Annotated in this window: 56 protein-coding genes (2 of these 56 running past the window's edge); 54 read left to right on the forward strand and 2 right to left on the reverse strand. The window is 45.9% G+C overall.

From position 1 onward, the window contains the following. Window positions 1-829, reverse strand: partial view of an NADH-dependent flavin oxidoreductase gene (locus tag RWO08_RS02105; RefSeq protein WP_268443024.1) — the 5' portion only. The gene continues 374 nt to the left of window position 1, outside the view; the window shows 829 of its 1,203 coding nt (coding positions 1-829); its start codon is at window positions 827-829; the stop codon falls past the left edge of the window. Between the two features lie 150 nt (window positions 830-979). Between RWO08_RS02105 and RWO08_RS02110 the strand changes: the two genes are divergently transcribed. The 28 genes from RWO08_RS02110 to nth all read left to right on the forward strand — a co-directional run bounded on the left by RWO08_RS02110 (window position 980) and on the right by nth (window position 29,344). Continuing rightward, window positions 980-1,987, forward strand: coding sequence for an MsnO8 family LLM class oxidoreductase (locus RWO08_RS02110; protein ID WP_314211112.1), 1,008 nt, complete (start codon window positions 980-982; stop codon window positions 1,985-1,987). Further along, window positions 1,987-2,325, forward strand: a complete 339-nt coding sequence (locus RWO08_RS02115) for a glycine cleavage system protein H (protein ID WP_291431969.1) — start codon at window positions 1,987-1,989, stop codon at window positions 2,323-2,325. Before RWO08_RS02110 ends, RWO08_RS02115 begins: the two co-directional genes overlap by 1 nt. A gap of 16 nt (window positions 2,326-2,341) precedes the next feature. Next, window positions 2,342-3,133, forward strand: coding sequence for a protein-ADP-ribose hydrolase (locus tag RWO08_RS02120; RefSeq protein WP_314211113.1), 792 nt, complete (start codon window positions 2,342-2,344; stop codon window positions 3,131-3,133). Further along, window positions 3,114-3,989 carry an NAD-dependent deacetylase gene (locus tag RWO08_RS02125; RefSeq protein ID WP_314211114.1) on the forward strand — a complete coding sequence of 292 codons (876 nt, stop codon included), beginning with the start codon at window positions 3,114-3,116 and terminating at the stop codon, window positions 3,987-3,989. The genes RWO08_RS02120 and RWO08_RS02125 overlap by 20 nt, the downstream gene beginning before the upstream one ends. Window positions 3,990-3,998: 9 nt before the next feature. After that, complete coding sequence (locus RWO08_RS02130) at window positions 3,999-5,021, forward strand: lipoate--protein ligase (protein ID WP_314211115.1); 1,023 nt, start codon at window positions 3,999-4,001, stop codon at window positions 5,019-5,021. Window positions 5,022-5,329: 308 nt separating this feature from the next. Then, the gene (locus RWO08_RS02135) at window positions 5,330-6,061 is read left to right on the forward strand and encodes a metal ABC transporter ATP-binding protein (RefSeq protein ID WP_314211116.1); all 732 of its coding nucleotides are present in this window, start codon (window positions 5,330-5,332) and stop codon (window positions 6,059-6,061) included. Beyond that, entirely contained in the window at window positions 6,058-6,906 is an 849-nt protein-coding gene (locus tag RWO08_RS02140; protein ID WP_396193350.1) for a metal ABC transporter permease subunit, read from the forward strand. Before RWO08_RS02135 ends, RWO08_RS02140 begins: the two co-directional genes overlap by 4 nt. A gap of 11 nt (window positions 6,907-6,917) precedes the next feature. Continuing rightward, window positions 6,918-7,820 carry a metal ABC transporter substrate-binding protein gene (locus RWO08_RS02145; RefSeq protein ID WP_314049718.1) on the forward strand — a complete coding sequence of 301 codons (903 nt, stop codon included), beginning with the start codon at window positions 6,918-6,920 and terminating at the stop codon, window positions 7,818-7,820. 95 nt (window positions 7,821-7,915) lie between these two features. Next, on the forward strand, window positions 7,916-8,179 hold the full coding sequence (gene rpsP, locus RWO08_RS02150; protein WP_023390741.1) for a 30S ribosomal protein S16: 264 nt from the start codon (window positions 7,916-7,918) through the stop codon (window positions 8,177-8,179). Between the two features lie 35 nt (window positions 8,180-8,214). Next, window positions 8,215-8,478: a KH domain-containing protein gene (locus RWO08_RS02155; protein WP_023390740.1), complete on the forward strand. Its 264-nt coding sequence runs from the start codon at window positions 8,215-8,217 to the stop codon at window positions 8,476-8,478. A gap of 47 nt (window positions 8,479-8,525) precedes the next feature. Beyond that, window positions 8,526-9,488, forward strand: a complete 963-nt coding sequence (locus RWO08_RS02160; protein ID WP_314211117.1) for a hypothetical protein — start codon at window positions 8,526-8,528, stop codon at window positions 9,486-9,488. Window positions 9,489-9,673: 185 nt separating this feature from the next. Then, window positions 9,674-10,648 (forward strand): hypothetical protein, encoded by a 975-nt coding sequence (locus tag RWO08_RS02165; RefSeq protein WP_314211118.1) that lies wholly within the window; start codon window positions 9,674-9,676, stop codon window positions 10,646-10,648. Between the two features lie 115 nt (window positions 10,649-10,763). After that, window positions 10,764-11,774, forward strand: a complete 1,011-nt coding sequence (locus RWO08_RS02170) for a hypothetical protein (protein WP_314211119.1) — start codon at window positions 10,764-10,766, stop codon at window positions 11,772-11,774. A 108-nt stretch (window positions 11,775-11,882) separates the two neighbouring features. Beyond that, window positions 11,883-12,860: a hypothetical protein gene (locus RWO08_RS02175; protein WP_314211120.1), complete on the forward strand. Its 978-nt coding sequence runs from the start codon at window positions 11,883-11,885 to the stop codon at window positions 12,858-12,860. 72 nt (window positions 12,861-12,932) lie between these two features. Beyond that, entirely contained in the window at window positions 12,933-13,922 is a 990-nt protein-coding gene (locus RWO08_RS02180) for a hypothetical protein (protein WP_314211121.1), read from the forward strand. Between the two features lie 80 nt (window positions 13,923-14,002). Beyond that, the gene (gene rimM / locus RWO08_RS02185; RefSeq protein WP_314211122.1) at window positions 14,003-14,536 is read left to right on the forward strand and encodes a ribosome maturation factor RimM; all 534 of its coding nucleotides are present in this window, start codon (window positions 14,003-14,005) and stop codon (window positions 14,534-14,536) included. Continuing rightward, window positions 14,526-15,257 (forward strand): tRNA (guanosine(37)-N1)-methyltransferase TrmD, encoded by a 732-nt coding sequence (gene trmD, locus RWO08_RS02190; RefSeq protein ID WP_311465583.1) that lies wholly within the window; start codon window positions 14,526-14,528, stop codon window positions 15,255-15,257. The genes rimM and trmD overlap by 11 nt, the downstream gene beginning before the upstream one ends. A 122-nt stretch (window positions 15,258-15,379) precedes the next feature. After that, window positions 15,380-15,727, forward strand: a complete 348-nt coding sequence (gene rplS, locus RWO08_RS02195; protein WP_023390732.1) for a 50S ribosomal protein L19 — start codon at window positions 15,380-15,382, stop codon at window positions 15,725-15,727. Window positions 15,728-16,543: 816 nt separating this feature from the next. After that, window positions 16,544-18,316, forward strand: coding sequence for a DUF4118 domain-containing protein (locus RWO08_RS02200; RefSeq protein ID WP_314211123.1), 1,773 nt, complete (start codon window positions 16,544-16,546; stop codon window positions 18,314-18,316). An 18-nt stretch (window positions 18,317-18,334) separates the two neighbouring features. Continuing rightward, window positions 18,335-19,261, forward strand: coding sequence for a hypothetical protein (locus RWO08_RS02205; protein WP_314211124.1), 927 nt, complete (start codon window positions 18,335-18,337; stop codon window positions 19,259-19,261). Between the two features lie 12 nt (window positions 19,262-19,273). Next, window positions 19,274-21,106 (forward strand): DUF2194 domain-containing protein, encoded by a 1,833-nt coding sequence (locus RWO08_RS02210; RefSeq protein ID WP_314211125.1) that lies wholly within the window; start codon window positions 19,274-19,276, stop codon window positions 21,104-21,106. A gap of 2 nt (window positions 21,107-21,108) precedes the next feature. Continuing rightward, on the forward strand, window positions 21,109-22,515 hold the full coding sequence (gene pelF / locus RWO08_RS02215) for a GT4 family glycosyltransferase PelF (protein ID WP_314061985.1): 1,407 nt from the start codon (window positions 21,109-21,111) through the stop codon (window positions 22,513-22,515). Beyond that, window positions 22,515-23,987 carry an exopolysaccharide Pel transporter PelG gene (gene pelG, locus RWO08_RS02220; RefSeq protein ID WP_314061987.1) on the forward strand — a complete coding sequence of 491 codons (1,473 nt, stop codon included), beginning with the start codon at window positions 22,515-22,517 and terminating at the stop codon, window positions 23,985-23,987. The genes pelF and pelG overlap by 1 nt, the downstream gene beginning before the upstream one ends. After that, window positions 23,968-25,725, forward strand: a complete 1,758-nt coding sequence (locus RWO08_RS02225) for a CotH kinase family protein (protein WP_399495281.1) — start codon at window positions 23,968-23,970, stop codon at window positions 25,723-25,725. Before pelG ends, RWO08_RS02225 begins: the two co-directional genes overlap by 20 nt. After that, the gene (locus RWO08_RS02230) at window positions 25,715-26,512 is read left to right on the forward strand and encodes a polyphosphate polymerase domain-containing protein (RefSeq protein WP_314061990.1); all 798 of its coding nucleotides are present in this window, start codon (window positions 25,715-25,717) and stop codon (window positions 26,510-26,512) included. Before RWO08_RS02225 ends, RWO08_RS02230 begins: the two co-directional genes overlap by 11 nt. Window positions 26,513-26,538: 26 nt before the next feature. Next, a complete protein-coding gene (locus tag RWO08_RS02235) occupies window positions 26,539-27,222 on the forward strand; it encodes a DUF4956 domain-containing protein (protein ID WP_070755510.1) in 684 nt (227 codons plus the stop codon). Between the two features lie 32 nt (window positions 27,223-27,254). Continuing rightward, entirely contained in the window at window positions 27,255-28,631 is a 1,377-nt protein-coding gene (locus RWO08_RS02240; protein ID WP_314211126.1) for a DUF4832 domain-containing protein, read from the forward strand. A gap of 80 nt (window positions 28,632-28,711) precedes the next feature. After that, on the forward strand, window positions 28,712-29,344 hold the full coding sequence (gene nth / locus RWO08_RS02245; RefSeq protein WP_023390722.1) for an endonuclease III: 633 nt from the start codon (window positions 28,712-28,714) through the stop codon (window positions 29,342-29,344). A 111-nt stretch (window positions 29,345-29,455) separates the two neighbouring features. Here nth and RWO08_RS02250 read toward each other — a convergent pair whose 3' ends face one another. Continuing rightward, entirely contained in the window at window positions 29,456-30,079 is a 624-nt protein-coding gene (locus RWO08_RS02250) for a lysophospholipid acyltransferase family protein (protein ID WP_314061995.1), read from the reverse strand. A gap of 22 nt (window positions 30,080-30,101) precedes the next feature. Here RWO08_RS02250 and RWO08_RS02255 point away from each other — a divergent pair, with 22 nt between their 5' ends. From RWO08_RS02255 to pyrF, 26 genes are all read left to right on the forward strand, one after another. Then, entirely contained in the window at window positions 30,102-30,947 is an 846-nt protein-coding gene (locus RWO08_RS02255; protein WP_314211127.1) for a glutaminyl-peptide cyclotransferase, read from the forward strand. 12 nt (window positions 30,948-30,959) lie between these two features. Next, window positions 30,960-31,535 carry a 5-formyltetrahydrofolate cyclo-ligase gene (locus RWO08_RS02260; RefSeq protein WP_314061999.1) on the forward strand — a complete coding sequence of 192 codons (576 nt, stop codon included), beginning with the start codon at window positions 30,960-30,962 and terminating at the stop codon, window positions 31,533-31,535. A gap of 58 nt (window positions 31,536-31,593) precedes the next feature. Then, complete coding sequence (locus RWO08_RS02265) at window positions 31,594-32,304, forward strand: rhomboid family intramembrane serine protease (protein WP_314062001.1); 711 nt, start codon at window positions 31,594-31,596, stop codon at window positions 32,302-32,304. Window positions 32,305-32,315: 11 nt separating this feature from the next. After that, the gene (locus tag RWO08_RS02270) at window positions 32,316-33,290 is read left to right on the forward strand and encodes an ROK family glucokinase (RefSeq protein WP_291454275.1); all 975 of its coding nucleotides are present in this window, start codon (window positions 32,316-32,318) and stop codon (window positions 33,288-33,290) included. A 10-nt stretch (window positions 33,291-33,300) separates the two neighbouring features. After that, window positions 33,301-33,702 carry a rhodanese-like domain-containing protein gene (locus tag RWO08_RS02275; protein WP_070755516.1) on the forward strand — a complete coding sequence of 134 codons (402 nt, stop codon included), beginning with the start codon at window positions 33,301-33,303 and terminating at the stop codon, window positions 33,700-33,702. A 9-nt stretch (window positions 33,703-33,711) separates the two neighbouring features. Continuing rightward, window positions 33,712-34,338: an SGNH/GDSL hydrolase family protein gene (locus RWO08_RS02280; RefSeq protein WP_314062004.1), complete on the forward strand. Its 627-nt coding sequence runs from the start codon at window positions 33,712-33,714 to the stop codon at window positions 34,336-34,338. Window positions 34,339-34,452: 114 nt separating this feature from the next. Beyond that, on the forward strand, window positions 34,453-34,809 hold the full coding sequence (locus RWO08_RS02285) for a hypothetical protein (RefSeq protein ID WP_023390714.1): 357 nt from the start codon (window positions 34,453-34,455) through the stop codon (window positions 34,807-34,809). After that, window positions 34,778-36,073 carry a DNA polymerase thumb domain-containing protein gene (locus tag RWO08_RS02290; RefSeq protein ID WP_314211128.1) on the forward strand — a complete coding sequence of 432 codons (1,296 nt, stop codon included), beginning with the start codon at window positions 34,778-34,780 and terminating at the stop codon, window positions 36,071-36,073. The genes RWO08_RS02285 and RWO08_RS02290 overlap by 32 nt, the downstream gene beginning before the upstream one ends. A gap of 80 nt (window positions 36,074-36,153) precedes the next feature. After that, window positions 36,154-37,485, forward strand: a complete 1,332-nt coding sequence (locus RWO08_RS02295) for an FAD-dependent oxidoreductase (RefSeq protein WP_314211129.1) — start codon at window positions 36,154-36,156, stop codon at window positions 37,483-37,485. A 124-nt stretch (window positions 37,486-37,609) separates the two neighbouring features. After that, a complete protein-coding gene (gene tgt / locus RWO08_RS02300; protein ID WP_023390711.1) occupies window positions 37,610-38,755 on the forward strand; it encodes a tRNA guanosine(34) transglycosylase Tgt in 1,146 nt (381 codons plus the stop codon). 68 nt (window positions 38,756-38,823) lie between these two features. Beyond that, window positions 38,824-39,150, forward strand: coding sequence for a preprotein translocase subunit YajC (yajC, locus tag RWO08_RS02305; RefSeq protein ID WP_023390710.1), 327 nt, complete (start codon window positions 38,824-38,826; stop codon window positions 39,148-39,150). Between the two features lie 285 nt (window positions 39,151-39,435). Further along, window positions 39,436-40,374 (forward strand): oligopeptide ABC transporter permease, encoded by a 939-nt coding sequence (opp3b, locus tag RWO08_RS02310; RefSeq protein WP_023390709.1) that lies wholly within the window; start codon window positions 39,436-39,438, stop codon window positions 40,372-40,374. 1 nt (window position 40,375) lies between these two features. Beyond that, a complete protein-coding gene (gene opp3C, locus RWO08_RS02315) occupies window positions 40,376-41,446 on the forward strand; it encodes an oligopeptide ABC transporter permease (protein WP_023390708.1) in 1,071 nt (356 codons plus the stop codon). An 8-nt stretch (window positions 41,447-41,454) separates the two neighbouring features. Further along, a complete protein-coding gene (locus tag RWO08_RS02320; protein WP_314062010.1) occupies window positions 41,455-42,516 on the forward strand; it encodes an ABC transporter ATP-binding protein in 1,062 nt (353 codons plus the stop codon). Beyond that, a complete protein-coding gene (locus RWO08_RS02325) occupies window positions 42,497-43,387 on the forward strand; it encodes an ATP-binding cassette domain-containing protein (RefSeq protein WP_314062012.1) in 891 nt (296 codons plus the stop codon). Before RWO08_RS02320 ends, RWO08_RS02325 begins: the two co-directional genes overlap by 20 nt. Window positions 43,388-43,843: 456 nt before the next feature. Next, entirely contained in the window at window positions 43,844-44,944 is a 1,101-nt protein-coding gene (pdhA, locus tag RWO08_RS02330; RefSeq protein ID WP_314049451.1) for a pyruvate dehydrogenase (acetyl-transferring) E1 component subunit alpha, read from the forward strand. Between the two features lie 2 nt (window positions 44,945-44,946). Continuing rightward, window positions 44,947-45,924 (forward strand): alpha-ketoacid dehydrogenase subunit beta, encoded by a 978-nt coding sequence (locus RWO08_RS02335; protein ID WP_023390704.1) that lies wholly within the window; start codon window positions 44,947-44,949, stop codon window positions 45,922-45,924. A gap of 29 nt (window positions 45,925-45,953) precedes the next feature. Further along, window positions 45,954-47,255, forward strand: coding sequence for a dihydrolipoamide acetyltransferase family protein (locus tag RWO08_RS02340; RefSeq protein WP_314211130.1), 1,302 nt, complete (start codon window positions 45,954-45,956; stop codon window positions 47,253-47,255). 13 nt (window positions 47,256-47,268) lie between these two features. Continuing rightward, window positions 47,269-48,675, forward strand: coding sequence for a dihydrolipoyl dehydrogenase (gene lpdA / locus RWO08_RS02345; protein ID WP_023390702.1), 1,407 nt, complete (start codon window positions 47,269-47,271; stop codon window positions 48,673-48,675). 217 nt (window positions 48,676-48,892) lie between these two features. After that, window positions 48,893-49,915 carry an LPXTG cell wall anchor domain-containing protein gene (locus tag RWO08_RS02350; RefSeq protein ID WP_314211131.1) on the forward strand — a complete coding sequence of 341 codons (1,023 nt, stop codon included), beginning with the start codon at window positions 48,893-48,895 and terminating at the stop codon, window positions 49,913-49,915. A 187-nt stretch (window positions 49,916-50,102) separates the two neighbouring features. After that, window positions 50,103-50,627, forward strand: a complete 525-nt coding sequence (gene pyrR / locus RWO08_RS02355) for a bifunctional pyr operon transcriptional regulator/uracil phosphoribosyltransferase PyrR (protein ID WP_314211132.1) — start codon at window positions 50,103-50,105, stop codon at window positions 50,625-50,627. Between the two features lie 156 nt (window positions 50,628-50,783). Next, on the forward strand, window positions 50,784-51,665 hold the full coding sequence (locus tag RWO08_RS02360) for an aspartate carbamoyltransferase catalytic subunit (protein WP_314211133.1): 882 nt from the start codon (window positions 50,784-50,786) through the stop codon (window positions 51,663-51,665). A 23-nt stretch (window positions 51,666-51,688) separates the two neighbouring features. Next, window positions 51,689-52,966: a dihydroorotase gene (locus tag RWO08_RS02365; RefSeq protein ID WP_314211134.1), complete on the forward strand. Its 1,278-nt coding sequence runs from the start codon at window positions 51,689-51,691 to the stop codon at window positions 52,964-52,966. A gap of 27 nt (window positions 52,967-52,993) precedes the next feature. After that, window positions 52,994-54,094 carry a glutamine-hydrolyzing carbamoyl-phosphate synthase small subunit gene (gene carA, locus RWO08_RS02370; protein WP_314211135.1) on the forward strand — a complete coding sequence of 367 codons (1,101 nt, stop codon included), beginning with the start codon at window positions 52,994-52,996 and terminating at the stop codon, window positions 54,092-54,094. Window positions 54,095-54,106: 12 nt separating this feature from the next. After that, window positions 54,107-57,286 (forward strand): carbamoyl-phosphate synthase large subunit, encoded by a 3,180-nt coding sequence (gene carB, locus RWO08_RS02375; protein ID WP_314211136.1) that lies wholly within the window; start codon window positions 54,107-54,109, stop codon window positions 57,284-57,286. 26 nt (window positions 57,287-57,312) lie between these two features. Next, window positions 57,313-57,671, forward strand: partial view of an orotidine-5'-phosphate decarboxylase gene (pyrF, locus tag RWO08_RS02380; RefSeq protein ID WP_314211137.1) — the 5' portion only. It continues 355 nt past the right edge of the window; only the first 359 of its 714 coding nucleotides appear in the window; its start codon is at window positions 57,313-57,315; its stop codon lies off the right edge, out of view.

Here is a 57,671-nt window from a genome sequence, read left to right on the forward strand (position 1 = left end):
CCGCAGCTCTCACGCGGTTGCGGAAGACATCCCGTCCCCAACTTGCTAGGCAGAGGTAGTCCAAGGGCACACGCTCCAAAATCCAATCCGTCACTTGATTGAATTCTTCTACTGTATAGCCGACTTCTTGGCCACGTGTTTCCTCAGGCGTACAGCGATAGCCTAGGATAAAGCCTGAAGGTGCTAGTCGTTCGACGACTTCCATAATGGCGTCCCAAATTTCTAAAATCAAGCGAGCGCGATTTTCTAGACTATCAGCCCCATATGCATCCGTCCGCTGGTTGGAGAAGGTTGACAAGAAGGACTGAGGCAGCAGACGTTGGGCACTGGATAACTCGATGCCGGCAAAGCCCGCTTGGATGGCTCGGCGCGTTGCGTCCGCATAGTAGCCAATAATGGCCTTAATCTGTGACTGATCTAAGGCTTTTACTTGGTGGGGGATAGGGGAATTTAGGGTCATTGGGCTGGGGCCGTAAACATAGCCCTGACGTCGCAGGTAAGGCTCCGCAAATCGTCCCGCGTGGGTCAATTGGATGAGCGCCTTGGCGCCATCTTGCTGCATAGCCTGAGCAAGTTTTGTCAAACCCGGTACACAGGCATCCTCAGCCAGACTGGGCCCAAATTCGAAGAGTTGTCCCTGGGGATGAATGTAGGCAGCCCCGGTGATTTGCAGGGGGGCTGACTGGGCCCGGCGGCGGGAGTAGGCCAAGTCTTCTTCGGTAATGTGACCTTGAGCGGTTGAGGAATTAGTGGTCATAGGTGAGAGAACGAAGCGATTGGCTAAGCTATGGGCACCTAGACTTAGTGGGCTAAGCAGGGGGGATGGCATGTGAGACACTCCTTCGGCAGCTGTTCAATCAGCTAGCATAATCAGATACTTACACGTTAGCACGAAAATTTTATCTGGTCAATCGCCATGAGTTGACAATCCCCTAGGTCTGATTGATAATAAAATTATTGATGAAAATGGAGGGGTCACATGTTATTAAGTGTTTTGGATTATGCCATGGTAGACAGTGGCCGAACAAGCCAAGAAGCCCTGAGGGAGACAGTGGCCCTAGCGCAATTAGCAGATAAATTGGGCTATCACCGATTCTGGGTGGCCGAGCACCATCAGGTGCCAGCCCTAGCCAGTGCTAGCCCGGAGCTCATGATTATGCATTTGTTGGGTAAAACGCAACGTATTATGATTGGTTCGGGTGGTATCATGTTGCCTCACTACCAGCCTTATAAGGTCGCAGAGTGGGTGACGACCCTCAGGTCTCTCTACCCAGGTCGTGTCAATGTGGGCTTAGGAAATAATCCAGGTACCAGCTCTGTCAGAGAATTGATGGGGACGGGCGAGCTTAAACGTTCAGATTATGCCCAACAAGTGACCGATTTGGTGCAGTATTTGGCGGATCCTGATGCAGTTGGTTTGCACTCGGCGGGGCCCAGCCAGGAAGCCCTCTGGTTGCTGTCGGCTGGCCTTCAGTCAGCCCAGTTAGCAGGAAGTTTGGGTCAGGCTTATGTCTATGGCTATTTCTTGGCGCCTGGCAAGGACCCACTTGCCAGTGCCCGAGAGGCCTTAACTACCTATCGAGCTGCCTGCCAAGAAGCAGGCCACAGGCCGCAAGCTAGCCTGGCGGTCTTTGTGGTCTTAGGTCAGGATGAGACTCAGTGTCAGCAACTCCTATCAGCCTTAGACATCTGGCAACTGGGTAAGCAAGACTATGCTGAGTTCAAGACCTTTCCAACAGTCCAGGAGGCGTCCGCTTATCCCCTAAGCCAGGAGGATCGAGTACAGATAGAAATCAACCGCCAGCGTGTGGTCGTAGGCACCCTTGACCAAGTCAAGCAGCAGCTAGATGACTTGGCAGCTAGTCTAGACCTTGAGGAACTTATGGTTATTCCCCTAGTGCCAGATATTAAAAATCGCCAAGTAGCACTCCAGGCTTTAGCTCAAGCCTATCAACTAAATCAAGATAAGAAATCGGAGGAATTATAATGAAGAAATTAGGAAACTATTTATGGGTTGAAAAAGAAGGGGATATCTACACCCTCAGCATGACGCCAGAATTACAAGATGATGTTGGGACGGTTGGCTATGTGGAATTTACCCGCGAAAGCCAAGTCGAGGCTGGCGACTCTCTCTTAAGTTTAGAAGCCTCTAAGACCGTCCTAGATATTTTCTCACCCCTGTCTGGGCGTATTGTGGACGTTAACACAGCTGCTCAAGATCAACCAACTTTGCTTAACTCAGCTAATCCAGCAGAATCCTGGTTGGTGCGCTTGACAGATGTTGAGGAAGCAGCCTTCTTAGCTTTACCAGATCCGCTAGACTAAGACAGGAGGGGCTGACATGTTTGCGCAAGAATTGGACGCCCTGATTCGCCATCTTGGGGCTAGCCCTGAGCCGGGGACTGATGAAGAAAAGTTCCGGCAATATCGTGGCTTAGTTAATCAACGCTTGCCTTATCCAGTTAGTCAGGACTACCTAGATTTGGAAAGTCGCTTCTTGGCAGCCTGGCGTCAGCAGGAAGCTATCTATCATTTGGCAGATTGCCAGAAGACAGCGCATCCCTCACTTTATCTCTGGCAGGGCGATATTACCCGTTTAGCGGTAGATGCTATTGTTAATGCAGCAAATTCAGCCATGTTAGGTTGCTTTGAACCTAACCATTATTGCATTGATAACCAAATTCATACTTTTGCCGGCGTTGGTTTACGCTTGGCCTGTGCTGATTTGAAAAAGGCCCGGGGTGGTAAGCCGCTGCCTGTCGGTCAAGCTCTCATGACATCCGGCTTTAATTTACCAGCCAAGCAGGTCATTCATACGGTAGGGCCACGCATTCATCATTTGCCAGTATCGCCCATGATGCAGGACCTACTCAAAAAGGCTTATCGGTCTTGTTTGGCTTGTGCCGACCAAGCGGGTTTGGAGACAATCGCTTTCTGTTGTATTTCGACCGGTGAATTTTCCTATCCTATTGAAGAGGCGACTCCAATTGCCATTGAGACGGTCTCTGCTTATCTAGCAGAGACGGGCTCCAAGCTCCAGGTCATCTTCAATGTCTGGACAGATAGCCAGTACCAACTCTATCATGACTTACTTCATTCCAAGGAGGCCTCCCATGTGGCAAGCACTTACTAAAACCTATCCCAGTCAAGCCCAGCAACTCTTGGCCCTGCTTAAGGAAGCAGAGGCCGTAGTCGTAGGGATTGGGGCTGGCATGTCAGCTGCGGATGGTTTTACCTATATTGGCCCACGTTTCCAAGAGGCTTTTCCTGACTTTATTGAAAAGTATGGCTTCCTCGATATGTTGCAGGCCAGTCTCTTTGATTTCCCTAGTTGGTCGGAATATTGGGCCTTCCAAAGTCGCTTTGTCTGCCTCAACTACCTGGATCAACCCGTGGGGCCCTCTTACTTGGCCCTCAAAGACTTGCTCAAGGACAAGGCCTATCATATCATTACGACCAATGCCGATAATGCCTTTTGGGTGGCTGATTACGATCCTAACAAGGTCTTCCATATCCAGGGAGAGTATGGCCTGATGCAGTGCAGTCGCCATTGCCACGCCCAGACCTATCGGGATGATGCGCTGATTCGCCATCTGGCTCAGCATCAAGTCCAAGGCCAGGTGGCCTATGAAGACATTCCCCTCTGTCCTAAGTGCGGGGCACCGCTAGAAATCAACAAGCGAAATGCTGAAAAGGGCATGGTGGAAGATGGAGACTTTATGGCCCAATTGGGTCGCTACAAGGATTTCTTGGCTAGCCATGAAGGGGACAAGATGCTCTATCTTGAAATCGGGGTAGGTTTTACCACACCACAATTTATTAAGCAACCTTTCCACCAAGCGGTGATGGCCAATCCCAATGCCATCTTGGTGACCTTGAATCAAAAACAATATCGCATGCCACGCGCCATTCAAGACCGGACGGTCTGGCTGTCTCAAGACAGTAAAGACCTCTTGTTGACCTGTGCGGCTGCAGCTAATCAAGCTTAGGAGGATGACATGTATCTAATTGAACCTATTCGCAATGGCCAATATCTGCCTGATGGGGCCTTAACGCTGGCTATGCAGGTCTATGTCCTTAATCATTTAGACCTAGATGAGACCATACTTTTCCCCTATTACTGTAAGCCTAAGGTGGAAATCGGTCGCTTCCAGAACGCAGAAGTGGAAGTCAACCATGACTATCTTAAGGAACATGGTATTCAGTTAGTCCGTCGTGATACGGGCGGTGGGGCGGTTTACTGCGATCAGGGGGCCGTCAATGTCTGCTATATTATGCCAGGTGATACTAATATCTATGGCAACTATCAACGTTTCTACGCACCCGTTGTCAAACTCTTGCATGATATGGGGGCAAGTGAGGTAGAGCAAAGTGGTCGTAATGACTTGACGGCACAAGGTAAAAAGGTATCAGGTGCCGCTATGACCATGGTAGCTGGCAAGGTTTATGGTGGTCATTCCCTCCTGCTAGATGTCGATTATGAAGCCATGGTGGAAGTGCTCAATCCTAACCGTAAGAAAATTGATTCTAAGGGCATTAAGTCGGTGCGCAGCCGGGTTATGGGCTTGCGCCAACTCTTGGATGAGCCCTATCGTCATATGACCATTGATCAGTTTAAGGATGAGGTCATTTGCCGTCTAATGGGGATTGACTCCATTGAACAAGCCAAGCGCTATCAGCTGACTGAGGAAGATTGGACGGCTATTGAAGCCTTGGCGGATTCTAAGTATCGCAACTGGGAATGGAACTATGGCAATTCGCCACGCTATAGCTATAATCGCGATGCTCATCTGGGAATCGGGACTGTAGAGTTCAGCCTAGAAGTTGAGGCTGGTCGCATTAGCAAATGCCGTATCTATGGTGATTTCTTCGGTAAAGGGGCCATCCAAGATATTGAAGAAGCCTTGCTAGGCACACCTGTTACTAAGCAAGATTTATTAGCAGTCCTAGCCAAACAGGACTTGGCTCATTATTTTGGCCCGGTCACCGCCCAAGAGCTGGTGGACTTAATCCTATCCTAACATTTCGGCTCCTGTCCTTTGAAAAGGGCAGGGGCTTTTTTATGTCGCTACTAAACTTTTCTCCATTAAATTTTTTGGTGCTGGTCTCAAATGCAGTGGCCAAAATTAATATCACTGCCAACAAGAAACCGATATAATGAACTAGTCATGAAAATCGCCTATCACCATAGATAAACATAAGTTTGAAAGCTAAAAGCCCCTAAACCTAAAATCGCAAGAAAAATTTTTGCTAACCTAAACATTTTAGGTTGACCTAATCTTTTCTCTGGTGTACAATATAATTAGCGGTAAGAGAGGAGATGATTCATGTGATTAAGACACAAGATCTAACCGTCAGTTATGACAATCAAGTGGTCGCTTTAGAAGGAGTTAATCTGGAATTAGCAGGTCCGACCATTACCGGCATTATTGGGCCCAACGGTGCTGGTAAATCTACTTTTGTTAAATCCATCTTGAACATGATAGACCATGATGGCCAGGTGTTTCTAGACGGGGTGCCTGCCAAGAAGATGCTGAAGAAAGTAGCTTATGTCGGCCAAAAGAGCGACATTGATTTCAACTTTCCAATTAAGGTCAAAGAATGTGTCTCCTTAGGCACGTATAGTAATCTCGGTATTTTCCGCAAGGTAAGTAAGAAAGAATGGAATAAAGTTGAAAAAGCGCTCGCCCAAGTTGGCTTGAGTGACTTCGCTAACCGACAAATCTCAGCCCTCTCGGGTGGACAGTTCCAACGCGTTTTGATGGCACGTTGTCTGGTTCAAGAAGCAGATTACATCTTCTTGGACGAGCCCTTTACTGGGATTGATTCGGTCAGTGAAGAGATTATTATGAAAATCTTGAAGGACCTCAAGAACCAAGGCAAGACGGTCTTGATTGTCCATCATGATTTGCATAAGGTACGGCGTTACTTCGATCAGTTGATTATCATCAATAAGCAACTGATTGCTGTAGGGCCTACTGAGCAGGTATTTAATGACCAGAATATGAAGGCCGCCTATGGCGACAGTGTTTATTTTGGTAAGGGAGGTGACCTGGTATGACCTTGATTCATGACTTTATTGAGAATGTGTCGACCCTGCATTATATGCAGAATGCGCTAGTCACCGCCATTGTCATTGGGATTGTCTCAGGGGCTGTAGGGTGTTTCATTATCCTAAGAGGGATGTCTCTTATGGGGGATGCTATCTCCCATGCGGTGTTACCAGGGGTCGCCTTGTCCTTCATCTTGGGGATTAATTTCTTCGTCGGGGCCATTGTCTTTGGGCTTTTTGCCTCCATGATTATTACCTTCATTCGAGGAAATTCAATTATCAAGGGGGATACAGCGATTGGGATTACCTTCTCCTCCTTCTTGGCCTTGGGGGTCATCCTGATTGGCTTGGCCCGGAGTTCGACAGACCTCTTCCATATTCTCTTCGGGAATATCTTAGCGGTTCAAGATTCTGACAAGTGGATTACCATTTGGGTTTCCCTAGCGGTGCTAATCGTCATCATCCTCTTCTTCAAGGAGTTGCTGATTACGTCCTTCGACCCGCAAATGGCTAAAGCCATGGGTATGAAGGTTAACTTCTACCACTACCTCTTAATGATTCTCTTGACCTTAGTGTCTGTAACGGCCATGCAAAGTGTCGGAACCATCCTGATTGTGGCCATGCTTATTACGCCTGCTGCCACCGCCTATCTCTACGTCAATAGCCTTAAGTCTATGATTCTCCTCTCATCGACCTTGGGGGCTGTGACTTCAGTATTAGGTCTCTTCCTGGGGACTAGCTTCAACGTGGCGGCCGGCTCCAGCATTGTACTCACCTCAGCTGTGATTTTCGCGATTAGCTTCTTCATCTCTCCAAAACAACAATTCTTTAGAAAGCGGGTTTTACGCAAATGAAACATAAGCTAATGAAATTAGTGGCACTCTTGACGGTATTGTTTTGTTTGGTACCAAGCGTGAGCGCCCAAGATAAAAAACTCAAAGTTGTCGCAACTAACTCTATTATCGCCGATATCACCAAGAACATTGCGGGTGATAAAATCGATCTTCACTCCATCGTACCAGTAGGCCAAGACCCTCATGAATATGAGCCACTACCTGACGATATTAAGAAGACCACCCAAGCTGATTTAATCTTCTACAATGGTATTAACTTGGAAACTGGGGGCAATGCTTGGTTCGCTAAATTGGTAGAAAATGCCAAACGAGTGGAAAATAAAGACTACTTCGCAGTCAGCGAGGGCGTGGAAGTCATTCACTTGGAAGGTGAGGGCGAAACTGGTAAGGAAGACCCTCATGCTTGGTTGAACTTAGAAAATGGGGTAATTTACGCTAAAAACATTGCCAAACACCTGATTGAAAAAGATCCAAGCAACAAGGACTTCTACCAAAAGAACTTGGACGACTATGTTGCCAAGTTAGAAGCTTTGGACAAGGAAGCTAAAACTAAGTTTGATGCTATTCCAGAAGAGAAGAAAATGATTGTTACTAGTGAAGGCTGCTTCAAGTACTTCTCTAAAGCCTACAATGTACCATCAGCTTACATCTGGGAAATTAACACCGAACAAGAAGGCACACCTGACCAAATTCGTGATTTGGTTAAGAAGCTCAAAGGCTCTAAGGTACCAGCTCTCTTCGTAGAATCAAGTGTGGATGACCGTCCAATGAAGACCATCTCTAGCGAGACCGGTATTCCAATCTACGCTAAAATCTTCACTGACTCTATTGCTGAAGAAGGCCAAGAAGGCGACAGCTACTACTCTATGATGAAGTATAACTTAGATAAGATCTCAGAAGGTTTAGCTAAGTAAACAAAATTTTCGCATCTGTAAAGTAAAAATACTTTACAGATGCTTTTTTATATGTTAGACTAGGGTCTGTAATCAATTGAGGAGGTGAAATTAACATGGCAGTTAAAATTCGTTTGAAACGTATGGGTTCTAAGAAAGCACCTTTCTACCGTATCGTTGTTGCTGACTCACGTTCTCCACGTGATGGTCGTATCATCGAGAAAATCGGTCACTACAACCCATTAACTAACCCAGCTACTTTAGAAGTTGAAGAAGAACTCGCATTGAAATGGTTATCAAATGGTGCGCAACCATCTGACACCGTGCGTAACCTCTTGTCTTCAAAAGGCATCATGAAGAAATTCCACGAAAGCAAATAGTCTCGAGCAGTGTTCTAGATAAAGGATGATGAGATATGGTAAATATTGAAGCATTAATTACTGCAATCGTGAAGCCGCTCTTGGACCACCCAGAAGATTTTGGTGTGGAACAAGTAGAGACCGATGACTTCATGGAGTATCATTTGCACTTGAATCCGCAAGATGTAGGGCGTGTGATTGGTAAGAAGGGCCGTGTTGCTCGTGCCATCCGGACTATCGTCTACAGCGTTAAGACTCGTGGTCGCAAGCGGTCACGTATTGTCATTGCTGACCATGCGGAAGAAAGTTCAGCAGAATAATCAAGCGCCCTTAGGGGCGTTTTTCTATATTCATTAGGAGGAAATCGGTGAAGAAAGAAGAAAGAAAAAAGCTTAAAGAAGTATATGGTTGGCGGACATGGGCCGGTAGTGGCCTCTTGCTGTTCTTATTAATTTTTACGTTCTTTGCTTATCTGGCCCTCCTTGCGACCCAACCCCAAGCCCTTTTGGCAGGCCAGGAACCTTTCCCAGAAAGCTCGAGCAAGCATGTAGTGGTAGAGGCAGAGTCGATCTTTCTCTTGGCCGAGGAGGATAATGTGGCCATCTACCTTGTCTCAGCTGCTAAGGTAACAGATAAACCTTACCTAGTCTTGGTCGCTAGCAAAGATGATCCGGATGTCGCCGCTGCTCGACTCAAGACCTATGGCGCGCTGCTCAATGAACCTGCCAAGCTAATTGGGGAAGTGGATAAGAGTGACGCGGCCAAGAAACTTTTAGATACGATGGCAGATAATAGTGAAACTAGTCTTCCATACCGTAATCAGCTATGGACGGAATATCTAGTCAACATGAAAGAATATCGTCAGTCACAAAGGACCATCCATTGGCTAGTTTATGGTTTTACCGCAGCCAGTGTCTTGTGTATCTTATGGGGCTTGTTCAATCGCTACCGTCGACGTCTGTTCTATAGCCGTCTCTATGAACGTTTTCCTGAGCTCAAGGGCCAGCTTGACCACTTGCAAGTAGCCAGTGACTATGCAGATGACTATCGTGGCCTCTACCTCTACAAAGACAGTTTGATTTGCTTGGGGCTGCGCATGGCGGTTCTGCCTATCAACGAGCTAGCCGCTTTGACCTTGAATAAGATCGTTTCGCGTGGTCGTTACGGGGCAAAACAAGTTAACTACTTCTTCCGAGCACGAGATGTGAAGGGGCAATTCCATACCTTTAGATCCTACCATGGTCGCAATAAAACTTTGGCAGAAGACTTGGAGATCTTCCTAGTTGTGCTAGGGCAACGCTATCCTGATTTGAAAATCACTTCTAAATAAGCTTAAGACGCCTTTGGGGCGTCTTTTTCATTTAGCGGCTCATATCTCTCAGAGCCTTTTAGCGAGCTCAGTGCTTTTGTTAAGGGAATCTTTCTTATTAAGTAAGAAATCGCTTGAAAATATCTGTACAAATCCATGAAAGGGGTTTATAATAGAGCTATACTTAAGGAGAAAGAAGGGTGTCTATGAAGGAAAAGAACTTGCGTGGCCTTTGGGCAACTGTTTTACTCACCGTTTTGTTTGGTGGATTTGCTATTTTAATGTGGTTTATAGGTGGAATTGCAAGTAGCCCGCAATATGTTGTGGACCGGGGTGGTCTCTATCCAAAGGATTTTGGACAAAACGTGGCTATTAAAATCGAAATCATTGAAGAAATTGGCAATATTAAGAACGATGACAAGGCTGCTATGTACTTGGTTATATCAGGTAATAAAGTTCTTGGCCTCATTGCGGATAAGGATGATGCTGACATTAAGTCTGCCTTGGCAAGTCAAGAAAAAGGCTTACTAGTTAGCAATCCTGTTCTAGTAGCTGGTGAAAAAGATAGCAGTTCTGCTGCTAAGGATAACATCTCTAAAATTCGTCAATCACTTGCGGCTGAAGCTCAGTCTTCATTAGAGGGTTCCTTTATCATCGATGTCAAAAAACATAAGTCGAGTGCGCAAATGCTCCTGTATGGTGCTTATGGCTTTGGCGCGCTGGCCTTGTTCTTCGTCGGACTCTTTGCCTTCAATGTATCACGTCGTAAGAAAGCCTATCGTGAACTCTATGCTCAATTCCCAGAATTGGAAGGTAACCTGGATCTCTTAGTATCAGGTGGCCAATATGCTGACAGCAAGCGTGGCCTCTATGTCTACAAGGATCATTTAATTGCTTTGGCCCAGCGCAATACCATTGTGCCTGCCAAGGACGTCCTCTACCTAGTGGCGGTTAAACAAACCATTCATCAGGGGATTGCTAGCCATGTTATCTACACGGTTGAAGCCTATGATAAGAACTTCAAGAAACATGTTCTCAGCACATTATTAGGTTCTAAGAAGACCTATGATGATGATGTCAATGCCTTTACTTACTTTGTAGATCAGCACTACCCTGAAATTCTAGTGGGTGCCGATCATGCACCAGAATACCAAGCATTGAAAAATGCTGCAGGTCTTTAATAAGCCCTCACCGGGAGAGTCAGCCTTAGGGCTGGCTCTTTTTTGCCTGTAATGACTTCACACTGACTTCTAAAAAGGGTATAATAAATTTATCATTTAAGAAAGAAGGTAAGTTATGAAACGCAATAATCTACGTAATGTTTGGCCTTATTTAATTTTTGCCATGATTTGCGCGGCTCTAGGTGGCTTCCTCTTCTACAAGAGTCAGAATTCAAGTGCAGATCAATTTGTAGAACAAGGCCTGGTCTACCCTAAGACCGAAGCTTTGACAGGGCATACTGCAGTCACCATTAAGGAAATTATTCCTGTTTCAAACGTTTCGATTACACATAAAAAGAATGGGGTAGTGGTTTCAGAGGACAACAATACCGGATTGGTTGCTTGCTTGGCCTCGGATGGTGAGCGGGCTTTCCCAGTTCTACTAAATGTAGATTCAAATATTGCCAAAATCATAAAGGAGCGAGCAGAGGCTGGGAAACTAGAATCTAATCCCCTAAATGTCTTGGCCTTTGCCTCAAAAGGCTCGGATGACTTAAGAATTGCAGAAAAAGTAATCGAACGCGGTAAAGTTGATTCTAATGAGAAGTCACGTTTTGATGATTCTGCGCTCCTAGATGTAGCAGAAGCTGAAAACCGCCTTAACATCATGCGTTTCTCAAGCTATGCCTTAGGTATAGCGGTCCTATTACTGCTACTTACCGCTCTCTGGAAATACTGGGAAAATACTAAGTTCTACAATACCTTGTATGATCACTTCCCAGAATTAGCGCAAGACCTGGATAAATTAGTGACCGACAGCGATTTCCACAGTCCTGAGTTAGGTCTCTATGTCTACAAGAATCACTTGGTAGTGATTGGGGCTAATGATCGCATCATCGACTTGACCCAAATCATCTATACTTATGCAGTCCGTCAAACCAATAATTCAGTGGTTACCTTCCAAGTTCACTTGCATAATAACCAATTCCGCCGTCTTGTGGTCAAACCGCGTCGCTATCAAAGAGACTTCACGCAATCTATGTTAGATCGTCTCATGGTTTACTTGCAAGAAGCCTATCCATCTATGTTGGTAGGCGTTCAACATGCGACCGATTATAAAGAATTAAAACGTCAAGCACGTGGCTAAGCCATAAGTGACTAAGCAAAGGACTGGGGTAACCTGGTCCTTTTTGATAGTGGTGATAAGGGGGGCAATCTTATATAATAGACTTAGTAACTGTGAGGGAGGCAAACTATGAAAAAATATAAATTAATGAAGCTCCTGCCTTATTTAATCGTGGCGTCTATCTGCCTATTAATTGGGGGTGGCCTTGCCTTTATTAGCCAAGGGACAAGCACTAATAGTCTCCGTTCCCAAGGCTTGGTCTATCCCAATGTCTCTAGAGTCAGCCGTTTGACTGCTGTCCCAGTAACCAGAATCACTTATGTCTCCGCCGTTAGCAATGTGGTAAAGGAGCGAGGTAAGATTGTCTATCGCGATGATAAGACCGGAATGAGTCTTTTCCTGGTTAGTGATGGGGGACTGGATATTCCGATTTTGTTCCGAGATGACTCCTCTCTTCTTTCTCTACTCAAAGAAAAAAATGACCAGGGGCAACTAGCAAATGAGCCCCATTATGTCATGGCTATGGTAGATGATAGTGACAAGAGTAAAGAATTTCTACAATCAATCGAAAGCTATGTCACCAATAAGACGGGCAATCGCGTTTTTATAAGTGGGACCTTGCTTAATCAAGACAAGGCGGAAACCTATATTCAATCCATGAAGTTAGTCAGCTATCTCTTCTTTGCTTTAGGGCTGGCGGTATTAGGCTTTACAGCCTATCGCTATAGTGCCATGAGACGTTTTTGGGGCCAAGTTTACCAAGCCTTGCCAGAGTTAGCAGAGGACCAGGATTTGCTAGTGAGTCAGAGCCAGTTTAAGTCTAAGCAACTGGGGCTCTATCTTTACCGTGACTATCTCCTTGTCTTAGGAGCTAAGGAGCGCTTGATTGACCTTAGCACGGTATTGGGCTTAAATCTGAACAATGAAAGCAACAATGGCCGCTTGAAGAGCCGGCTAATCCTCTATTATGACCGAGATCAGTTTGAAACAGTTAAACTTCGTCCCTGTCCAGAGAAGGAGGCGCGTGCCTTCCTAGAAGGTCTGATGGCCTGTCTTGAAAAACACTATCCCCATATCCTGCTAGCTGATGAGCGTTTAGCTATCTAGGAGTTGGCTAGACAAGGAAAAGGCAGTTGGTTATAATAAAGTAACGAATAATAACTAGAAAGAAGGAATTCTATGAAACCCAACTTTAAGCGTGGAGTGATTAGTCTTGTGATTTATGGTTTGTTACTCTTAAGTGCGGCCGGCTTCTTCCAATATGTGGCGACTCAATCGACACCTGACAAGTTAGCCAGTGAAGGTTATGTTTATCCTAAAACGCGTGCAACCACTAAGAGTAGCAAGACCACCTTTGCAGTAAAAGCTTTTTACAGAATTGAAGCTACCAAGCATGAGAAAGAACAAACCTTTGTTGTGGCGGATGATAAGAGCCTTCTAGTGACGGAGGCTAAACCTGATTTAGCCATTATCAAAAAGTTAGAAGAAGCGCAAAGAAAGGGCACCCTAGAGACTAACCCTATTACGATTATGGGGGAAGTTAAGGAGCTCAGTAGCCTTTCCCTCCAAAACATTAGACAATCACTCGAAAAGCAAGAGCCTGGAGTGGCGGACAACAAAGCGTTTGAAATTAAGAAACTCAACCTGACCAGTGTTGCTAATGTTGAAAGTACTGGTACCATTATGACTGCAGGGACTGCCTTAGTAGGCTTAGGTTTCCTAGCCTATGCTGTCTTCCGTTATCTAGATAATAAACGCTTCTACGAACAACTTTTAGTAACCTTCCCTGAGCTAGGTCAAGATGAACAAGCCTTACGTAAGGGTGCGACCTACTACGAGAAGCATTTGGGCGTCTATGTCTATAAGGATCAATTGATTGTCATGGGGCGTAAGAATGCCATTGTGGACTTGCGTGACATTATCTATAGCTATGTCTACAAGGAAACCAGACGCTTTAACCTCTACAAGTCCGTCAAGTTTGTGGTCTATCTCCATACCAAAGACTTCAAACGCTTAGCCGTCTTCCCAGCCAAACACACAGTTAAAGATACTGAAGCCAAGTTAAATCGACTCATGGAGCATTTGGATGCCAGCTATCCTCAAATGCTAGTCGGATTTGACCACAAGGACGAATATATGGCCCTCAAACAAGCAGCGGGCCGTCGTTAAGACAACTAGAATCAGGCTCCCTTTCATGGTATACTGAGAGGGGAGGCCTGATTTTTATTAGGCATAAAAGGAGGACAAGTATGACTTATTATCGCGTAGCCCGTATTGTGAATACCTTCGGGATTCGGGGGCAACTCAAATTAATTGCCGATACTGACTTTCCAGAGGAGCGCTTTGCAAGTGGCAAGGCCCTCTATATTCTGAAGGATTTGAATTCCCAACCGCTAGCTAGTGTTCAAGTTGCTAAGGCGGCCATCCATAAGGGAACTTGGCTCATTAGTTTTGTTGGCTACAACAATATTAACCAGGTCGAAGGCTTCAAGGGCTGCTGGCTGGCCATTGACGAGAGTGAGCAAGAGGAGCTAGAAGAGGATAGCTACTACCATCATCAACTCTTGGGCTTGGAGGTTGTGACCCTAGAAGGTAAGACTCTTGGGAAGATTAAGGAAATTCTTCAGCTAGGTTCTAATGATGTCTTTGTGGTTCAACGTAATATTCCCAAGGCCAAAGACGCCTTAATTCCTTTTATTGGCGATGTAGTCAAAGCCGTTGACTTGGAAGCTGGACAGGTTAAGGTTGAACTAATGGAAGGGCTGATTGACGATGAAGCTTGATGTCTTGACCCTCTTCCCTGAGATGTTTGAGCCCATGCATCATTCTCTGATGGGGCAAGCTCAAGCCAAGGGGCTGATTGACTTCCAGACCCATAACTTCCGGGACTTTGCGGTGAATAAGCATGGCCATGTGGATGATTATCCCTTTGGTGGTGGGGCAGGTATGTTACTGCGGGTGGATCCCATTGTTCACATGCTAGAACATATTGCGCCCAAGGAAAATGCCCGCATTATCCTGATGGATCCAACCGGGGTACCTTTTAGTCAGAGTTTGGCCCAGGAATGGTCTCAGGCGGAGCAGTTGGTCTTTATTTGTGGCCACTACGAGGGCTTTGACGAGCGGGTGCGGTCTTTTGTAACCGATGAAGTTTCACTGGGGGATTATGTCTTAACCAATGGGGAGCTGCCGGCCATGATTATGATCGATGCTACCGTGCGCCTGATTCCTGAAGTTTTAGGTAATGCGGATTCCATTGTGGGCGAATCCCATCAACGTTCACTCTTAGAGCATCCTCAATATACCCGTCCACGAGATTTCCGTGGTATGGAGGTGCCAGAGGTACTCTTCAGTGGACATCATGATAAGATTCGTCAGTGGCAGGGTAAAGAAGCTATCCGACGGACTTTGGAGCGTCGTCCGGATCTACTTGAACATGCCGATTTGTCCAAAGAAGAGCGCAAGTGGCTAGCTGAAATTCAGGCCGAAAAAAATGTCAATTAGGCTTTACAAATAGGCAGAGTTTGGTATAATACTAGAAGTGGTGAAAAACCGCAGATATCACAATATTCCGCTGGCTAAGCCCTAGGGCTAGTTATGAGTGTTAGTCGAGAGGAGAAAAAAACATGAGTAAAGTGATTGAAAAAATTACCTCAGCTCAATTACGTAGCGATATTCCTGAGTTCCGCCCTGGTGACACTGTACGTGTACACGCTAAGGTTGTCGAAGGTTCACGCGAACGTATCCAAATCTTCGAAGGGTTAGTAATCAAGCGTCGCGGTGCAGGCATCAGCGAAACTTACACAGTTCGTAAAATTTCGAACGGTGTAGGGGTTGAACGTACTTTCCCAGTACACACTCCACGTGTTGCTAAAATCGAAGTAGTTCGTAAAGGTCGCGTACGTCGTGCTAAGCTCTACTACATCCGTGCCTTGTCTGGTAAGGCTGCACGTATCAAAGAGCGCGGGCGCTAACATACCGAAACATGAAAAGAACCATCAATCGTCTCTGGACGGTTGGGGGTTCTTTTTTTGCATGTAAGGGAAAGTTTGTGAATTTATAGTGTGTCATTATTGTTTTAGGTGGGTGATTAAACAAACATTATCAGTATTATCAATGTATCTTCAAAATATTTGTGATTCTATCTTTTATCTGACTTCAAAAGTTCTTGTGAATACTTAGGATGGTTGACGGAAAATACTAGAAGAATTTGTCTTGATTTTAAGGTCATGAGGCCCTTGGATAGATAGCCTAGTATCTTGTAAAGGATAGTTTTAATTTAGAATTCTCACTTATTAAGAAGACAAAAGTAATATAAGTGCTTTCATCAAGTTATTGTCTTATATAAGCGCGCTATAATTTTATCTAAATAGACGAGTATTGGAAAATTTTGTCTATTTATACTTGACCAAAGTTTTTGTCAAAATATCCTAAATAGGATTTCTTTTAATTTTGGAGAAAAAAGGGGCCAGGTCGGAAATTGTGAGGGAAAGACCAAAAAACCATCAACTTATGTTACAGAATCATTACGATTTGGTAACGGCATTCTAGCAAAATGAGATAACCTTTGACCTAGATTTGTATAGTGTTATAATAGTGCCAATCTTAGGGGAGTAGTGGCAAAAAGGGTTATATATACTAATTTGGAGTTTTATTTTGAAATTCCTTGGCAACTTCAGAAATTTCATTTCTATTTCTATCTTAAATTATTAGACATTTTCTAGGGCATTAAAAATGAGGGCAAACTACTTTTACTAGGCAAGAAATATAATTGGGGGTAAACAATAACTATGAATATACTTGTAACAGGGAACACAAGTTACCTGACGCGAGAATTTATCCAAGAAGCTTTTCCGGAAGGGCGTGTAATTATTCTTGGACCCTGCGACTTGAAGACATCTTATCGGCAAGGTGTAACGGTCTTATCCATGGAGCAAAGAGATTGGGCCTTAGAAGAGGTTTGCGAAATGTATGAGATTAACCAAGTGGTTTTCTTCTCTAATTTTCTTACGCTTCGGTCACAGGAAGTTGGCGAAGGGGAGGCACTTCAGCAACTCCTTACGGCTTGTCAGAGCTATCGCATCAGCCGCTTTTGCTATTTGTCTGGACCGCAGTCAGGCTATCAAAATCAACAGCTAGAAACACAACTGGCACAAAGCTACGAGCAACTTTGCCTCTATGAAGGAAAAGAGCATGGCATGTCAATCAAGGTAATTCGCTTACCATATCTCTATTCAGATCAGACTTTACCGCCTTATATCGATCAGATATTTAGCCAGTGGGCGGCTGGAAAAGCAGCACGCTTCAAGGAGAATCGTGACAGTGACTTTTTCTTCTTACAGATGGATGATTTAGGTCGCTTACTTTATAAAGTCTTGGACGATTGGACTGATGAGTCAGAGCTATTGATTGTACCTAATACTTTCAAACTGACATATCAAGATTTGGCTCTTACCATGTATCAGTTTCAACCAGATGCTTCTATTAGTTTTACTAAAGGAAAGCTTCAACAAGTAGAGCAGCCCGATTCTATGACTGCTTCGCTCCGAACACGTTATGGATGGTTTCCTCAATTTAACCCTTTAGAGGATTGGCAAACTATCTTAAAAGAGCGCTACCTTGGTCAAGGAAAGTCATCTTTGCTCGGATGGTGGCAAGACTTGAAGAGCTGGATGGGGTTACACCCAACCCTAGTGCGGATTATCGAAGTATTTCTTCTCTTCCTATTATCAGAACTTGTCTCCCTTATCTTAAGAAATCAGCAACAATTCCGAGCAGTTGACGTTCGCTTGCTCTATATTGTCATCATGGCTATGACTGGAGGAATTGGGATAGGGCTCTTATCGGCTAGTTTATCGATTTTGGCCCTGCTCTATATTTATGTGACCTCTGGGAACAACTGGATTACACTCTTCTATGACCCGCTTAACTGGGTTCCTTTTGTTGTCTACCTAGTAACTGGTGCAATGGTTGGGCGTTTACGGGCTGAAACCTTGCAAGATAAAGCAGTTTTATCGCGAGAGAACCAGCTGCTACGCGATAAAAGTCATCTAATTCGGCAACTCTATCGTGATATGCTGCTTGATAAGGCCATGTTGAAAAAGCAAATTATGGGCTGTCGTGATTCCTATGGACGCCTATACAATTGGGTAGAACGACTGAACCAATCAACTCCGGAAGGAGTTCTGAAAGTGGCTCAAGAGCTCTTGGTTGAATTAGTAGACCCATTGGCCTTGGTCTTCTATCAGGTATCAGGAACCAACCAACTAGCGCCTGTTCCTAATCTAAGTCAAGCACTGGCAAGTCCTCTGTTAGAAGGACCTTTAGGGCCATTAGCTGAGCCTTTGATGGCAGGTGAACTTTGGTTGAACCGGCAACTTGATCCTAGTTTGCCACATTACGTGGCGGGATTACGTTATCAGGACCAACTCGTTATTGTAATAGGTTTGTTAGAGCGTCAACTAGACCCCATGGATGTGGCGCAATATAATCAACTTCGTGTTATTTTTGGTTTAATTGAAATGTCACTCCAGCATGCATTGGAAATCACTAATAACCAATAAAATAAGGGGGATAAATCCATGCTACCGACTATGGTACTGCTTGTATTATTGCTAGGGCATATAATTATTGCCTATATTCTCTATCGGCAGATGCTTGTCCGTAAAGTTTCAATTAATCCTATTTTGTGGATACCCATTCTCATACTTCCCTATTTGGGGCCTGTGGCGGTAACCATTTCCTATTGGTTGATGTCTAAGCAATCAAGAAGTCAGAAAATTGAAATAGGCCAAGAGGATGTTTTAGAGCTAGAGGACCAAGTGTTAGAAGCAGAAGTCGAGGACGAAGACTCCGTTGATCTTCGAGCGTCTGAAGATGTCAGGCAGTGGGTACCGATTGAGGAGGCATTATTACTCAATGATTCGATTACTAAACGCGAATTGATGATGAGTATGCTTAAAGACCAACCAAGCAACGTAGTGGCTTTGTTACAAGAAGCACGAATGAATGAGGATGTTGAAGTGGTCCATTACGCAACGGTTATGTTAGCGGAATTACACAAAGACTATGACCTCAAAGTGCATCAACTTAAAGAAGAATTAGCTAAGCAACCTGATAATCTTGCCATTTTAGAAGAACTTTGTTTAGTTTTAGAGGATTATTTGATGTCTGGTTTAGTAGCTGGCAAATTTGCTGAGAGCTCTCGACATCAGTATATTGATTTATTACGACGAAAGGTGGCGCTTAGTCACGAGCTTAACGACTATATCCGTTTAGGGAAGCAGTACTTAGCTTTAGGGGAAGAACAACGCGTGCGGCAAGTTCTAGAATACTGTCAGATTAATTGGCCAACAGATGAGTCTTACCGCATGTTTCAATTTCAAGCCTTAGTCGCTCAAGGGGATCGACTAGGCTTACAACAATTTTTTCAAGATATTGACACTTGTCGTGTGTATTTTTCACACCATAATCGTCAGGTCATTCATTTTTGGCGGCAACAAGTGTAGTAGGGGGACACTATGAAAGAATGGAAACAATTTCGGTATTGGGGGATTTTCTTAGTATTTATTGGTTTTCTGGGATTATCTGTAGCCTTATTTATTGAGCGGCAAGGGATAGGCTATCAAATTCCAGAACAAGCCTATACCTATCTTACAGGAGCAGTAGTGACTGCCGATCAGGCTCAGTCACAAGTACCAGTCAATACCCTTGTGGTAACGGACAGTCGTGACCCATCGAGTATGCTGGCTAAAGAACAGTTTCAACAAATTTTTAAGGATATGAAAGTAGGCTATAATTTAATTGATATAGCCACGGAATCTTTTCCTGATGTCAAGAGTTACGAGAAGGTTGTAATGCTTGTTTCGCAACTTGATGATTTAGACCAAGAATTAATTGCCCTACGTGATTGGGTTGAGTCGGGGGGCTATGTTCAATTTGCCCTAACACTTCAAAAATCCAGTCATCTGTCTCTAATCGAGCAAGCTTTGGGGATTAAACAATCACAAGCTGAGCATGGTCTTGTAGACAAGCTCTATATCGAACCGGACTTCATGATTGGAGGGGGACGTGAGTATATTATCGAAGAACCATTTGATTCTGCACTCAAAGTTGACTTGTCTGAAAAGGCCAAGGTTCACGTTAGTCGTAAGGAAGGTCCTGGTGTCTTGCCTTTAATTTGGGAACATACCTATGGCAAGGGCAAGTTTGTCATCGATAACTTTGGTATCTATAACAAGGTGACTCGGGGACTCTATGCAGCTTCCTATAACCTTTTGGGTAAGGTGGCCAGCTATCCTGTTATTAATGGTTCGGTCTTCTACTTAGATGATTTCCCTGCGCCAGTTCCAAGTGGTGATGGCAAGTATGTTAAACGGGACTATAACCTCAATGTTGCTGATTTCTATACCAATATTTGGTGGGTAGATATGCTGAGTTTTGTCGATAAGTATGGGATTAAATATACCGGAGCAACCATTGAAAACTATGAAGATGACACATCAGGGAATGTTCACGGCCAAGATGATATTTCTCGTTTCGTTTATTTTGGTAATATGCTCCTAAGATCAGGTGGAGAAATTGGCTACCATGGTTATAATCACCAGCCTTTATCTCCTAAGTCTCTGGACTATAAAGGTGTATATTCTTATCATACCTGGGAAGAATCGGCTATGGTATCAGCAATGAAAGAGTTAGTGCGTTTTAACGAAGAACTTTTTCCTAATGTAGAGAAGTCAGTCTATGTACCACCTTCCAATGTTCTATCGGCGGAAGGGCGCAAGGTATTGGTGGAGGAAATTCCAGAAATTAAAACGATAGCTAGTAGCTATTTCCCTGGTGATTTCGCCTATGACCAAGAATTTGAATGGGCGTCAGATGGCATGGTCGAGCAGCCACGGATTATTTCGGGTGGGATGCTAGACGATTTTATGCAGTTGGCTGCATTCTCTGAACTGAACATGCATTTTGTCAACAGTCACTTTATCCATCCAGATGATACCTTAGATGTGGACCGTGGAGCTGAGTTGGGTTGGGCTGTGCTTAAAAGTAACCTAGAGCACTACATTAGTTGGCTCAAGTCGTCTGCACCTGATTTAAGAGATTTGACAGGCTCCCAGCTATCAGGTGCTATACAACGCTATTCGGCCTTAGTTCCTAAGCAAGAACGTACAGCCACAGGAATAGAATGGACATTTGACCATTTCTATGATGAGGTTTACCTCTTTGTACGTATCAATGAAGGCCAAGTGGGAAGTCATGTAAATGGTGGTACTTTGACGCACTTAACAGGGAACCTCTATCTGCTGAAAGCAACGCAGGCCAAAGTAACCATGGACTGGAGTGAGGAATAAGGATGAGAATTTGTTTGATTTTAGAAGGAAGCTATCCTTATGTCCATGGTGGGGTCTCAACTTGGATGCATCAATACATCCAAAATATGCCTCAACACGAATTTGTACTCTGGGTGATTGGGGCTAAGGCTAAGGAAAAAGGCCAGTTCGTCTACCAAATGTTAGATAATGTGGTTGAAGTGCATGAAGTCTTCTTAGATGATGCCTTACAATTAGCGCCAAGTAAGCGACTCTTTGATTACCGTTTCAGCAAAGAAGAGTTAGACGCTCTCAGACAACTTATGGAAACTGGGCGTCCAGATTGGGAGGTTTTATGCCGCCTCTATCAAGATAAGCAGCTGAATCCAGTTGATTTCTTGCAAAGTGAGAGTTTTCTGGAGATGATGGTGGTTATGTGTCAGGAGCAGTATGCCTATAATGCCTTTGCAGAAGTATTCCACACTATTCGGTCTATGCTCTTACCGGTTTTCTATCTCTTAGGTCAAGAAGTACCACAGGCAGATGTCTATCATGCTATTTCGACAGGTTATAGTGGTATTCTGGCGCTGTTAGGGCAATATCGTTACGATCGACCAATTTTATTAACAGAGCATGGTATCTATACCCGTGAGCGAGAAGAGGAGATTATTCGCTCTAACTGGGTCTTGCCAAGTATGAAGGACCATTGGATTAAGTTTTTCTATATGCTGTCGGACATTATTTATAGCCGGGCTCAAATTATATCTAGCCTTTTCACCAAGGCTCGCCTAACCCAAATTGAGATAGGTTGTGATCCAGACCGTTGTCGGGTGGTAGAAAATGGGATTGATTTCCAACGCTTTTCTTCCGTACCGGCTAAAATTCCAGATGGACGAGTAGATATCGGAGCAGTCGTGCGTTTGGCTCCTATCAAGGACATTAAGACCATGCTTTATGCTTTCTACGAATTAAGTAACCGTCTTGATAATGTCCGCCTCCATATTATGGGGGGCGTGGACGATGAAGAATATGCTCAAGAATGCTATGACCTAGTTAAGCAAATGCAGTTGGATAATGTTATCTTCACTGGCCGGGTAGATATTGTAACTTATATGGAAAATCTCGATTTTACGATTCTGACCAGTATCTCGGAGGCCCAGCCTTTATCTGTCTTGGAGTCGTTAGCCTCAGGCCGTCCTTGTGTCACGACCGATGTGGGTTGTTGCCGGGAATTATTAGAGGGTGGCCCAGGCGATGATTTGGGTTTAGCTGGTTATTGTGTTCCTCCTACTTATCAGAAAGGATTAGCCGATGCGATGGAACTCATGTGCCGGTCCCAAGAAGGACGATTAAAGATGGGGGCCATCGGCCGAGCACGTGTCGAGCGTTATTATCAATATGATCGGATGCTCAAGGGCTATCTAGCGATGTACGAGGAGGTGGAGGTCTAATGGCAGGGATTGGATTTGAATTAAGGAAAGTCTTTAACCAAAAGGGTCTCTTCTCTCGAGCTAAGGCATATGGCTATACTGGCGTAATCTATGCTGGTCCTATGATCCTAGGAGGGACTTTAATCTTTGGGATTTCCTATCTAGCAAATAGTGTGGGGCTTAATCGTGCTGATAGTAACTATTTGACTAGTATGATTACCTATGCTATTTTGTCGTCTTTGACAGTGAATTCATTTTTCTCTTACGCGGTGACTCGCTTCGCTTCTGATATGTTATATGAGGAAAAGGAAGCCTATCTTTTACCTTCTTTTTTGGGATCTTCTGCAACTATGATTGGCATAGGCGTCTTATTATATGGGCCATTCTTAATCCTATCAGGTGTGACAGTAGTGCAATTAGTTCTTAATCTCACCTTGTTTATGGAGTTGATTTTTGTCTGGAATGGGGTTCAATATTTGACTGCCTTGAAGGACTACAAGGCAATTTTACTAGCCTTTTTATCAGCCAGTCTTGTAACCTTTTTAGTAGGATGGTGCCTACTATCATTTAAGTTGCCAGTTTTGACCTCTCTATTATTTAGCGTCTGTGTAGGTTATGGCCTCATGTTTTTGGGGATTGTTTATCTCTTGTCACGATATTTTCCTTTAGATTTAGGAATGCTAGATGAGTCTTTTCTCTTCTTGAAATGGATTGATAAGTTCTTTGATTTGGCCTTAATTGGCTTCTGTCTGCATATCGGAATTTTTGGGCATATTCTTGTGGTCTGGTTAGGGCCATGGGGAAGTCCAGTAAGGGGACTTTTCTTTGCTTCTCAAGTCTATGATGTGCCGGTTCTGTTAGCCTTTTTGACCATACTGGTGACAACGATTAATTTTGCCTTGGCGACTGAGGTGCATTTCTATCCTAAGTATAAGCGTTACTATGGCTTATTTAACGAGAAGGGGACCTTGTCCGACATTAAAGAAGCAGAAGAAGAGATGTTGACAGTCATGATGCGTGAACTGATAGCACTGGCTTGGAAGCAGCTTTTTGTAACGATTCTAGCCATATCAGCAGGAAATGCACTCTTAGATGTCTTACCCTTGGGAATTAATGACCTCATGCGAGGTTATTTCCGTATTTTATGCGTAGGCTACGGGATTTATGCCATTGCCAACGTTATCTTGTCTATTTTGTTATACTTTACGGATTATAAAGGTGCTTTGATTGCTGCAGCGAGCTTCGCAATTGCATCGCCACTTTTAACGTTTGTATCTCAATACTTTAATCGTGCCTTTCTTGGATTTGGTTTTTTGGTGGCTGCTGCAATTTTCTTCCTAATTGCCTTGTGGCGCCTAGATCGCTTCACCAAGAAATTAATGTACTATACACTGAGTGCACAACCTATGACACTTGTGGTGCACCATGGTTTCTTCAGTCGGCTTTACGACTATCTGAAAGGGGTGGGGTCTCGTGCCTCTCAAAAAACCTAAAGGAAGGTTACTGATTTTATGCCTTGTAACCACATGCTTTATAGCAGCATGCGGGCAAGAGGAGACCAGTAACCAGTCGCTCTCTAATCAAGAAAAGACGGTTGAATTTGCCGAAAGCAATTATCATTTGCGCGATAAAGAGTTGCTTTACCAAGAAGATTCTCAATCAGTCAAAACGCTCTACCTAACGATTAAATCGGGAGATGCAGCGGAGAATACCAACCATACTTGGGAAGAGATTAATACCTACTCTGTTTATGATTATGAGAAATGGGGTCTTCCACGTTACCAAGTGGCTGCCCTCTTGCAAGCCGGTGACGATACAGGTCCCTTGGCTGGGGAATTGGGCTACAGTGAGACGGTGCCTAATGCCACTGTTCAGGTTCGGGGACAGACGTCCAGTCGTAACCAACAGAAAAACTACAAGATTAAGCTCAAAAGGAATAAGGGGAGCTGGCAGGGTCAGCGAACCATCAACCTCAATAAGCACCAGACAGATGGGCTACGTTTCCGTAATAAATTAGCCTATGACTTGATTCGGGGCATTCCTCAATTAATTGGCTTACGTACACAATTTGTTCATCTCTATGTCAAGGATGAAAACGGCTCTGAGCCTGACAAATTCGTGGATTATGGTCTCTATACCCAAGTCGAGCAGCTCAATGGTAGTGGCCTTAAGGCTCATGGTCTTGATAGTAATGCTCAGCTCTATAAGGTTAATTTCTTTGAATTCCTACTATATGAAGATACTATTAAGCTAGAAGACGATCCCGATTTTGATCGAGTTGCATTCGAGAAACTCTTAGAAATTAAGGGGGATCGTGACCATCATAAGCTAATTGAGATGCTTCAGGCAGTGAATGATTTAGATCGGCCCATTGATCAGACCTTAGATACTTATTTTGATCGAGAAAATTTGACCTACTGGTTGGCTTTTCAAATTCTTATTGGCAACACGGATACGCAGAGTCGAAATGTCTATCTCTACAGTCCGCAGAATAGCCAGCGCTGGTATTTCATTCCTTGGGACCATGACTCGGCCTTCTTCAAGAAAGAATATGAAATTGAGAAGTTTGCGGGTAAGACTTCCTGGGAGTCTGGCATCAGCAACTATTGGGGGAATCGTCTCTTCCAACGTGCGCTCAAGTCGGCCACTTTCCGTCAGGAGCTAGATGATGCCATTCAAGATTTGAAAGGCAAGCTAAATCCAGATTACCTTAGCCAGGAAGTGGCTAAGTACCAAGAAACCGTCAAACCCTATGTTACCAAAGAGCCGGATAGCACCCACTTGGGATTGACTCCTAGTCAATATGATGAAGTAGCGGCAGCCATTCCTAAGGAAATTGAGAGCAACTATCAGGACTATCTAGATAGCCTTAAGAAGCCTATGCCATTCTTTATCGGGATACCTGAGAAGGACGAGAATGGCAAACTCAAGGTTCGTTGGGATGCGGCTTATGATTTGAATGGGCAAAAGATTACCTATAAGGTTGAGGTTGCTAAGGATTTCGAATTTAAAGAAATCATCCACACTGAGGAGGGTATTACTTTGTCTGAAACGGTTTTGGATATGCCAGAAAAAGGACACTATTTTGCCCGTGTGACGGCTACTAATGAAGCTGGCGAGACACGCCATGCCTTCGACTACTATGTCACAGAAGTCGGTAAACACTTCGGCGTTAAGAGCTTCTTCATTCAGTCAAATGGGAAGATTAGTGAGGATGTTTATGAAGAATAAGTTATTAAACACCTTATGGGGCAAGTCTCAAAGCTTGACTTGGCAAGAAGACAGTCAAGCGCCAGGAGAGCCTTATCGGCATGAGAATAAGTATCTGATTTCCTATCATGATCAAGACAACTTGCGGCGCCGCCTGTCACCCGTTTTGGCCCTAGACAAGCATGTCAAGGGTGGCAGCTATACCATTCGGAGTCTCTATTTTGATGATTACTGGCAATCTGCCTACGAAGAAAAAGACGCAGGGGTTCTGATGCGGAAGAAGTATCGGATTCGTATTTACAATTATCAGGACCACTATATTCGACTTGAACGCAAGAAGAAATTCGGTGCCTATATCTACAAGGAAAGTGCGCCTCTGACGCGGGCTCAGGTAGAGGATATCTTGCTGGGTAACTATGATTTTCTTAAGCACAGCCCGCATTCTCTAGCGCGTGAGTTCTATATCGAATGTGTGACCAATATGATGCGTCCGCGCGTCATTGTGGACTACGAACGAGAGCCTTGGATTCTGGATGCTGGAACTGTGCGGGTAACCTTCGATACAGATGTTCGAGCAGCAGTCGGTTCCTTTGATATTTTTGATGCTAAGTTGCCTAGCTTGCCAGTCTTACCACCTGACAAGTTGATTTTAGAAGTCAAATATACGGAACTTATGCCGCAAATCGTGCGTCAGTTGGTGCCGACTGGAGCCTTGGAATATACGGCAGTCTCTAAATATGTGCTCTGCTATGAAAAGACAGCCTATAAACATGGCTTCAATTATTGGTTCGACCATGAGCATTTCTAATGTGGTCGATGAAGGAGGAGTTTTGAATGAATACTAGCGTTCAAGACGTTATTAAACGATCATTTATCGAAACTCAGCGCTTTGCTGCTGAAAATTTGCCCAAGTTGATTGGCTCGCTCTTGCTGGCCTTTGTTATGGGCTGCATTATCTACTTTGTCTATCGGCGCTTTTATACTGGCGTGGTCTTCTCGCGTAGCTTCGCGGTGACGCTAGTTGGGATGACGGTGCTGACTTGTATGGTGACTTTGGCCATTTCGACCAACGTGGTCATTTCCTTGGGGATGGTCGGGGCCCTGTCCATCGTGCGTTATCGGACGGCGGTTAAGGATCCCATGGACTTGCTCTATCTCTTTTGGGCCATTACCTCGGGCATTACGCTAGGGGCCGGTATGTTTGTGCTGTCGGTCTGTGCAGCCTTGATTGTGATTCTGATGATTGTGGTCTTCTATTTCCGTCAGGAGACGGGCAAGGTCTACATTGCAGTCATTCACTATAAAGGCCTGGAAACAGGGGATGCCATTGTGCAAGCCTTTGGCAAGATGAAGTTCTTCATCAAGTCTCGCACCATGCGCAAAGACGGCAGTATCGAAGCTGCTATCGAAGTCTTCTGTAAGTCACAAAACGACTTCCTCTTCATGGAGAAAATCCAAGCCCTTGAGGACGTGGAAGATGTGACCTTAATTCAGTACAATGGCGAGTATCACGGCTAAGAGATGAATAGTAGTCGTCCAGGAGGGGAAAGATGCGTCAATATTACTTTAGCGGGCTTGTTTTAGCCTGTTTACTCACAGTCAGTCTAATCCAGCCCAATCGAGTGAATGCACAAGACCAAGTCTTACGTCAGGCTAGCTTTGATTGGCAGGATTCTGGGTCAGGGAACCCGCTCATGGGCTATGCCCTCCAAGCTGAAAAATCCCAAGTAGATTCGGATATTCAACTTCTTTACGTCGATGTGACTTGGAAAGAATTGGAACCCCAAAAGGGGAAATATAATTTTGAAGCCATTGAGAAGGCCAATCAGTTTGAGCGTTGGCGCAAAGAAGGCAAGCATTTGGTTTTGCGCTTTGTGCTAGATTTACCTGGCCAGGACCGGCATCAAGATATTCCGGATTGGCTCTACCAAGACATTAAGGGGGCTGGTGACTGGTATCACACAGATTATGGCCAAGGTTTTTCACCAGACTATAGTCAAGAAGCCCTGATTAAAGCCCATGACAAGGCGGTGGCTGCCATGGGCCAGCGTTGGGGGCAGGATGGCTTTGTCTCCTTCATTGAGTTGGGCAGTGTCGGCCACTGGGGCGAGTGGCATGTCAACTATGAGAAGGGACTCAAAAGGTTACCGTCTGAAGACATTCTGGAACGTTACGTGGTGCCTTGGCGCACGGCCTTTCCTAAGACTCAGATTCTCATGCGCCGGCCTTTCAAATGGGGTCAGACCTATCAATTAGGACTCTATAACGACATGGTTGGCGAAGAAATCAATACTAGCCAGTGGTTGGAGTGGATTCAAGCTGGTGGAGTTTACGACCAGACTCAAAACAAGAGCTTGCTTGCCATGCCACAGGCTTGGAAGACCCTTGCCATTGGCGGCGAAATGACCAGCGCCCATTCCATGGAAGACCTGATGGGGTCACGACTCCAGGAAGTCTTGAAGCATGTTAAAGCCTCACATATGACCTTTATTGGGCCAAAGGCGCCTAAAGCTGATTTAGGTCAGGCAGCCTATAAGCAAATTCTGAGTCAACTTGGTTATCAAATCTATGTCTCTCAGGCTCAGCTAGAGCAAAAGGGGCAAGAGCTGACTATGACCTTGACCTTTGAAAATAAGGGAGCAGCGCCTTTCTACTATGACTGGCCGCTATACCTCTACCTTCAAGATAATGAGGGCAAAGAGCTTAAAAAGATTGAAGTGCCACTGGCCTTGTCCAAGCTAGTGCCAGGGCGACAAGAGAAGGTGAGTGTGGCCTTAAATCTCTCGGGCCAAGAAAGTTCTCAGGCAGGGCATTATCAATACAGTCTAGGCATTGTGGACCCTATGACTGGTAAGGATGCTCTGCGTTTGGCTATGCCAGGCTACGATGATCAGACGGGTCGGACGATTCTTTTCCCTGCCCAATAGGATTAAGCAAGTCGCTTGGCTGCGACGGAGGCCTGAGCTATAATAGAGGGGTATTTGCTAGACTATCAGGAGGAAACGTCATGTCAGCCAAGATTACCATGCCCTTGGATAAAGCCAGGGTGATTGTCAAGAGAATCCAAGCCCTATATCCGGATGCCCACTGCGAACTCATCCATGACAATGTCTTTCAATTATTGATTGCGGTCATGTTGAGTGCTCAAGCCACTGACGTCTCAGTCAATAAGGTGACGCCGGCCTTGTTTGAACGCTTTCCGACACCGGAAGCCTTCTTGCAGGCTTCGCCTAAAGAAATAGAGCCCTATATCCAAACCATTGGCCTATATCGCAACAAGGCCAAGTTTATCTATCAATGTTGTGAGCAGTTGATGCAGCGCTATGGTGGGGAAGTACCTAGAACCCGCAAAGAGCTCATGGACTTGGCTGGGGTTGGGCGAAAAACTGCTAATGTGGTCTTGGCCGTAGGCTTTGGCATTCCGGCCTTGGCGGTGGACACTCATGTGGATCGGGTAGCCAAACGTTTAGGTTTTGTGCCAGCCAATGCCACACCTTTGGAGGTAGAGGAAGCCTTGATGGAAATTATCCCCAAGGAAGATTGGGCTCAGGCCCACCATGCCATTCTCTTTTTCGGCCGCTACTACAGTACCGCTAAGAATCCTAAGCCCATAGACTTTCTCTTTGAAGGCTTAGAATAATGAATGAAATAAGTCAAGACCCTGGCAGTTGGAAGTAGCTCTAACTGTCAGGGTCTTTTGGGTAAAAAAACTCCCATTATATCCTATATGATATAATGGGAGTGGATGAGCTTATTTTTTGCGTGGTTGGTAGTGATAGTTAGGATCTAGTTGATGATCTAATTTGGCGAATTCTTCAGCCAATTGGGCATCAATTTGAGCCAACTTGTCCTTATCGTACTTAACGCCTTCTTGGTAAGGGATTGGGGCGCCAAAGGCAATTTTACAGCGACGGCGCAAGAAGAATTGCTTGAAGCCAATAGGTGGTTGGATGGCACAAGGCACGATGGCTTGCTTGCTGAGTTTTTGGATGAAGGCTGTCCCGCCCTTAATCTCAGTAGTATGACGAGAGCCTGAAGGGAAGATTCCTAGAATCTTGCCATCTTCATTCATAATCTTAACCGCATGTTTGATAGTGCTGGTTGAGGGTTTGTCGCGATTGACGGGGAAGACATTGACCTTACGGAAGAGCCAGCCCAGTGGCTTGAACTTGAAGAGACTTTCCTTGGCCATAAAGGCAATCTGATGAGGATAGGTCTCGAAGGCAACAAACAAGGGGTCAGTCAAAGACCGGTGGGTTGCGGCAATAATGTAGGGTTGATCCTTAGGAAGATTCTCTAAGCCTTGGACCACTTCACGGCCATTGATTAGGCGGAAAATGAAGCGGATAAGAGTTAACAAGAAATTATATAGCATAAGTAGCTCCTTCACTCAATATATGTTACTATCATCATATCAAGTCATGGAGCGAAACTCAAGTGAGGAAGTGAGTGAGATGAAAAAATACCCTCTAGTTTTGGGGCTTTTAGCCCTAATTTCTCTAGGTGCAAGTAATCAGCTAGTGCAGGCAGCACCTCAGGCTGACTATGAAGTGCTAGCTCAATATGAGCGAGATGATCGTTGGTTTACCCAAGGTTTGGAAGTAAGTCCTGAGGGCCAATTGCTTATGTCGACAGGCCAATACGGCGATTCTGTTGTAGGCGTCTTGAATTTGGAGACGGGCCAGCTAGAAGTTAAGGATCGACTAGACCGTCAAGTCTTTGGTGAGGGGCTAACCCAGACGCCGGATGCAGTCTGGCAGATTAGCTACAAGGAAGGTCTAGCCTACAAGCGAGACCCTAAGACCCTGGCCATTTTGGAAACCTTCCACTATGAGGGGGAAGGTTGGGGCCTGGCCTATGATGACAGCCGCGACAGTCTCTGGATGACTAATGGCTCCACTAAGTTACAGGAACGAGATCCTAAAAACTTTGAGCTCAAGCGCGAGGTGACTGTGACGGACCAGGGTAAGCCTATTAAATGGCTCAATGAATTAGAATTCGTCGATGGCAAGCTCTACGGCAATATTTGGCAGAGCCCTTTTATTGTAAAATTGGACCCTGAGACGGGCGTCATTGAGAGCCAGTATGACTTTACGTCACTGATTAAAGAACATAAACTAGAAGCTCAGTTGACACCGGGTGGTAAACCTGATGTGCTCAATGGCATCGCCCATATTGAAGGGGACCGCTTCTATGTGACCGGCAAGTACTATCCCTATGTCTTTGAAGTACGCTTAAAATAAGGAGGCCCCCCTATGACCAACGTGACAGATTTAAAAGCTAGCTTGCGGCAAGCTACCCTAGCAGCCCTTAAGTCCATGCCTGCTACTAGTCGCCAGCAATTAACGGATGATTTATGGCAACAGTTTTTGGCTGTATTGGCGGACGAAGGCTATCAGCGCATCGGCCTCTATTATGGCGTGGGAGAAGAAGTGCCAACGGCCAAGTGGCTAGATACTTTGGTAGACTTAGGCTATCAAGTTTTCCTGCCGCGCATGATGCCTAAGCGAGGCTTAGATTTCTGTCTATATCATGGGCAAGGGAGCTTGGAACAAGTTTTCCGTGGCATCTACCAACCCAGTCAGGCGGAGCCAGCAGTGGCTATGGCTAGCTTAGACCTCTTGGTTGTGCCGGGCCTAGCCTTCCGGTCGGATGGCCAGCGGATTGGCTTTGGTGGCGGTTATTATGATCGCCTCTTAGCTCAGATTGAGACGCCAACGCTGAGTCTGGTCTTGCCTTGTCAATATTATGAACAGACGGCTTGGCAGGCGGAGGGTCATGACCAGGCAGTGGGGCGTTTATTGTTAGCGCGCTCATTGAATCAGCCCTAGGCGAAAAGCCAAAAATAAGGTATAATAATTGGGAACGATTTAGAGGACGGAGGGTATTATGGAAATCAAACGAACCTGGCGCCGAATTCAACGCGGTCCCTGGGTGACCTACCTCTTTTTATTGGTGTGTGTCGCCATGTTTATTGGCACCTTTGGCTTAACTCGAACTGGACTGAACTGGTACCGAGCCTTGCTTCTACTGGGAGCTAAATATAATATTGCGATTGTTCTTGGGAATGAATGGTGGCGGCTAGTGACGGCTGTCTTCTTGCACGCTGACTTGCAACATATCGCCTTGAACAGTGTGTCTTTCTATTTTTTAGGTCAAGAATTAGAGCCTCTGATGGGCAAATGGCGCTTCTTGCTACTAAGTTTAGGGGCGGGGATTGGCGGCAATATCGTCTCCTTTGCCTTTTCTAATAGTGTCTCAATCGGGGCTAGTGGGGCGGTCTTTGGACTCTTTGCTAGTTATCTGGCCTTATCTTATCTCTATCCAGACTCATACAGTCTGAGTGCAAGAGCCCAGAACTATGCGGCCTTAATCGTGATTAACTTAGTCTTTTCCTTCCTGTCACCAGGCATTGACTTTTTTGGCCACTTGGGTGGCGCCTTCTATGGGGTAGGCTTGACCTATGTCTTGCAGCTGCCACATTCTTTCCGCCGTACTTGGTGGCATCGCCTCTTGGTTCTGCTAGTCATCCTGGCTATCAGCGCCGGCCTGATTTATTTTGGAATTGTTAAATTCAATAATAGCCTTATCTATCGCTAGGAGTGAGATTTATGTCAAAGAAAATTTTAGGTATTGATTTAGGCGGGACTTCCGTCAAGTTTGCGATTATTTCCTCAGAAGGGGAAATTCAGGAAAAATGGACCATTGGAACCAACATCCTAGAGGATGGTAAGCACATCGTGCCTTCTATTATCCAGTCCATTCAAGAACATATGGAACGTTATGGCCTTACCAAAGATGACTTCTTAGGGATTGGCATGGGCTCACCAGGTAAGGTGGATGCGCAAGCGGGGACGGTAATCGGGGCTTTCAACCTTAACTGGCGGACCCTACAACGCCTGAAAGATGCCTTTGAAGCAGCCTTGGAGATGCCTTTCTTCCTTGATAATGATGCCAACGTGGCAGCCTTAGGTGAACAGTGGAAAGGGGCCGGTAATGGCGAAGCCAATGTGGTCATGTTTACCCTGGGAACAGGTGTTGGGGGCGGTATCGTCTCTGGCGGCCAAATGGTGCGCGGTGCCAACGGGGCAGCTGGGGAAGTCGGCCATATCACGGTCGAAACGACGGACCCAATTCCATGTACCTGCGGGAAGCCAGGTTGCTTGGAGACAGTCGCTTCAGCCACTGGTATTGTCAATCTAGCCCGTAAGTTTGCCGAAGAATATGCCGGTGACTCACCAATTAAGGCAGCCGTTGATAATGGCGATGACCTTTCTTCTAAATTGATTTTTGATGCGGCTAAGGAAGGCGACTTCTTCGCTAACCACATTGTGGATATGTTCGCGCGCTATTTAGGTTTGGCTTGTTCTCATGTGGCCAATACCCTCAACCCTTCTAAGATTGTGGTGGGTGGCGGGGTATCCGCAGCCGGAACCTTCCTTTTGGACAAAATCCAGGTATTTTTCAATCAATATGTCTTCCCACCAATTAAAGACACCACCCAGCTTGTCTTGGCAGAATTAGGGAATGATGCTGGGGTCATCGGGGCAGCCCAATTAGTACGTCTTGCCCTAAATAAGGATTAGGAGTAGAAGCATGCAAATTCTGAATTTTATTACTGTTGTTTTATTAAGTATTATTGTGATTTACACCCTCTATTATGGGATCTTGTGGGGCATGGGCCGTTATGCCGCCAAAGCCATTAAGCAAGAAGACCTGATTGCAGCAGGGCGTAAGGGGCAATTAATCGATGTTCGTGAAGCGGCTGAGTTTGAGGCGCGTCATATCTTAGGGGCACGTAATATCCCAAGTTCTCAATTCAAGATGCGCTTCAAGGAAATCCGTAAGGACCAAGCTATTTACCTAGTAGACGAGGCTTTCGGGACCGCCCAACGTGCAGCTTTCCGTCTCAAACGCAACGGCTATAACGACATTTACATCCTTAAGGGTGGGATGACTGAGTGGACGGGTAAGGTTAAGACTGCCAAAGGAAAGTAGGCAACTAGCATGCGGATTCTTTGTTTTGGTGACAGCAATACCTGGGGCCTCAATCCCCTTAATGCCAGTCGCCATCCCAAGCGCTGGACCCGTGTCTTGGCAGCTTTGCGGCCAGAGGATGAAGTTATCGAAGAAGGGCTCAATGGCCGAACGGTCAATAGCCCCGACCATAAGAATCCTGAGCGACACGGCATGACGGCCTTGCCAATGGTCATGCAATCCCATGCTCCGCTGGATCAGGTAGTCATCATGTTGGGAACCAATGAGTTCAAGCGTCATTTTGGCAAATGCGCCAATCAGATTGCCTTAGGTATTGGGGAAATGATTAAGTACATTCAGAATCCTGCTAACTGGGCTCATCAGGCTCCACCCAAAATTTTGGTGGTATCTCCTATCGTGGTGGGGCGCGGCCTGATGAACCATCCCGAATTCCTCTACCAGGAAATTGATGAGTATGGCATTATGCAATCAGAATACCTAGCCAATATCTTGGAAAGAATTTGTGACCAGTACGGCGTTGCCTTCTTAGATGCTAAAACCGTGGCCCAACCTTCCAATATCGACTTCGTTCACATGGACGAGGAAAATCATCAAGCTTTAGGACAAGCTATTGCAGCCAAATTGGCGACATTATAAAGAAGAGACAAGCTTCTTCCCTAGATTTAGGGAAGGGGCTTTTTCTATTTCATAGGGTGCAAGTTCATTGACAAAACGAACATACGTTCGTATACTTAAGATGAGGTGAATACAATGGCAATGAATACAAATTATCATGACCGCGGCATGAAGAAGTGGCAGCCGTTTTTCTCCAGCCCTCATTTGAAGGCCAGTGTTCTGGCTAATCGAGAGGAAGTTTTGGCGACTTATCAGGCGCCAGAGGTCATGACCGAGTCCGAAATTGATGCTCAACTCCAGCGGGCTTTCCAAGAAAGACTGAGGGTTAAGGTGACCCTCAATGTCCAGGTAGCAGAGCGCCATGCTTACTATATGGGGCAGGTCATTGGACGGGCGGATCAGTTTGTCCTCATCGACAACTCACCGGTTGAATATGAGACCATCCGCCACGTCCAAGTCTATGAGCCGACCAAGTGGTGGGACCATGCTTGAGCGTGACCCTGACCTCTTCCCCAAACAGGACATTCTCTGCATTGACTGCAAGTCCTTCTTCGCCAGTATTGAATGCGTAGAAAGGGGACTGGACCCGCTGACGGCCAAGCTTTGCGTGGTCTCCAGGCCCCATCTCAAAGGAGGCTTGGTCCTGGCCAGCAGTCCCCGTATGAAGGCAGAATACGGCATCGGCACTGGCAGTCGAGTTTATGATTTACCTAAGCGGGATTGGGATATCGTCTTGGCGCCGGCGCGAATGAATCTTTATGTTCAGCGTAACCATGATATCAACCGAATTTTCCTCCAGTATGTGGCTTGGGAGGATTTGCATGTTTATTCGATTGACGAGGCTTTCCTGGATGTGGGGCGCAGTCATGCGCTCTTTGGCTCTAGCTATCAAATTGCCTGGCAGATTCAGCATGAAATTTACAAGCGCTATGGCCTGCCGACCTGTGTGGGTATAGGGGATAATCTGCTACTGGCCAAGCTTTGTTTGGATAATGTGGCCAAGTACCGGCCGCCTTATCTGGCTTATTGGTCCTATGCTAGGATTCCAGAGACTGTCTGGAAGATTGAAAAGCTCAGTGATTTCTGGGGGATTGGCCGTCGCACCCAGAGGTCATTAGAGGACATGGGGATTTACACCGTAAGGGATTTGGCTCATGCTGATTTGGGCAAACTCAAGGCCCGCTTTGGGGTCAAGGGGGCAGAACTCTATTATCACGCCAATGGGTTGGATGCCAGCGTCATACGTGAGGCTTATAGTCCTCAGAGCCAGGTCTATAGTGCTTCCCAGATTTTGGAAAGGAACTATCTGGACTATAGGCAAGTCGCCTTGGTGGTCCGAGAAATGGCTGATAACCTAGCTAGCCGCCTGCGACGAGAAGGGCGGATGACATCTTGTTTAGGCTTGGGTATAGGCTATGGCAAGGACATCGTCCCCAAACGATCGGGTGGTCAAATGACCTTTGAATTGACATCTAGCAGCAAGCAACTCATGGCCCACAGCCAGACCTTGCTCAAGCGTCACTATTTCCGCCTACCTGTTAAGAGCCTGCATCTGACCGTCAGTCACCTGCAGGCAGCTGGCCCAACCCAGCTCTCTCTCTTCCAAGACCCGGAACAGTCCGCCCAAGAAGAAAGGGCAGAACGTGTGGTGGATGCTGTTAGGGAACGCTATGGCTATGGAAGTTTAGTCCGCGCCAGCAGTCTCTTGCCGGGAGCTACGGCGATCCAAAGATCGGCTTTGATTGGGGGCCACTAGTTACCAAAAAGTACCTAATTGTTTTTTCCTGGCAAGCGAGCTAAACTAGGAATATAGCAAGAATGAAATGAGGGATTAACATGACACAACATTATCAAAATATCGTGATTGGCTTTGGTAAAGGGGGCAAAACCCTAGCGAAAACCTTGGCTGGTCGTCAAGAACAAGTGCTCTTAATTGAAGCTTCTCCTAAGATGTACGGGGGGACCTGTATCAACATCGGCTGTATTCCATCTAAGACTTTGATTGAAGCAGCAGGCCAAGGCTTAGACTTCGAAGCAGCGGCTGCTCGTAAGGCTAAGTTAATTGCTGCTTTAAACGACAAAAACTATCACATGATTGCAGATGAAGCAAGTGCCGAAGTTTGGACTGGTTGGGCTCGTTTTACTGGAAACCACAGCCTTGAAGTCACCTTAACTGACGGTCAAACCCGTCAAGTAACAGGGGACCGCATCTTCATTAATACTGGGGCTAAGACTGCCTTACCAGCTATTCCTGGCTTGGAAGGCAATGATTTTGTCTTAACTTCAACAGAAGCCTTGGATTTACAAAAGTTGCCAAAACGTTTAGTTGTGGTAGGGGCAGGGTATATCGGTTTGGAAATGGCCGATATGTTCCGGACCTTCGGTTCTGAAGTGACCGTCTTGGATATTTTTGACCGCTTCATGCCACGTGAAGAACCAGAAATTGCCACTCAAATTAAGGCAGATATGGAAGCTGCTGGTTTGACCTTCTACTTAGGCATTCAAGATTTGGCCTTTGAGGGCGGGACTGTAACCTATAACTACCAAGGGCAAAGTCATCGCCTAGAAGCTGATGCCATCTTGGTGGCAGCTGGTCGTCGCCCAAATACCGCGCAATTAGGCTTAGAAAATACAGATATTGAATTGGATGCTCAAGGTGCGGTGGTAGTCAATGAATACTTAGAAACAGCTGTTCCTGGCGTTTACGCTTTGGGTGATGTCAAAGGTGGCCCACAATTCACCTATGTATCCCTGGATGATTTCCGCATTGTCAAAGACCAACTCTGGGGCGACAAGTCTCGCAAGGTGTCTGACCGTAATCTCATTCCTTACACCGTCTTCCTCCAAACCCCATTATCACATGTGGGCTTGACAGAAGCGCAAGCGGTGGAAGCAGGCCATGAGGTCTTAGTCTTCGGCTTACCAATGGCGGCTGTGCCTAAAGCCAAAGTCATCGGCAATGACCGCGGTAGCTTCAAGATCATTGTCAACAAGGCAGATCAAACTATTTTAGGTGCGACTCACTATGGGGTTATGTCGCCAGAAGTCATTAACTTCTTGGCTCTAGCCATCAAGACCAAGGTGCCTTACACTGAAATTCGCGACTTCCTCTTCACCCATCCAACCATTGCGGAAGCCTTGAACGATGTCTTAAAACAACCAAAATAAGCATGAGCAGCGAGGCCTAGGTCTCGCTGCTTTTTGTCTAGTCGGACTACGTCAAAAGTGGTGGTTTTGACAGGCGAAATTTGCTATAATGGGAGAGCACTGAACAGATAAAGGAGTCGATGACATGACCAAACCAGCAGTCTGGTATGAACTCATCAAAGAAGAAAAACATACTGGCGCCCGCCTGGGAATCTTACATACCCCGCACGGATCCTTCCCGACCCCCATGTATATGCCGGTCGGTACCTTGGCAACCATCAAGGGCCTGTCGCCTGAAGAACTCAAGGAGATGGGGGCAGACGTTGTCCTAGCCAACACCTACCACCTCTGGTTACGACCAGGGGAAGACTTGGTAGCGGAAGCCGGTGGCCTACATAAATTTATGAACTGGGACAAGGGGATTCTGACTGACTCGGGCGGTTTCCAAGTCTTTTCCCTCAGCGACATGCGTAAAATCACTGAGGAAGGGGTCCATTTCCGCAACCATATTAATGGAGAGAAACTCTTCCTGTCGCCTGAAAAGGCCATTCACATTGAAAACCAATTAGGTGCCGACATTATCATGAGTTTTGACGAGTGTCCACCATTTGACCAGTCTTATGACTATGTCAAACGCTCAATCGAACGGACGACGCGTTGGGCTGAGCGAGGCTTACGGGCCCACCAACGTCCACAGGATCAAGCCCTCTTTGGTATCTTGCAAGGGGCAGGCTACAAGGATTTACGCCTAGCCCATGCTCAAGATATGATTGCCATGGACTTCCCAGGTTATTCGATTGGAGGCCTGTCAGTTGGGGAATCTAAGGAAGAGATGAATGAAGTCCTGGATTACTTGACGCCTGTCATGCCTAAGCACAAGCCACGTTATCTAATGGGAGTTGGTTCACCTGACTCGCTGATTGATGGCGTCATTCGTGGGGTGGATATGTTTGACTGTGTCTTGGCCACACGGATTGCCCGCAATGGGACCTGTATGACGAGCCAAGGACGTTTGGTAGTCAAGAATGCTCAGTATGCCCGTGACTTCCGTCCAATCGACGAGAAGTGCGATTGCTACACCTGCAAGCACTACAGTCGGGCTTACATTCGCCACTTGATTAAATGTGACGAAATTTTCGGCCTACGTCTGGCTTCCATTCATAATGTCCACTTCTTGCTCAATCTCATGAAGCAAGTCCGCTACCACATTGAAAATGACTCGCTGCTAGACTTCCGCCAAGCCTTCTTCGAAGAATACGGTTATAGCAAGGCCAATGCGCGTAATTTCTAGAAACTGCTAGCAATTTATAGCAGAGTCTGATAAAGTATAGATTATAGAACACAATAAGGAGTGACAAAATGGATTTACTAGTTAGTGTATTACCCTTTGTCTTAATCATGGGGGTTATGTACTTCTTCATGATTCGCCCACAACAACGCCAAGCTCAAGAAAAGCAACAAATGTTGCAAGCCCTCAAAAAAGGGGATGCCATTGTAACAATTGGCGGCTTACACGGGGTTGTTGAAGAAGTTGACTTGGCAAACCGTTTGGTTGTCTTAGACTGCGAAGGTATCTACTTAACCTACGAATTAAGCGCTGTTGCCACTGTTAAACAAGGCGAACGCGTACGTCCTTCAGTAGCTGACTTAGAACCAAAAGAAGAAGTAAGCAATGAAGAAGCCTAAGTCCTAGGCTCAAGCTGAGACGCTGTCTCAGCTTTTTTTGTGTCGATCATAAGAAAGGCAGGGGAGAAGTGACTAGAATGTTCGTCTTTTTACTGACTTTTTCAACAAGACAAAAAGCCCATTAGAATAAGGATTTTGCAGGTCTTTCCTCAGCCAAATGACAACATTCAAATGGAATTTTGATTTTTTAGAGCAAGTGACTAGAGCTAAAGGGGGCAGATAGGCTATAATATAAGAGATACTAGACCCCTAAGACACCAATCAAGGGGACAAAGGATGTGACCTATGAAAGCCTTTATTCGTTATATGGTCAAGCGCCTAGCCTACATGCTCTTGACGCTCTTTATTATTGTAACTGTCACTTTCTTCTTAATGAAACTCCTGCCAGGGACGCCATTTTCCAATGAAGATCAGTTGACTGCTGCCCAAATTCAAACCCTCAACGCTAAGTATGGCCTGGACCAGCCAATTTGGGTTCAATATGGGCGTTACTTGCTCAATATTCTCAAGGGAGACCTAGGGGTGTCCTTCCAATTTAACAATACGCCAGTTTCTCAGCTTATTATTGACCGGGCGGGTCCTTCTATGCAATTAGGCTTACAGGCTATGTTGCTGGGGACTGTACTGGGGACTTTCCTAGGTGTCATTTCGGCAGTCTACCAAAATACCTGGATTGACCGTTTTACTTCGGTCTTTGCCATTGCGGGCCGTTCAGTTCCAAGCTTTGTCTTCGCCGTTGTCTTGCAATTTCTCTTTGCCGTGGTCCTAGCTTGGTTCCCAATTGCCTTCTGGCGTGATGGCTTTGCTTCAACCGTCTTACCAACTATTGCCTTGTCCCTGTCACCGATGGCGGATGCGGCCCGCTTTGTCCGGACGGAAATGATTGAAGTTCTCAATGCGGATTATATTGAGCTGGCTCGGGCCAAAGGCTTCAGCCGCTTCTATGTGGTGATGCGCCATGCCTTACGCAATGCTATCATCCCACTCCTATCTATTATTGGGCCTATGACGGCTGGCTTGATGACAGGTTCCCTGGTAGTGGAAAATATCTTCTCCATTCCAGGTATCGGTGAACAATTCACCAAGTCGATTATGGTGAACGACTTCCCAACCATTATGGGGGTTACCATTCTCTATTCCACCTTGTTAGTGGTCATGATTTTAATTTCTGACATAGTCAATGGGTTAATTGATCCACGACTCCGTCTGACCGGAGGTGCCTAAGATGCAACATGAATTAGCTAAGTCTTCCTATAATGAGGCTTTACTAGCTCAAGCAGGGGACCTAACCGCGCAAAAACTGCAACTGGCTAAGCGTGACTGTGGTCGCCAAGATGCCATGAGTGATGTACCAGCCTTGAGTTTCTGGCAGGATTCTTGGCGCCGTTTGCGACGCAATAAAGCGGCTATGGTTTCCTTGATTATTATTCTGGCCTTTATTATCTTGGCCATTCTGGCTCCTTGGATTGCGCCTTACTCACCAACGGCTCAGAATCCATCCTATGCCAATTTGCCACCTAAGATTCCAGGACTAGAAGGTTTATCCTGGTTTAATGGCTATGGGGCCAACCGGGCTGGAAAATTGGTCGATCGCTACCTAGCTGCCAAAGTACCGGCAGGTACCTACTATTATTTAGGGACTGACGCCCTAGGCCGTGACTTGCTGTCACGTATCCTCTATGGGACGCGCATTTCCCTCTTGATTGCCTTTGTAGCAGCAGCCATTAACCTGGTTTTTGGTGTCATTTATGGCTTGGTTTCTGGGTGGTTTGGGGGTAAAATCGATACCCTCATGCAACGGATTTTAGAAATCCTATCAGGGATTCCTAACCTGGTCATCGTGATCCTCATGCTCTTGGTGCTCCAACCAGGGATTGTGTCCATTATTATTACCATTGCCTTGACTAGCTGGATTTCCATGTCTCGTGTGGTGCGGGCTCAAACTATTCGTATCAAGCAACAAGAATATGTCTTAGCAGCTCGTGTGCTAGGCCAATCAACCCTTAAAATTATGTTCCGTCACATCCTGCCTAATATGCTGGGCTTGATTATTGTCCAAGTCATGTTTGCCTTGCCGGCAGCCATCTTCTTCGAAGCCTTCCTAAGCTTCATTGGGATTGGGATTCCGGCGCCAGCAGCTAGTCTGGGGACCTTAATTAATGATGGATACAAGACCTTCCGTTTCTTGCCACACTTAATGTGGTATCCAGCAGGTGTCATTTCGATCCTAATGCTAGCTTTTAACCTTCTGGCGGACGGCCTGCGTGACGCCTTCGACCCTAAAATGAAAGAGTAGGTGACTTTATGACAGAACGTGTCTTAAGCATCGAGAATTTACAGGTTCAATTCAAAACCTATGCGGGAACTGTCCAAGCCATTCGAGGCGTGGACTTCCAACTCCACAAAGGTGAAACTTTGGCTATCGTAGGGGAATCAGGTTCTGGTAAAACGGTGACCTCCCGCGCCATTATGCGTCTATTGAGCCAGAGTGCCACTATTAATGAGGGCAAGATTGATTTTATGGGTCAAGACCTCCGCAACTTAAGCGGTAAGCAAATGGAAAAAATCCGTGGCTCGCAAATTGCCATGATTTTCCAGGATCCCATGACTTCGCTTAACCCAACCCTAACCATTGGACGTCAATTGGTGGAAGTCATCATCAAACATCGCAAGTTTTCGCGCGCAGAAGCAGTCGCGGAAGCCTGCAACTTGCTCAGCCTCTGTGGGATTAAGGACCCTGAGCAACGCCTGAAGGATTACCCAAGTCAATTCTCAGGTGGTCAACGCCAACGGATTGTCATTGCCATCGCCTTGGCAGGGGACCCAGAAATTTTGATTGCCGATGAACCAACGACCGCCTTAGACGTTACAGTTCAAGCACAAATTATTGAGCTCTTACAGGACATTCAGCGCCAAAAGGGTATGGCCATTATCTTCATTACCCACGATTTAGGGGTGGTAGCCAATATCGCAGACCGCGTGGCGGTGATGTATGCAGGTCGATTGGTAGAAATTGGGCCGGTGGATGAAGTTTACTATAATCCACAACATCCTTACACCTGGGGACTTTTGTCAGCGACGCCGACCTTGACCTCGTCAGGTCCGCTATATGCCATTCCGGGAACCCCGCCTAACTTGCTCAATCCACCAAAGGGCGATGCCTTTGCCTGCCGTAATGAGTATGCCCTGGATATTGATTTTGAATTGCAGCCTCCAATGTTTGAGGTTAATCCGGGCCACTATGCCGCAACTTGGCTCTTGCATCCAGAGGCCCCTAAAGTGGCACCACCGGCTAGCATTCAAGAACGCTATGCCTATTATCAAGCTAAGAAGGAGGCTGAATCGCATGACACAAGCTCTAATTGAAGTGCGCAACCTCAAACAGTATTATCATCAGGACCATACGGTCGTTAAGGCTGTAGACGATGTTAGCTTCACCGTGCAAGCGGGGGAGACCTTTGGTTTAGTAGGGGAATCAGGGAGTGGTAAATCAACCATTGGCCGTGCCATTGTCAATCTCTATCAGCCAACTGATGGCCAGATTTTCTATCAGGGGAAGGCTTTAAGCGACTTATCAAAGGGAGAGCGACTGGATTATAACAAGGACGTTCAAATGATTTTCCAAGATCCTTATGCTTCCTTAAATCCTCGTATGAAGGTCCAAGATATTGTAGCTGAAGGTATGGAAGTCCATGGCTTGGTAGCCTCCAAGTCAGAGCGAGATGCCAAAGTGGCGGAGCTCCTGGCTTCAGTCGGTTTGTCACCTGAACATGCCTTACGCTATCCGCATGAATTTTCGGGCGGCCAACGCCAACGGATTGGGATTGCTCGTGCCTTGGCGGTTGAACCTAAGTTTATTGTCTGCGATGAACCTATCTCAGCCTTGGATGTCTCCATCCAAGCCCAAATCATTAACCTATTGCAAGGCTTGCAAGAAGAGCGAGGCTTGACCTATCTCTTTATCGCCCATAACTTGGCCATGGTTAAATACTTTAGTGACCGTATTGGCATGATGTATCGAGGTCGCATGGTGGAATTAGCAACTGCTGAAGCGCTCTATGAGCAACCGCTACATCCTTATACTCAGAGCCTACTGTCAGCTATTCCCTTGCCAGATCCAGATCAGGACCGTCAGCGTCAACGGATTGTCTATCAGCCAAGTCAGGCTGAATTAGAAGCGCCTCATGACTGGGTGCAAGCACAAGACCAGCATTGGGTCATGAAAGCCAAAGCCTAATAAGCTAAGCATAAACCTTCTTCCTGTATCAGGGAGGAGGTCTTTTTGTGCTTCAATTAGATTGTGAAGGGTAACCCCAAAAGCGCGTGATTTTAATAAGTCCATGTGAAGTAAAATTCACTAACTGAAATATTAGTTGGAAAGATACCAGAAAACACATGCTGTTTCGTTATTATAAGGCGATTTTGAAACAGATATTTGAGTGTAGTATTACAGTTCAACCCTTAATGTATCCACTTTCCGACCAAAAGTAACCGTTTTTCTTAGATAAATGGCCCTTATATTGTATCATTCACAAAAACGGACGATAGGGGCTAAAGTGACTATTATCAAGCCTTAGCGCTTGCATTTACTGAGCAAGAGTGGTAAATTTATAAGGTACAGTCTGCCAGTAATACAGAAATTAAGTCTGTCTTGCTTGGTAGTAGTTAAAAAAAGAGAGGAAAGTGTACAAGTATGGCAAAAAAAGTTAAGATTGAAGACTTATTGCGTCCAGATAACTTTAACTTCGACATGGTCCAAGTCTTGAGCCCAGAAGGTAAAGTTGTCAACAAAGATTTATTACCAGATTTATCTGATGAAGAATTGGTTCAATTGATGGAAGATATGGTATGGTCCCGTATCTTACACGAACGTTCAACTGCTTTGAACCGTCAAGGACGTTTAGGCTTCTACGCTCCAACTTTTGGTCAAGAAGCATCACAATTAGGCTCTGTTGCCGCTCTTAAACCAGAAGACTACATCTTGCCTGGTTACCGTGATGTGCCTCAGCTCATCAAACACGGTTTACCACTCCACAAGGCTTTCTTATGGTCACGTGGTCACGTAGAAGGGAACAACTACCCAGCTGACTTCAATGCTTACCCACCACAAATCATCATCGGGGCACAATATGTGCAAGCTATGGGGGTTGCTTTAGGTCTTAAGAAGAACGGTAAAAACGCAGTTGCTGCAACTTGGACTGGTGACGGTGGTTCTTCACAAGGGGACTTCTACGAAGGGATTAACTTCGCCGGCGCTTACAAAGCACCAGCAATCTTCTTCATCCAAAACAATGGTTGGGCGATTTCTACGCCACGTTCACTCCAATCTGCTGCGCCTACTTTGGCTCAAAAAGCAGTTGCTGCTGGGATCCCAGGGATTCAAGTAGACGGGATGGACATCTTAGCAGTTTATGCTGTAACCAAAGCTGCGCGTGAATATGCTGTAGCAGGTAATGGCCCAGTCCTCATCGAAACAATGTGCTACCGCTTCGGTCCACATACCTTATCAGGTGATGACCCAACCCGTTACCAACCAGACGGTGTTCAAGAAGAATGGCGTGCAAAAGATCCACTCATTCGTTTCCGTACTTACTTAGAATCAAAAGGCCTCTGGTCTCAAGAAAAAGAAGAAGCGGTAATCGAACGTACTAAGGAAGAAGTCAAGGAAGCCATCAAGTTAGCTGACCAAGCACCTAAACAAAAGATTTCTGACTTCTTGAAGAACATGTACGAAACACCAGACTTCATCACAGCAGAACAAATCAAGAAATTCGAAGCAAAGGAGAATAACTAATAATGGCTCAAAAAACGATGATTGAGGCTATCACAGAAGCGTTAGCCATTGAATTACGCAATGACGACCGTACCCTTATTTTTGGGGAAGACGTCGGCTTGAACGGGGGGGTATTCCGTGCCACTCAAGGTTTACAAGCAGAATTTGGTGAAGACCGCGTCTTCAACACTCCTTTAGCAGAATCTGGTATCGGTGGTATGGCCATCGGTTTGGCTTTGGAAGGTTTCCGTCCAATCCCTGAAATCCAATTCTTAGGCTTCGTCTTCGAAGTAATGGACTCTGTTGTTGCTCAAGCAGCACGTACTCGTTACCGTCTTGGCGGTAGCCGTAACATGCCAATCACTTTCCGCGCACCATTTGGTGGTGGGGTTCATACGCCTGAATTGCACGCGGATAACTTGGAAGGTCTCTTGGCTCAATCACCAGGTATCAAGGTTGTTATTCCTTCTGGTCCATACGATGCTAAAGGCTTGCTCTTGTCATCTATCCGTGACAACGACCCAGTTATCTTCTTAGAGCACATGAAACTCTACCGTTCTTTCCGTGAGGAAGTGCCAGAAGCTGAATACACCATTCCTTTAGGCAAAGCTAATGTTGTCAAAGAAGGGAACCACGTATCCATCATCACTTACGGGGCAATGGTTCGTGAAGCGGTTAAAGCGGCTGAAAAGCTTGAAAAAGACGGTATCTCTGTTGAAATCCTTGACCTACGTACTGTTCAACCACTTGACATCGAAGCAATCGTCGCAACCACTGAGAAAACTGGTCGCGTAGTAGTGGTTCAAGAAGCACAACGTCAAGCAGGGGTTGGCGCTCGCGTAATGGCTGAAATCACTGAACGTGCGGTTCTTTCCTTGGAAGCACCAGTTGGTTTCGTTGCAGCACCTGACACCATCTTCCCATTCGGTCAAGCCGAACATGACTGGTTGCCAAACGCAACAGACATCGAAGAAAAAGTACGCGAAGTATACAACTTCTAATATTCAGTTGAGGAAAGGAAGTAAATAACATGGCTTTTAAATTCAGATTGCCTGATATCGGTGAAGGGATTGCCGAAGGCGAAATCGTAAAATGGGACGTCAAAGAAGGCGACACCATTCAAGAAGACGATACATTAGTGGAAATCCAAAACGACAAATCGGTTGAGGAAATTCCATCTCCAGTTACTGGTAAAATCTTAAAAATCTTGGTTCCAGAAGGAACTGTTGCGCGCGTAGGGGACGTTTTAGTTGAAATCGACGCTCCTGGTCATGAAGACGAAGGCGATGCAGCACCAGCTGCAGAAGCTGCACCAGAAGCGGCTCCAGCTGCGGTAGCTGCACCTGCAGCACCAGCAGGCCCAGGTGCCCCAACAGGCGCTCCTGCAGGTGAAGGTAAACGTGTCTTAGCAATGCCATCTGTTCGTAAATTAGCTCGTGACAAGGGTGTTGACATTCGTTTAGTAACGCCTTCTGGTAAGGGTGGTCGTGTTGTGGCAGCTGACGTCTTAGCCTTCAACGGCGAAGCAGCACCAGTTGCGGCTGCAGAAGTAGCAGCGCCAGCTGAAGTAGCAAGCCCAGCGGCAGCACCAGCAGCACCAGCACAACCATATGTATCTGGTAAGGGTGAAGCTGAAACTCGTGAACCATTATCTCCAATGCGTAAAGCAATTTCTAAGGCAATGGTTAACTCTAAACACACAGCTCCTCACGTAACCCTCTTCGACGAAGTAGAAGTATCTGCTTTATGGGATCACCGTAAGAAGTTCAAAGACATTGCCGCTAACCGTGGTACTAAGTTAACCTTCTTGCCATATGTGGTAAAAGCTTTAGTAGCAACTGTTAAGAAGTTCCCAGTCCTCAATGCTTCTATTGACGACGCTAGCCAAGAAATTGTCTACAAGAACTACTACAACATCGGTATTGCAACTGACACTGAACGTGGCCTCTTCGTACCAAACGTGAAAGACGCTAACACTAAGTCAGTATTCGACATTGCAGATGAAATCAACGGCAAGGCAGCTTTAGCTCACGAAGGTAAGTTAACTGCTCAAGACATGAGCCAAGGGACTATTACAATCTCTAACATTGGTTCTGCACGTGGTCAATGGTTCACACCAATCATTAACTACCCAGAAGTTGCTATCTTAGGGATGGGGACGATCAACGTTCAACCAGTAGTTAACGCTGAAGGCGAAATTGCTGTTGGCCGTATGTTGAAATTGTCCTTGAGCTTCGACCACCGTATCGTTGATGGTGCTACTGCACAAAATGCTATGAACGAATTGAAACGTTTATTGGCTGACCCAGAATTATTATTGATGGAAGGTTAAGGTGAAATAGATTATGGTAGTAGGAGATTTCGCAATTGAACTCGACACAGTCGTGATTGGTTCTGGCCCTGGTGGGTATGTAGCAGCTATTCGTGCTGCTCAACTCGGCCAAAAAGTTGCCATCATTGAAAAAGACTACATCGGGGGGACCTGCTTGAACGTAGGTTGTATCCCTTCTAAGGCTTTGATCAACGCTGGCCACACCTACCACAATGCTAAACACGGTGACCACTTTGGGGTTATTGCCAAAGACATCACTGTGGACTTCAAACGTACCCAAGAATGGAAAGACAAAGAAGTTGTTGCTAAGTTAACCGGCGGGATTCGCATGTTGCTTAAGAAGAACAAGGTAGAGATTATTGAAGGGGAAGCTTTCTTCGTAGATGATCATACATTACGTGTAGTCAAAGAAGACTCAGCTCAAACTTACAGCTTCAACAATGCCATCGTGGCAACTGGTAGCCGCCCAATCGAAATCAAAGGCTTCAAGTACAGCGACCGCGTGATTGACTCTACCGGTGCTTTGGCCCTAGACCACATTCCATCTTCTATGGTGGTAATCGGTGGGGGTTACATCGGTTCAGAATTAGCAGGTGCTTTCGCTAACTTCGGTACTAAGATTACAATCTTGGAAGGTTCTAACCAAATCATCCCAACTTTTGAAAAAGACATGGTTAAATTAGTGGAAAATGAATTCGCTAAGAAGGGTGTAGATATCATCACCAACGCTATGGCTTTGAACTCAGAAGTAAAAGACAAGTCTGTTGTAGTTACTTATGAAGTAGGGGGCAAACAACACACTGTTGAAGCAGAATACTGCTTAGTAACGGTTGGTCGCCGTCCTAACACCGATAACTGCGGCTTGGAAGTTGCTGGGGTTATCGTGGGCGAACGTGGTTTGATCAACGTTGACAAACAAGGTCGTACTAACAAACCAAACATCTTCGCCATCGGTGACGCTGTTCCAGGTGCAGCTTTAGCCCACAAAGCAAGCTACGAAGCTAAGGTTGCTGCTGAAGCAATCGCTGGGCAAGCATCTGAAGTTGACTACGTGGCAATGCCAGCAGTCTGCTTCACTGACCCAGAATTATCTTCTGTAGGCTACACTCTAGATCAAGCTAAAGAAGCTGGTTTGAATGCTAAAGCTGTTAAATTCCCATTAGCTGGGAACGGTCGTGCCTTGTCCTTGAATGCAACTGAAGGTTTCGTACGTTTAGTTGTGGATAAGGAAGACAACACCATCTTAGGGGCACAAGTCGCAGGGGTTAACGCTTCTGACATCATTGCTGAATTGACCTTGGCAGTTGAAGGCGGCTTGAACGCTGAAGACATCGCCTTGACAATCCACTCACACCCATCCTTAGCTGAAACAGTTATGGATGCTGCTGAGTTGGCTTTAGGTCACCCAATTCACGTCTAATTAAGTTCCCAATATATCATATATGATATATTGGTCAGAGCCGGGGGAATCCTCGGCTCTTTTCTTAAATGGTTGTGAAAGGGCTTATCTACTTGGAATAGCGCCTTTTTTATGCAAAAAAGTAGCGGATTCATAGCCTAAAAGCTTGTAATTGATTTGTAATAGATGTATAATGAGTGTAACGAGATTCGAGAATCCACTCAAGGGGGAAACGATGATGAGATCATTCAAAAAAGTAATCGCGACCTTACTATTATTTGCGACTATTCTAGTGCCGTCTTTTGCGGCTCATGCAGAGAGCTTGAACGCTATCTTAAAATACAGTATCTACGATTTATACAGTGGACAGTTTATTCAAGATGTTAACTTCTTGACCCATTCATCTAAAGATGCTTCTATCATTCAAACGGTGGAGTGGTTTAATGAACGGGGCATTATGATGGACCCGAAACGCTTCAATCTCAAGGTATCCAGTTACTTAACAGAATACTCAACTTCTAAAGGTAACCTATCAGCCTATACAGCAGATATTATGGTTTACACAACAGAGGCTGAAGTTCTGAAGAACTTGGGGATTAAGGCTGAGACAGAACCGGGTGTTCGCAATGTCATTGAATTGCCTCTTTATGAGCCAGAACGCCAAATGCGTGAAGCCTGGGAAAATGCGACTAACTCTGTTCCAACTGCTGTTACTCCAAATGCACCAGCTACCGAAACAAGTAGTGAAAGTAGTGCTCCAGCGGGCGCTAGTAGCTCTAGTGCCAGCCAAAATAGTACATCGACTACAAGCCGGGCCAGTGAAATTAACAAGCCGGTGACAGTTGATAAGTCATCTAGCAACGAAACAAACGCTAAGCCTAATGAAAATAGCCGTAGTAATACAGCTAGTCAAGACATTGCTTATAGTGTCGTTTCAGAAGTAAAACCTGATGAAAGCAACAAACCAGCTAACAATCAGAATGCGACTGATAATAAAGTAGCAGCTAATCAACAAAATAATAATACCAATCAAGCTGCTAACAAGCCGGCTGCCAATAATCAACAGGTAACAGTTAATAAAACAGCAAACAATAACAGCCAGTCTGAATCCCGCTCAGAAGCTTCTCAAGCACCCGTTGTTCAGAAGAAAGCCTTACCTAAGACAGGGGAAGAATCCAACTTTGGTTGGTTACTCGCTCTTTTCTTGGTAATTGCTGGTGTAGCTGTTCTGTTCGGTTACAAGAAAACACGAAAGCAATAGAAAGAAAGCTCCCTTTTTAGGGGGCTTTTTGACTTATTTAATTGACACTTGCTGGCTTTAAGGGTATACTAGTAGCAATTTAGGGGCAAAATCCGAATTTTTAAGGAAATCCCGTGAGGTTTCCAAGGTGCTCAGGCCAGCTTTGACTTGGCCATGTCGACGATTTTGTCTAGATGGAGAAGTGACTATGAAACGACGTGTTTTATTCGATGCTAGCCAAATTAACCGCATGCTGACCCGCATGGCTCATGAAATCAATGAGCGGACTGATATTCATCAAGTAGTTTTGGTCGGCATTAAGACTCGAGGGGCCAATCTAGCTGATCGCCTGCAAGAGAAACTAGCCACCATTACCCAGGTTCAAGTGGGTGTAGAACACATCGATATTCAATTCTATCGGGATGATTTGGTTAAGAATCATGCTGATCCACAAATAAAACATCTTTCTTTTACTCACAATTTAACTGACAAGACTGTGGTCATTGTGGATGATGTCCTCTATACAGGCCGTACTGTGCGTGCCGCTATGGATGCCATCCTCGACGTTAGCCGTCCCCAGGTCATTCGTTTGGCCATTATGGTGGACCGCGGCCACCGCGAGCTTCCCATTCGGGCAGACTTTATTGGTAAGAACATTCCCACAGCACATGAGGAGAATGTCCATGTCTGTCTGCAAGAAGTGGATGGGACTGAAGAAATTCTACTTACTTAAGATTTGACTTTTTAAGCTAGTCCAGAGAGGCTATCAAGAGGAAAACTTAAGGGTCTTGTTAGGCGATAATAAGACGCTCATAAGTCAACCACCTGATAGCTCGGACTATTAGGTGGTTTTTTCTTATAGTTTGATAGCATGATAAGGAGGAGACGTATGAGAAACTTAGTAAAGATGTCAGATTTAAGCAATGAGGAGGTTTATGGCCTGATTGAGAGAGCCTTAGAGCTCAAGGCAGGGGCCAGTCCCATTCAACGCCCCGACCTCATAGCGGCCAATCTTTTCTTCGAAAATTCGACCCGGACCAAGCACAGTTTTGAGGTGGCTCAAATGAAGTTAGGCTTGCAGGTCCTGAATTTTGATGCGTCTACATCCTCTCTTAACAAGGGTGAGACCCTCTATGATACCTGTAAGACGCTTGAAGCGATTGGCTGCAACATCTTGGTCATTCGCCATAGCCAAGAAGCTTACTATCAGGAACTAGAAGGCTTGGCCATTCCGGTCATCAGTGGCGGCGATGGCAGTGGGGAACATCCTAGCCAGTGCTTGCTGGATTTGATGACCCTCTATGAAGAATTTGGCCATATAGAAGGGCTGGAGCTAGTGATAGCAGGTGATATCAAGAATTCGCGGGTGGCCCGAAGCAACTATCACATGCTGAGCCGATTGGGGGCCAAGGTCCAATTTGTGGGACCTCAAGTCTTTGCAGATCCGACTTTGGGACAAATGGTCGACTTCGACCAGGTCATTGGCCAAGTCGATGCCTGCATGCTTTTACGCGTCCAATTTGAACGCCATCAGGAGCAAGTGGCCTTAAGCCAGGCTGACTATCATGCCCGTTATGGCCTAACGCCAGCTCGCTACCGAGCCCTCAAGCCACAGGCCATTGTCATGCATCCAGCACCAGTCAACCGGGACATGGAGATTGCCTCTGAGTTGGTGGAAGCTCCTCAATCTCGCATTTTCACCCAGATGACCAATGGCCGTTTTATGCGTCAAGCCATTCTGGAGAAACTGATTGCCGATAACGCCCTCTAACAAGATAGAAAGGAAGTCACATCATGCTATTACTCAAAAATGGTCGTCGTCTGGTCAAGGGACATTTAGAGCCTGTCGAAATTCTGATAGATGGCGATAAGATTTTAGCCATGGACAAGGAGCTCAATGCCAGTGCGGATCAAACATTTGACCTTAAAAGTAAACTCCTAGCACCGGGTTTTATTGATGTCCATGTCCACTGGCGGGAGCCAGGATTTGAATACAAGGAAAATATCTACCATGCTTCCAGAGCGGCTGCACGCGGTGGCTTCACTACGGCTATGCCCATGCCCAACCTCAATCCAGTTCCCGATTCCTATGACCACCTTAAGCCCCAGCTAGACATTATTGCACGCGATTCGGTTATTAGGGCCATTCCTTACGGTGCCATTACCAAAGGGGAGCTAGGGGAGGACTATGCTCAGTTTGACGAGTTAGCTCAACATGTTTTTGCCTTCAGTGATGATGGGCGTGGGGTCCAAAATGCTAATATGATGTATGAATCCATGTGTGTGGCCGCCCGCCTTAACAAAGCCATTGTGGCCCATTGCGAGGACAATTCCCTAATTCGGGGTGGCTGCATGCACTGTGGCTGCCGCAGTCGGGAACTAGGTCTGCCAGGTATTCCATCTGTCTGCGAATCGGTTCAGATTGCCCGCGACATTCTCTTGGCTGAAGCGGCAGGCTGTCACTATCATGTCTGCCATGTGTCGACCAAGGAATCCGTTCGCCTTGTTCGTGAGGCAAAGGCCAACGGTATTAAGGTGACTTGCGAAGTCTGCCCCCATCATTTACTGAGTGACGAGGACGACATTCCTCACAACCATGGTTTCTGGAAAATGAATCCACCCCTGCGCGCAGCTGAGGATCGCCGAGCCCTAATTGCTGGCCTCTTAGATGGGACCATCGACATTATCGCTACTGACCATGCGCCACACGCTCTGTATGAGAAAGACTTGCCAATGCAGGAGGCGGCCTTTGGTATTGTAGGGTCTGAGACAGCCTTTAGCCAGCTCTATACCCACTTTGTCAAGCCAGGCATTATGTCCCTAGATTTTCTCTTGGACAAGATGTCGACTAATGTGGCTAAAATTTTTGACCTACCTTATGGAACCCTAGCCGTTGGGCAGCCTGCTGATTTAGTCGTTATCGATTTAGACAAGGTAGCAAGTATCCAACCTGAGAACTTCTTATCCAAAGGGCGTAACACGCCATACGCCGGTCAAGAAGTTTATGGTTGGCCTATCCTGACTATTAGCCAAGGACGCATCGCCTATCAAGATACCGCATTTTTTGCCTAAAAGCCTAGTAAAACAAGGAGCGAGCATATGTATAGATATGATAAACAGCTGATTCTAGAAGATGGAACCATCTACAAGGGCTATGGCTTTGGTGCTGACCGGGCTATGTTAGGGGAAGTCGTCTTCAATACCGCCATGACAGGCTACCAAGAAACACTATCAGACCCTTCCTATAACGGTCAAATTGTCACCTTTACCTATCCCTTAATTGGTAATTATGGCATTAACCGAGATGACTTTGAGACCATTAATCCCTCTATCAAGGGCCTAGTAGTCCGCGAAGTCTGCCAAAAGCCTTCCAACTTCCGTAGCCAAATGTCCTTAGATCAAGCGCTCAAAGAACTAGATATCCCAGGAATTTGGGGCATTGATACCCGCAGTCTGACACGAAAGATTCGTCAATATGGGACGATTAAGGGGATTATTACTGACTTGTCTCAAGATTCAGCACAAGTGCTAGAAAAACTTAGAGAGACTGAACTGGCTAGGGACCAAATTGCCCAAGTGTCGACTTCTAAGGCCTTCCTGTCGTCAGGAACGGGCTATCGAGTGGTTCTGGTTGATTTAGGCATGAAGTCAGGTATTCTGCGTGAGCTTAATGAGCGTAACTGCGACATTGTCGTGGTGCCTCATAATATTAGCGCTCAGGAAGTTTTACGGCTTCAACCTGATGGCGTCATGCTCTCTAATGGACCTGGCGACCCTGAGGATGTGCCAGAGACTATTGCCATGATTGGCCAAATCATGGACAAGCTACCAATTTTTGGTATTTGCATGGGTCATCAACTGATTAGTTTGGCAGCAGGAGCCAAGACCTATAAGCTCAAATTTGGCCATCGTGGGGCCAACCATCCAGTCAAAAATCTATTGACAGGCAAGGTAGACTTGACTTCGCAAAACCATGGTTACAGTGTAGATATTGACTCATTGGCAGATACAGACCTAGAATTAACTCATTTGTCAGTCAATGACTCCACCTGCGAAGGCGTTCAACATAAATTCTATCCAGTTTTCTCAGTTCAATATCATCCCGAAGCATCGCCAGGACCTCATGATCCTAATTATCTCTTTGATCAGTTTATTGAGAATATGAAAGCCTTCCAAGCTCAGTCTCGTCACCACAAGTAAAGGAGTCGAATTATGCCAAAACGTCAAGATATTCAAACAATTCTGGTTATTGGGTCAGGTCCCATTACAATTGGACAGGCAGCAGAATTCGATTATGCCGGGACTCAGGCTTGCCTATCCTTGAAGGAAGAGGGCTACCAAGTTATCCTAGTTAACTCCAATCCGGCCACCATTATGACCGACCGTCAGATTGCCGACAAGGTTTATATGGAGCCACTCACATTAGAATTTGTCAGCAAAATCATCCGTAAGGAACGACCAGATGCCTTGCTGCCAACCCTCGGCGGCCAAGTTGGGCTTAACCTAGCCGTTCAATTGCATCGCCAGGGAGTCTTGGACCAATACGGTGTCGAATTACTAGGAACCAAACTAGCCTCCATCGAGCAAGCGGAAGACCGCCAGCTCTTCCGTCAGCTCATGCAGGAATTAGGAGAGCCGGTGCCTGAATCAGAAATTGTGACCAACTTAGATCAAGCTCGAGATTTTGTAGCGCAAATTGGCTATCCAGTCATTGTCCGTCCGGCCTTTACCATGGGGGGGACAGGTGGCGGTATTTGTTATAACGACCAGGATTTAGATGAAATTGTCTCTTCAGGACTCCATTATTCGCCCGTAACCCAATGTTTGCTAGAAAAATCCATCGCAGGTTACAAGGAAATCGAGTATGAAGTCATGCGTGATGCCAATGATACCGCCATTGTCGTCTGCAACATGGAAAACATTGACCCCGTAGGCATTCATACCGGTGACTCGGTCGTGGTGGCCCCATCGCAAACTCTGACTGACCGCGAGTATCACATGTTGCGCGATGTGTCCCTTAAGATTATTCGGGCCCTCAAGATAGAAGGGGGCTGTAATGTCCAATTAGCCTTGGACCCAGATTCCTTTAACTACTATATCATTGAAGTGAACCCGCGCGTGTCTCGCTCTTCGGCCTTAGCCTCTAAGGCGACCGGTTACCCGATTGCTAAGATAGCGGCCAAGATTGCCGTTGGCTTAAGACTTGATGAAATCCTCAATCCTGTCACCCAGAATTCTTATGCCTGCTTCGAACCCAGCCTAGACTATGTGGTCAGCAAGATCCCACGTTTTCCTTTTGATAAATTCGAACGTGCCGACCGTAAGTTAGGCACTCAAATGAAGGCAACGGGTGAGGTTATGGCCATGGGGCGGACCTATGAGGAATCTTTACTTAAGGCCATCCGCTCACTTGAATACGGCGTCCACCATTTGGGCCTGCCTAATGGTGATAGCTTCAGTTTGGAAGAAATCATGGAAAAGGTCCAAGCGGGTAGTGATGAACGTCTCTTCTTTATTGGCGAAGCCCTGAGACGAGGCGTCAGCATTGATCAGATTCATGACATGACTAAAATTGATTGTTTCTTCCTAGATAAGATGCAGCATATTATTGATTTGGAACATGAGCTAAAGGCCCATCCGCATGACCTCAATCTCTTAGCTTATGCCAAACGTTACGGTTTCTCTGACAAAATCATTGCCCACCGTTGGCAAACTACTGAGGCAGAAGTTTATCAGTTACGTCAAGAAGCGGGCATCACACCTGTCTTCAAGATGGTGGATACCTGTGCGGCAGAATTCGAGTCTTCAACTCCTTATTTCTATTCCAGCTATGAAGCAGAGAATGAATCTATCGTGACGGACAAACCTAAAATCGTGGTGCTAGGCTCTGGCCCAATCCGTATCGGTCAAGGGGTAGAATTTGACTACGCGACTGTCCATGCTGTTCTAGCTATTAAGGCAGCAGGTTACGAAGCCATTATTATCAACAACAACCCAGAGACCGTCTCAACCGACTTCACCATTTCTGACAAACTCTACTTCGAACCGCTAACCGAAGAAGATGTCATGGCTATCTTGAATCACGAGCAGCCTCTGGGTGTGGTCGTGCAATTTGGTGGTCAGACGGCCATTAACCTAGCCGATAAACTACAAAGACATGGGGTCAAAATCCTTGGAACTAGTCTGGAAGAAATTGACAAGGCTGAAAACCGCGATAAGTTTGAGCATCTCTTGCATGAATTAGCCATTCCACAACCTTTAGGTAAGACAGCCTCAGATACGGAAACAGCTGTTACTAACGCGGCGTCCATTGGCTATCCAGTCTTGGTACGACCTTCCTATGTCTTGGGCGGTCGCGCCATGGAAATCGTCTATGAAGAAGCTGATTTGCGTCGTTACATGGAGACCGCTGTGCGGGTATCTCCGGAACATCCTGTCTTAACAGATCGTTACCTGATCGGTCAAGAAATCGAAGTCGATGCCATCTGTGATGGTCAAACCGTGGTCATTCCAGGCATTATGGAACATATTGAGCGGGCAGGGGTCCACTCAGGGGACTCCATCGCCGTTTACCCACCTCAGACCTTAAGCCAGGCTCAGAAGGAGCAGCTGGTTGACTATACCATTCGCCTAGCTAAGGGTCTTAACATTGTAGGCCTACTTAATATCCAGTATGTACTTAGCAAGGGCGAACTCTACGTCTTGGAAGTTAATCCGCGCAGTTCACGGACCGTCCCATTCCTCAGCAAGATTACAGGCGTCCCTATGGCACAATTAGCCATGCAAGCTATTTTAGGCCAATCCCTAGGTGATTTAGGCTACCAGACTGGCTTGCTGCCTGAACCGTCTGCTGTTTACACCAAGGTGCCAGTCTTTAGCTTCCAAAAACTCAAGGATGTTGATACTGCCTTAGGGCCAGAAATGAAGTCAACCGGGGAAGTTATGGGTAGCGACTTAACCTTGGAAAAATCCCTCTACAAAGGGCTAGTAGCCGCTGGCATCCAGGTCAAGGATCAAGGGACCATCCTCTTCACAGTGGCTAACGAAGACAAAGCCGAGGCCTTAGAGTTGGCACGTCGCTTTAGTGACTTGGGTTTCAATCTCTTGGCCACCCCAGGAACTGCTGATTACCTAAGTCAGGCAGGACTTAAAGTAGCTTCTGTTGGCAAAATCGGTAGTCAGGAGCACAATGTCTTAGATGCCATCTATCAAGGTCAAGTGGACCTAGTCATTAACACTACTTCTAAGGATAAAGATGTCACCAAGGATGGCTTCAAGATTCGCCGGGTAGCCAGTGAACAAGAAATCGTCTGCTTCACCTCTTTAGATACGAGTATGGCCCTCTTGAAGGTTCTAGAATCCACCTCTTTCCATATCACGCCGTTAGCTTAGTCGAACTTGATCCATAAGGAGGAACTATGAATCAAAGATATTCTGGCGATGTCATCGTCGCACTAGACTTCAAAAATTTAGAAGAAACCCTGGCATTTTTAAAGCCCTTTAGTGACCACGACCAGCTCTATGTTAAGGTTGGAATGGAACTCTATCTACAAAATGGGCCACAAGTCTTATCTGCTCTCAAGGAAAGAGGGCACCGCATCTTCCTTGACCTCAAGCTACATGACATTCCCAATACAGTTTATGGAGCAAGCAAGGGTTTGGCCCAGTTCAAAGTGGACATGCTCAATTTTCATGCCGCGGGGGGCAAGGAAATGCTGGAGGCTGCCAAGCAAGGCTTAATTGATGGAGGCAGCCCTGAAACTTTAGCCATCGCTGT

It is taken from the genome of uncultured Abiotrophia sp., from assembly GCF_963520105.1.
GTDB lineage: Bacteria > Bacillota > Bacilli > Lactobacillales > Aerococcaceae > Abiotrophia.

Coding starts and splice junctions, on each gene's coding strand:
- RWO08_RS02110 (WP_314211112.1), top strand. CDS start 980: ATGTTATTAAGTGTTTTGGATTATGCCATGGTAGACAGTGGCCGAACA.
- RWO08_RS02115 (WP_291431969.1), top strand. CDS start 1,987: ATGAAGAAATTAGGAAACTATTTATGGGTTGAAAAAGAAGGGGATATC.
- RWO08_RS02120 (WP_314211113.1), top strand. CDS start 2,342: ATGTTTGCGCAAGAATTGGACGCCCTGATTCGCCATCTTGGGGCTAGC.
- RWO08_RS02125 (WP_314211114.1), top strand. CDS start 3,114: ATGTGGCAAGCACTTACTAAAACCTATCCCAGTCAAGCCCAGCAACTC.
- RWO08_RS02130 (WP_314211115.1), top strand. CDS start 3,999: ATGTATCTAATTGAACCTATTCGCAATGGCCAATATCTGCCTGATGGG.
- RWO08_RS02140 (WP_396193350.1), top strand. CDS start 6,058: ATGACCTTGATTCATGACTTTATTGAGAATGTGTCGACCCTGCATTAT.
- RWO08_RS02145 (WP_314049718.1), top strand. CDS start 6,918: ATGAAATTAGTGGCACTCTTGACGGTATTGTTTTGTTTGGTACCAAGC.
- rpsP (WP_023390741.1), top strand. CDS start 7,916: ATGGCAGTTAAAATTCGTTTGAAACGTATGGGTTCTAAGAAAGCACCT.
- RWO08_RS02155 (WP_023390740.1), top strand. CDS start 8,215: ATGGTAAATATTGAAGCATTAATTACTGCAATCGTGAAGCCGCTCTTG.
- RWO08_RS02165 (WP_314211118.1), top strand. CDS start 9,674: ATGAAGGAAAAGAACTTGCGTGGCCTTTGGGCAACTGTTTTACTCACC.
- RWO08_RS02170 (WP_314211119.1), top strand. CDS start 10,764: ATGAAACGCAATAATCTACGTAATGTTTGGCCTTATTTAATTTTTGCC.
- RWO08_RS02175 (WP_314211120.1), top strand. CDS start 11,883: ATGAAAAAATATAAATTAATGAAGCTCCTGCCTTATTTAATCGTGGCG.
- RWO08_RS02180 (WP_314211121.1), top strand. CDS start 12,933: ATGAAACCCAACTTTAAGCGTGGAGTGATTAGTCTTGTGATTTATGGT.
- rimM (WP_314211122.1), top strand. CDS start 14,003: ATGACTTATTATCGCGTAGCCCGTATTGTGAATACCTTCGGGATTCGG.
- trmD (WP_311465583.1), top strand. CDS start 14,526: ATGAAGCTTGATGTCTTGACCCTCTTCCCTGAGATGTTTGAGCCCATG.
- rplS (WP_023390732.1), top strand. CDS start 15,380: ATGAGTAAAGTGATTGAAAAAATTACCTCAGCTCAATTACGTAGCGAT.
- RWO08_RS02200 (WP_314211123.1), top strand. CDS start 16,544: ATGAATATACTTGTAACAGGGAACACAAGTTACCTGACGCGAGAATTT.
- RWO08_RS02205 (WP_314211124.1), top strand. CDS start 18,335: ATGCTACCGACTATGGTACTGCTTGTATTATTGCTAGGGCATATAATT.
- RWO08_RS02210 (WP_314211125.1), top strand. CDS start 19,274: ATGAAAGAATGGAAACAATTTCGGTATTGGGGGATTTTCTTAGTATTT.
- pelF (WP_314061985.1), top strand. CDS start 21,109: ATGAGAATTTGTTTGATTTTAGAAGGAAGCTATCCTTATGTCCATGGT.
- pelG (WP_314061987.1), top strand. CDS start 22,515: ATGGCAGGGATTGGATTTGAATTAAGGAAAGTCTTTAACCAAAAGGGT.
- RWO08_RS02230 (WP_314061990.1), top strand. CDS start 25,715: ATGAAGAATAAGTTATTAAACACCTTATGGGGCAAGTCTCAAAGCTTG.
- RWO08_RS02235 (WP_070755510.1), top strand. CDS start 26,539: ATGAATACTAGCGTTCAAGACGTTATTAAACGATCATTTATCGAAACT.
- RWO08_RS02240 (WP_314211126.1), top strand. CDS start 27,255: ATGCGTCAATATTACTTTAGCGGGCTTGTTTTAGCCTGTTTACTCACA.
- nth (WP_023390722.1), top strand. CDS start 28,712: ATGTCAGCCAAGATTACCATGCCCTTGGATAAAGCCAGGGTGATTGTC.
- RWO08_RS02250 (WP_314061995.1), bottom strand. CDS start 30,079: ATGCTATATAATTTCTTGTTAACTCTTATCCGCTTCATTTTCCGCCTA.
- RWO08_RS02255 (WP_314211127.1), top strand. CDS start 30,102: ATGTTACTATCATCATATCAAGTCATGGAGCGAAACTCAAGTGAGGAA.
- RWO08_RS02260 (WP_314061999.1), top strand. CDS start 30,960: ATGACCAACGTGACAGATTTAAAAGCTAGCTTGCGGCAAGCTACCCTA.
- RWO08_RS02265 (WP_314062001.1), top strand. CDS start 31,594: ATGGAAATCAAACGAACCTGGCGCCGAATTCAACGCGGTCCCTGGGTG.
- RWO08_RS02270 (WP_291454275.1), top strand. CDS start 32,316: ATGTCAAAGAAAATTTTAGGTATTGATTTAGGCGGGACTTCCGTCAAG.
- RWO08_RS02275 (WP_070755516.1), top strand. CDS start 33,301: ATGCAAATTCTGAATTTTATTACTGTTGTTTTATTAAGTATTATTGTG.
- RWO08_RS02280 (WP_314062004.1), top strand. CDS start 33,712: ATGCGGATTCTTTGTTTTGGTGACAGCAATACCTGGGGCCTCAATCCC.
- RWO08_RS02285 (WP_023390714.1), top strand. CDS start 34,453: ATGGCAATGAATACAAATTATCATGACCGCGGCATGAAGAAGTGGCAG.
- RWO08_RS02290 (WP_314211128.1), top strand. CDS start 34,778: ATGAGCCGACCAAGTGGTGGGACCATGCTTGAGCGTGACCCTGACCTC.
- RWO08_RS02295 (WP_314211129.1), top strand. CDS start 36,154: ATGACACAACATTATCAAAATATCGTGATTGGCTTTGGTAAAGGGGGC.
- tgt (WP_023390711.1), top strand. CDS start 37,610: ATGACCAAACCAGCAGTCTGGTATGAACTCATCAAAGAAGAAAAACAT.
- yajC (WP_023390710.1), top strand. CDS start 38,824: ATGGATTTACTAGTTAGTGTATTACCCTTTGTCTTAATCATGGGGGTT.
- opp3b (WP_023390709.1), top strand. CDS start 39,436: ATGAAAGCCTTTATTCGTTATATGGTCAAGCGCCTAGCCTACATGCTC.
- opp3C (WP_023390708.1), top strand. CDS start 40,376: ATGCAACATGAATTAGCTAAGTCTTCCTATAATGAGGCTTTACTAGCT.
- RWO08_RS02320 (WP_314062010.1), top strand. CDS start 41,455: ATGACAGAACGTGTCTTAAGCATCGAGAATTTACAGGTTCAATTCAAA.
- RWO08_RS02325 (WP_314062012.1), top strand. CDS start 42,497: ATGACACAAGCTCTAATTGAAGTGCGCAACCTCAAACAGTATTATCAT.
- pdhA (WP_314049451.1), top strand. CDS start 43,844: ATGGCAAAAAAAGTTAAGATTGAAGACTTATTGCGTCCAGATAACTTT.
- RWO08_RS02335 (WP_023390704.1), top strand. CDS start 44,947: ATGGCTCAAAAAACGATGATTGAGGCTATCACAGAAGCGTTAGCCATT.
- RWO08_RS02340 (WP_314211130.1), top strand. CDS start 45,954: ATGGCTTTTAAATTCAGATTGCCTGATATCGGTGAAGGGATTGCCGAA.
- lpdA (WP_023390702.1), top strand. CDS start 47,269: ATGGTAGTAGGAGATTTCGCAATTGAACTCGACACAGTCGTGATTGGT.
- RWO08_RS02350 (WP_314211131.1), top strand. CDS start 48,893: ATGAGATCATTCAAAAAAGTAATCGCGACCTTACTATTATTTGCGACT.
- pyrR (WP_314211132.1), top strand. CDS start 50,103: ATGAAACGACGTGTTTTATTCGATGCTAGCCAAATTAACCGCATGCTG.
- RWO08_RS02360 (WP_314211133.1), top strand. CDS start 50,784: ATGAGAAACTTAGTAAAGATGTCAGATTTAAGCAATGAGGAGGTTTAT.
- RWO08_RS02365 (WP_314211134.1), top strand. CDS start 51,689: ATGCTATTACTCAAAAATGGTCGTCGTCTGGTCAAGGGACATTTAGAG.
- carA (WP_314211135.1), top strand. CDS start 52,994: ATGTATAGATATGATAAACAGCTGATTCTAGAAGATGGAACCATCTAC.
- carB (WP_314211136.1), top strand. CDS start 54,107: ATGCCAAAACGTCAAGATATTCAAACAATTCTGGTTATTGGGTCAGGT.